Annotated in this window: 49 protein-coding genes (2 of these 49 cut by a window edge); 14 read left to right on the forward strand and 35 right to left on the reverse strand. The window is 63.2% G+C overall.

The features are described 5' to 3' along the window. Positions 1 to 2,057, reverse strand: partial view of a RelA/SpoT family protein gene (locus ACTG4K_RS15750; RefSeq protein WP_439115165.1) — the 5' portion only. It extends 268 nt beyond the left edge of the window; the window shows 2,057 of its 2,325 coding nt (coding positions 1–2,057); the start codon lies at positions 2,055 to 2,057; its stop codon lies beyond the left edge, outside the window. 21 nt (positions 2,058 to 2,078) lie between these two features. Beyond that, positions 2,079 to 3,002, reverse strand: coding sequence for an alpha/beta fold hydrolase (locus ACTG4K_RS15755; RefSeq protein WP_439115166.1), 924 nt, complete (start codon positions 3,000 to 3,002; stop codon positions 2,079 to 2,081). Between the two features lie 78 nt (positions 3,003 to 3,080). Here ACTG4K_RS15755 and ACTG4K_RS15760 point away from each other — a divergent pair, with 78 nt between their 5' ends. Then, positions 3,081 to 3,851, forward strand: coding sequence for a 3-hydroxybutyrate dehydrogenase (locus ACTG4K_RS15760; protein ID WP_439115167.1), 771 nt, complete (start codon positions 3,081 to 3,083; stop codon positions 3,849 to 3,851). A 69-nt stretch (positions 3,852 to 3,920) separates the two neighbouring features. Here the strand turns inward: ACTG4K_RS15760 and ACTG4K_RS15765 are convergent, their stop codons facing one another. Then, entirely contained in the window at positions 3,921 to 4,649 is a 729-nt protein-coding gene (locus ACTG4K_RS15765) for an SIMPL domain-containing protein (protein ID WP_439115254.1), read from the reverse strand. Positions 4,650 to 4,661: 12 nt separating this feature from the next. Next, the gene (locus ACTG4K_RS15770) at positions 4,662 to 4,952 is read right to left on the reverse strand and encodes a hypothetical protein (protein ID WP_439115168.1); all 291 of its coding nucleotides are present in this window, start codon (positions 4,950 to 4,952) and stop codon (positions 4,662 to 4,664) included. Between the two features lie 168 nt (positions 4,953 to 5,120). On the opposite strand from ACTG4K_RS15770, the gene ompR reads away from it, so the two are divergent. Both ompR and ACTG4K_RS15780 read left to right on the forward strand, forming a co-directional pair. Continuing rightward, the gene (gene ompR, locus ACTG4K_RS15775) at positions 5,121 to 5,852 is read left to right on the forward strand and encodes an osmolarity response regulator transcription factor OmpR (RefSeq protein ID WP_439115169.1); all 732 of its coding nucleotides are present in this window, start codon (positions 5,121 to 5,123) and stop codon (positions 5,850 to 5,852) included. Continuing rightward, positions 5,852 to 7,255 (forward strand): ATP-binding protein, encoded by a 1,404-nt coding sequence (locus ACTG4K_RS15780; protein ID WP_439115170.1) that lies wholly within the window; start codon positions 5,852 to 5,854, stop codon positions 7,253 to 7,255. Before ompR ends, ACTG4K_RS15780 begins: the two co-directional genes overlap by 1 nt. Positions 7,256 to 7,272: 17 nt before the next feature. On the opposite strand, the gene ispF is transcribed toward ACTG4K_RS15780, so the two are convergent. Beyond that, positions 7,273 to 7,776: a 2-C-methyl-D-erythritol 2,4-cyclodiphosphate synthase gene (gene ispF / locus ACTG4K_RS15785; RefSeq protein ID WP_439115171.1), complete on the reverse strand. Its 504-nt coding sequence runs from the start codon at positions 7,774 to 7,776 to the stop codon at positions 7,273 to 7,275. Then, on the reverse strand, positions 7,773 to 8,495 hold the full coding sequence (gene ispD / locus ACTG4K_RS15790; RefSeq protein ID WP_439115172.1) for a 2-C-methyl-D-erythritol 4-phosphate cytidylyltransferase: 723 nt from the start codon (positions 8,493 to 8,495) through the stop codon (positions 7,773 to 7,775). The genes ispF and ispD overlap by 4 nt, the downstream gene beginning before the upstream one ends. A 94-nt stretch (positions 8,496 to 8,589) precedes the next feature. Between ispD and mfd the strand changes: the two genes are divergently transcribed. Genes mfd through ACTG4K_RS15805 form a run of 3 tightly spaced genes read left to right on the forward strand, consistent with a single transcriptional unit; the run spans position 8,590 to position 13,350 of the window. Beyond that, the gene (gene mfd, locus ACTG4K_RS15795) at positions 8,590 to 12,072 is read left to right on the forward strand and encodes a transcription-repair coupling factor (RefSeq protein WP_439115173.1); all 3,483 of its coding nucleotides are present in this window, start codon (positions 8,590 to 8,592) and stop codon (positions 12,070 to 12,072) included. Positions 12,073 to 12,085: 13 nt separating this feature from the next. Then, positions 12,086 to 12,811 carry a phosphoserine phosphatase SerB gene (gene serB / locus ACTG4K_RS15800; protein ID WP_439115174.1) on the forward strand — a complete coding sequence of 242 codons (726 nt, stop codon included), beginning with the start codon at positions 12,086 to 12,088 and terminating at the stop codon, positions 12,809 to 12,811. Beyond that, on the forward strand, positions 12,808 to 13,350 hold the full coding sequence (locus ACTG4K_RS15805) for a redoxin domain-containing protein (RefSeq protein WP_439115175.1): 543 nt from the start codon (positions 12,808 to 12,810) through the stop codon (positions 13,348 to 13,350). The genes serB and ACTG4K_RS15805 overlap by 4 nt, the downstream gene beginning before the upstream one ends. Positions 13,351 to 13,357: 7 nt before the next feature. Here ACTG4K_RS15805 and ACTG4K_RS15810 read toward each other — a convergent pair whose 3' ends face one another. Beyond that, the gene (locus tag ACTG4K_RS15810) at positions 13,358 to 13,720 is read right to left on the reverse strand and encodes a translation initiation factor Sui1 (protein WP_439115176.1); all 363 of its coding nucleotides are present in this window, start codon (positions 13,718 to 13,720) and stop codon (positions 13,358 to 13,360) included. 74 nt (positions 13,721 to 13,794) lie between these two features. Here ACTG4K_RS15810 and ACTG4K_RS15815 point away from each other — a divergent pair, with 74 nt between their 5' ends. Continuing rightward, positions 13,795 to 15,069: a DEAD/DEAH box helicase gene (locus ACTG4K_RS15815; RefSeq protein ID WP_439115177.1), complete on the forward strand. Its 1,275-nt coding sequence runs from the start codon at positions 13,795 to 13,797 to the stop codon at positions 15,067 to 15,069. Positions 15,070 to 15,083: 14 nt separating this feature from the next. Here the strand turns inward: ACTG4K_RS15815 and ygiD are convergent, their stop codons facing one another. Then, positions 15,084 to 15,845 carry a 4,5-DOPA dioxygenase extradiol gene (ygiD, locus tag ACTG4K_RS15820; protein WP_439115255.1) on the reverse strand — a complete coding sequence of 254 codons (762 nt, stop codon included), beginning with the start codon at positions 15,843 to 15,845 and terminating at the stop codon, positions 15,084 to 15,086. A 365-nt stretch (positions 15,846 to 16,210) separates the two neighbouring features. Here ygiD and phaZ point away from each other — a divergent pair, with 365 nt between their 5' ends. Together phaZ and rsxB are read left to right on the forward strand one after the other, a co-directional pair. After that, positions 16,211 to 17,926, forward strand: coding sequence for a polyhydroxyalkanoate depolymerase (gene phaZ, locus ACTG4K_RS15825; RefSeq protein ID WP_439115178.1), 1,716 nt, complete (start codon positions 16,211 to 16,213; stop codon positions 17,924 to 17,926). A gap of 49 nt (positions 17,927 to 17,975) precedes the next feature. Continuing rightward, a complete protein-coding gene (rsxB, locus tag ACTG4K_RS15830) occupies positions 17,976 to 18,638 on the forward strand; it encodes an electron transport complex subunit RsxB (protein WP_439115179.1) in 663 nt (220 codons plus the stop codon). Positions 18,639 to 18,656: 18 nt separating this feature from the next. Here the strand turns inward: rsxB and ACTG4K_RS15835 are convergent, their stop codons facing one another. Beyond that, complete coding sequence (locus ACTG4K_RS15835; protein ID WP_439115180.1) at positions 18,657 to 20,978, reverse strand: methyl-accepting chemotaxis protein; 2,322 nt, start codon at positions 20,976 to 20,978, stop codon at positions 18,657 to 18,659. Between the two features lie 266 nt (positions 20,979 to 21,244). Further along, positions 21,245 to 21,580, reverse strand: a complete 336-nt coding sequence (locus tag ACTG4K_RS15840) for a hypothetical protein (protein WP_439115181.1) — start codon at positions 21,578 to 21,580, stop codon at positions 21,245 to 21,247. 297 nt (positions 21,581 to 21,877) lie between these two features. Here ACTG4K_RS15840 and ACTG4K_RS15845 point away from each other — a divergent pair, with 297 nt between their 5' ends. Then, positions 21,878 to 22,150, forward strand: a complete 273-nt coding sequence (locus ACTG4K_RS15845; RefSeq protein WP_439115182.1) for a cupin domain-containing protein — start codon at positions 21,878 to 21,880, stop codon at positions 22,148 to 22,150. A gap of 75 nt (positions 22,151 to 22,225) precedes the next feature. Here the strand turns inward: ACTG4K_RS15845 and ACTG4K_RS15850 are convergent, their stop codons facing one another. From ACTG4K_RS15850 to scpA, 5 genes are all read right to left on the reverse strand, one after another. Continuing rightward, the gene (locus ACTG4K_RS15850) at positions 22,226 to 22,762 is read right to left on the reverse strand and encodes a VOC family protein (protein WP_439115183.1); all 537 of its coding nucleotides are present in this window, start codon (positions 22,760 to 22,762) and stop codon (positions 22,226 to 22,228) included. Continuing rightward, a complete protein-coding gene (locus tag ACTG4K_RS15855; RefSeq protein ID WP_439115184.1) occupies positions 22,759 to 24,810 on the reverse strand; it encodes an acetyl-CoA carboxylase biotin carboxylase subunit in 2,052 nt (683 codons plus the stop codon). The genes ACTG4K_RS15850 and ACTG4K_RS15855 overlap by 4 nt, the downstream gene beginning before the upstream one ends. A 20-nt stretch (positions 24,811 to 24,830) precedes the next feature. Beyond that, positions 24,831 to 26,363, reverse strand: coding sequence for an acyl-CoA carboxylase subunit beta (locus ACTG4K_RS15860; RefSeq protein WP_439115185.1), 1,533 nt, complete (start codon positions 26,361 to 26,363; stop codon positions 24,831 to 24,833). Between the two features lie 30 nt (positions 26,364 to 26,393). Further along, complete coding sequence (meaB, locus tag ACTG4K_RS15865) at positions 26,394 to 27,380, reverse strand: methylmalonyl Co-A mutase-associated GTPase MeaB (protein WP_439115256.1); 987 nt, start codon at positions 27,378 to 27,380, stop codon at positions 26,394 to 26,396. Positions 27,381 to 27,469: 89 nt separating this feature from the next. After that, positions 27,470 to 29,632 carry a methylmalonyl-CoA mutase gene (scpA, locus tag ACTG4K_RS15870; RefSeq protein WP_439115186.1) on the reverse strand — a complete coding sequence of 721 codons (2,163 nt, stop codon included), beginning with the start codon at positions 29,630 to 29,632 and terminating at the stop codon, positions 27,470 to 27,472. A 145-nt stretch (positions 29,633 to 29,777) separates the two neighbouring features. On the opposite strand from scpA, the gene ACTG4K_RS15875 reads away from it, so the two are divergent. Further along, positions 29,778 to 30,413, forward strand: a complete 636-nt coding sequence (locus ACTG4K_RS15875) for a GntR family transcriptional regulator (protein WP_439115187.1) — start codon at positions 29,778 to 29,780, stop codon at positions 30,411 to 30,413. A gap of 80 nt (positions 30,414 to 30,493) precedes the next feature. Further along, entirely contained in the window at positions 30,494 to 31,384 is an 891-nt protein-coding gene (locus tag ACTG4K_RS15880) for a Dyp-type peroxidase (protein WP_439115188.1), read from the forward strand. A gap of 18 nt (positions 31,385 to 31,402) precedes the next feature. Here ACTG4K_RS15880 and ACTG4K_RS15885 read toward each other — a convergent pair whose 3' ends face one another. The 17 genes from ACTG4K_RS15885 to ACTG4K_RS15965 all read right to left on the reverse strand — a co-directional run bounded on the left by ACTG4K_RS15885 (position 31,403) and on the right by ACTG4K_RS15965 (position 50,913). Continuing rightward, complete coding sequence (locus tag ACTG4K_RS15885) at positions 31,403 to 31,846, reverse strand: FKBP-type peptidyl-prolyl cis-trans isomerase (RefSeq protein WP_439115189.1); 444 nt, start codon at positions 31,844 to 31,846, stop codon at positions 31,403 to 31,405. A gap of 11 nt (positions 31,847 to 31,857) precedes the next feature. After that, the gene (gene dusA, locus ACTG4K_RS15890) at positions 31,858 to 32,895 is read right to left on the reverse strand and encodes a tRNA dihydrouridine(20/20a) synthase DusA (RefSeq protein ID WP_439115190.1); all 1,038 of its coding nucleotides are present in this window, start codon (positions 32,893 to 32,895) and stop codon (positions 31,858 to 31,860) included. 42 nt (positions 32,896 to 32,937) lie between these two features. Then, positions 32,938 to 34,146, reverse strand: coding sequence for an HD-GYP domain-containing protein (locus ACTG4K_RS15895; protein WP_439115191.1), 1,209 nt, complete (start codon positions 34,144 to 34,146; stop codon positions 32,938 to 32,940). Positions 34,147 to 34,253: 107 nt separating this feature from the next. Beyond that, positions 34,254 to 34,991, reverse strand: coding sequence for an acetoacetyl-CoA reductase (gene phbB, locus ACTG4K_RS15900; protein WP_439115192.1), 738 nt, complete (start codon positions 34,989 to 34,991; stop codon positions 34,254 to 34,256). Between the two features lie 148 nt (positions 34,992 to 35,139). Then, on the reverse strand, positions 35,140 to 36,318 hold the full coding sequence (locus ACTG4K_RS15905) for an acetyl-CoA C-acetyltransferase (RefSeq protein ID WP_439115193.1): 1,179 nt from the start codon (positions 36,316 to 36,318) through the stop codon (positions 35,140 to 35,142). A gap of 145 nt (positions 36,319 to 36,463) precedes the next feature. After that, the gene (gene phaC / locus ACTG4K_RS15910; RefSeq protein ID WP_439115194.1) at positions 36,464 to 38,308 is read right to left on the reverse strand and encodes a class I poly(R)-hydroxyalkanoic acid synthase; all 1,845 of its coding nucleotides are present in this window, start codon (positions 38,306 to 38,308) and stop codon (positions 36,464 to 36,466) included. A gap of 383 nt (positions 38,309 to 38,691) precedes the next feature. Further along, entirely contained in the window at positions 38,692 to 39,516 is an 825-nt protein-coding gene (gene pgeF, locus ACTG4K_RS15915; protein ID WP_439115195.1) for a peptidoglycan editing factor PgeF, read from the reverse strand. Beyond that, the gene (gene maiA / locus ACTG4K_RS15920) at positions 39,516 to 40,157 is read right to left on the reverse strand and encodes a maleylacetoacetate isomerase (protein WP_439115196.1); all 642 of its coding nucleotides are present in this window, start codon (positions 40,155 to 40,157) and stop codon (positions 39,516 to 39,518) included. Before maiA ends, pgeF begins: the two co-directional genes overlap by 1 nt. A 336-nt stretch (positions 40,158 to 40,493) precedes the next feature. Continuing rightward, positions 40,494 to 41,807, reverse strand: a complete 1,314-nt coding sequence (locus ACTG4K_RS15925) for an MFS transporter (protein WP_439115197.1) — start codon at positions 41,805 to 41,807, stop codon at positions 40,494 to 40,496. 194 nt (positions 41,808 to 42,001) lie between these two features. Next, positions 42,002 to 42,238: an acyl carrier protein gene (locus tag ACTG4K_RS15930; protein ID WP_439115198.1), complete on the reverse strand. Its 237-nt coding sequence runs from the start codon at positions 42,236 to 42,238 to the stop codon at positions 42,002 to 42,004. 30 nt (positions 42,239 to 42,268) lie between these two features. Then, positions 42,269 to 43,423: a dihydrolipoamide acetyltransferase family protein gene (locus ACTG4K_RS15935; protein ID WP_439115199.1), complete on the reverse strand. Its 1,155-nt coding sequence runs from the start codon at positions 43,421 to 43,423 to the stop codon at positions 42,269 to 42,271. Between the two features lie 23 nt (positions 43,424 to 43,446). Beyond that, positions 43,447 to 44,439 carry an alpha-ketoacid dehydrogenase subunit beta gene (locus ACTG4K_RS15940; protein ID WP_439115200.1) on the reverse strand — a complete coding sequence of 331 codons (993 nt, stop codon included), beginning with the start codon at positions 44,437 to 44,439 and terminating at the stop codon, positions 43,447 to 43,449. Further along, positions 44,436 to 45,449, reverse strand: a complete 1,014-nt coding sequence (gene pdhA / locus ACTG4K_RS15945) for a pyruvate dehydrogenase (acetyl-transferring) E1 component subunit alpha (protein WP_439115201.1) — start codon at positions 45,447 to 45,449, stop codon at positions 44,436 to 44,438. Before pdhA ends, ACTG4K_RS15940 begins: the two co-directional genes overlap by 4 nt. Next, the gene (gene acsA, locus ACTG4K_RS15950; protein ID WP_439115202.1) at positions 45,446 to 47,221 is read right to left on the reverse strand and encodes an acetate--CoA ligase; all 1,776 of its coding nucleotides are present in this window, start codon (positions 47,219 to 47,221) and stop codon (positions 45,446 to 45,448) included. Before acsA ends, pdhA begins: the two co-directional genes overlap by 4 nt. Before the next feature lie 56 nt (positions 47,222 to 47,277). Further along, on the reverse strand, positions 47,278 to 48,081 hold the full coding sequence (locus ACTG4K_RS15955; RefSeq protein WP_439115257.1) for a slipin family protein: 804 nt from the start codon (positions 48,079 to 48,081) through the stop codon (positions 47,278 to 47,280). Further along, positions 48,081 to 49,460 (reverse strand): NfeD family protein, encoded by a 1,380-nt coding sequence (locus ACTG4K_RS15960; protein ID WP_439115258.1) that lies wholly within the window; start codon positions 49,458 to 49,460, stop codon positions 48,081 to 48,083. The genes ACTG4K_RS15955 and ACTG4K_RS15960 overlap by 1 nt, the downstream gene beginning before the upstream one ends. 343 nt (positions 49,461 to 49,803) lie before the next feature. After that, positions 49,804 to 50,913, reverse strand: coding sequence for an alkene reductase (locus ACTG4K_RS15965; RefSeq protein ID WP_439115203.1), 1,110 nt, complete (start codon positions 50,911 to 50,913; stop codon positions 49,804 to 49,806). A 380-nt stretch (positions 50,914 to 51,293) separates the two neighbouring features. Between ACTG4K_RS15965 and ACTG4K_RS15970 the strand changes: the two genes are divergently transcribed. Beyond that, positions 51,294 to 51,581, forward strand: coding sequence for a type II toxin-antitoxin system RelE/ParE family toxin (locus ACTG4K_RS15970; RefSeq protein WP_439115259.1), 288 nt, complete (start codon positions 51,294 to 51,296; stop codon positions 51,579 to 51,581). 4 nt (positions 51,582 to 51,585) lie between these two features. Further along, positions 51,586 to 51,906, forward strand: a complete 321-nt coding sequence (locus ACTG4K_RS15975; RefSeq protein WP_439115204.1) for an addiction module antidote protein — start codon at positions 51,586 to 51,588, stop codon at positions 51,904 to 51,906. A 51-nt stretch (positions 51,907 to 51,957) separates the two neighbouring features. On the opposite strand, the gene ACTG4K_RS15980 is transcribed toward ACTG4K_RS15975, so the two are convergent. From ACTG4K_RS15980 to ACTG4K_RS15990, 3 genes are all read right to left on the reverse strand, one after another. Then, the gene (locus ACTG4K_RS15980; protein ID WP_439115205.1) at positions 51,958 to 53,382 is read right to left on the reverse strand and encodes a DUF2130 domain-containing protein; all 1,425 of its coding nucleotides are present in this window, start codon (positions 53,380 to 53,382) and stop codon (positions 51,958 to 51,960) included. A 121-nt stretch (positions 53,383 to 53,503) separates the two neighbouring features. Further along, a complete protein-coding gene (locus ACTG4K_RS15985; RefSeq protein WP_439115206.1) occupies positions 53,504 to 55,798 on the reverse strand; it encodes an AAA family ATPase in 2,295 nt (764 codons plus the stop codon). A 435-nt stretch (positions 55,799 to 56,233) separates the two neighbouring features. After that, positions 56,234 to 56,969: the 3' portion of a type I restriction endonuclease subunit R gene (locus ACTG4K_RS15990; RefSeq protein ID WP_439115207.1), read on the reverse strand. Its footprint extends 2,549 nt past the window's final position; 736 of the gene's 3,285 nt are visible here — the last part of the coding sequence; the start codon falls outside the window, past its right edge; its stop codon occupies positions 56,234 to 56,236.

Genomic DNA, 56,969 nt, shown 5'->3' on the forward strand with positions numbered 1-56,969 from the left:
CATTGCACGTCGATCACGCGGTCAGGCGATTTGCGCTGCAAGTGCGCGAAATCGGTGCAATCGGTACGGTGAATGCTGACGCCTTTGCCGCGCGTCACGAAGCCGCCGATGTCATCTGGTGGTGCTGGCTTACAGCATTTGGCCAGTTGCGTCATGAGCGAGTCCACGCCCACCACCAACACCCCCCCCGGCGAGCGGCTGGGCTGTTTGCGGGGTTTCTTCAACCAGGGCGGCATCTCCTCCGTTGTTGCGGCGGGTTCGGCAGGGCGCAAGTGGGTCTCGATAGCGCGCACGGACAGCTCGTCTTTGCCCACTTGCTCAAACAGTTCCTGGGCCGACGTGACTCCCATGGAGACGGCGAGATCGTCCAGCTTCAGCGCTGTCTTGCCTTCTCGCTGCAGCAGCTTTTCCACCGCTTCGCGGCCACGGGCCACGGTTTCTTCCATGGCCTGCGCGTTGAACCACGCGCGCACCTTGCTTTTGGCCCGATGGCTGACCAGGTAACCGAGATCGGCATTGAGCCAATCGCGCGATGGACCGCCTTCCTTCGCCGCAGTGATCTCCACCGTCTGCCCGTTTTGCAACGTTGTGTTCAGGGGGACCATGGCGCCATCAACCCGAGCACCGCGGCACCGGTGGCCCAGGCTGGTGTGGACGGTGTAGGCAAAGTCCACCGCGGTGGCACCCTGGGGCAACTCCACGATCGCGGCATCGGGTGTGAGCACGTAGATACGGTCGTCAAACAGCCCTTGACCTGTGCCGCTCAGGTCGCGTTCCCAGGCCAGCAGTTGGCGCAGCACCGCAATTTTGGCGTCGTATTCGGAGCTGGCCGACACGCCAGCATAGCCCTTGGCGCCGGCCTCTTTGTAGGCCCAGTGGGCAGCAACGCCGTGTTCGGCATGGTCGTGCATGGCCTGGGTGCGAATCTGGATCTCAAATGCCCTGCCCTGGTCGTCGCGCACCACGGTGTGCAGCGACTGGTAGCCGTTGGGCTTGGGTTTGGCGATGTAGTCGTCAAACTCTTCGGTGACCGGCGTGAACTCGGCATGGACCAGCGCCAGTACCGCATAACAATCGTCCACCTGCGGCACCACCACACGCAGGGCGCGGATGTCAAAAACCTGGTCAAAATCCAGCGATTTACCGCGCATTTTTTTGACGATGCTGTAGATGTGCTTGGGTCGGCCTTGGACAGACGACGTGACACCTTGGCGCAGCAGGTCTTGTTCAAGCTGCAGGCGCACCTGCTCCACATGCGTTTCACGCTCGGCGCGCTTTTCGTCCAGCAGGCGGGCCACCTGCTTGTAGGTGTGGGGCTCCAGAAAACGGAAGGCCAAGTCTTCCATTTCCCACTTGATCTGCCAAATGCCGAGCCGATTGGCCAGCGGTGCAAACACATGCAGCGACTCGCTGGCCATGGCCTCGCCTGGGTCACCTTTGCTGGCGGCAAAGTAGCGCAGCGTCTGCAAGCGTGAGGCCAGGCGCAACATGACCACGCGCAGATCGCGCGAGAAGGCCAACAGCATCTTGCGCACGTTTTCCGTCTGGCTGGCCGCCAGTTCGGACACCGGGGTTTTGCCCGGCGAAACCAGCGGCAACGCCTGGTCTTGAGCGGCCTGGCGCTCTTCTTCTTTCTTGGCTTGCACCTGGGCCGTTTTCACCCTGGCTTGGCGCTGCAACTGCACCAGCTTGGTGGTTTCAACCGCCAGTGCAGCGAAATTATCGCCAAAGGCTTTGGCAATCACTTCATGTGGGCGGTTCAGGTGCTGGCAGGCGTAAACCAAATAGGACGCGGCTTGCATCGCTTCAGAGCCGCCAATGTCATGCAGGATGGCGGCCACGGCATCGGCATGGGCCAGAATGTTTTCGCCGGTATCGAGCTGCTCCGTAGCCAGCAGGGGCTCGGCGAAGGCCCGAGCACGGGACAGCGCTTGCGCCTGGTGCGGCAGGCTGTCTGATGTGGCGGCCACGATGGCCGAGGGCATCGCAGCCTGCCCCGAGGGCGCAGAGGGCTGAGGCACCGCGTCAGGCGGTGCAAAGGCAGTAGAACGCTTCATGGACGGTCACAAGGCAGCCGGTCAGGGCGCCCCCAAAAATTCTTGGATGGCGGCCATCTGGTCGATGGCCATGAGGGTGGGGGCATGACCCACGTGGGCAAACTCCATGCAGCGCGCGCGCGGCCCCCGGCTGGCCATCTGGGCCGCGGTGTCGCGGGTCAGCAGATCCGAATCGGCACCGCGCAGCAGCAGTGTGCGTGCCGTCACAGCGTCGTAAAGTTTCCACAGTTCGGCTTCGCCGTCGCGCACGGCTTGCCGCGCCACGGCTTCATCGGCCATGCCGACCAGCGCCTTGAATGGCACAGCAATGGCTGGGTCGTAATGCAGCCACCAACGGTTGTGGCGCTCACGCAGCATGGGGCGCGAGAGCGCAAGCCACTGCGCGGGTGCATGGGGCCCAAAACCAGTGGAAATGGAGGCGAGGTAGTCCACCGCTTCCTGTTCGCTGCCAAACGAGGGGTTGAGCCCCAGGTAGGAGCCAATGCGTTGCAAGGCCTCCCACTGAATCACCGGGCCCACGTCGTTCAGCACCAGCCGGCGCAGGCCCAGCGCTGGCTGCGCCGCCAACGCCATGCCAATGAGTCCACCCATACTGGTGCCCACCCAGTCAATCAAGGCATCGGGATACCCGCTACGAAGCTTGAGCACCAGCGCAGCCAAGTCAGCGGCGTACGTACCGACCTGGTAGGCCATGGGGTCGGCCAGCCAGTCGCTTTCACCCCGGCCAGCCACGTCAACCGCCACCACCCGTGTGTGGGGCTGAAGGGCTTGCGCCAGTGCGTCGAAGTCGCGCCCCTGGCGGGACAGACCGTGCACGCAGATGGCGACGCGGCGGCTGTCCGCTGCAGGCAACGCCGGCCAGTCCCAATAGGCCACGCGGCGGGGGCCGCCGCTGCGCGCAGCGGGGCCGTTGACGGTCATGAATTGGCATGTCGGCTGCGGCATGGATCGATCCTTCCCCGGGCTCCGTGATAATGCTTCGAATGTTTTTCAACCTATCGTAATAGAACTGGAGTTCACGCCATGCTTGCGAACAAAACGGCCCTCGTCACCGGATCGACCAGCGGAATTGGACTGGGCATTGCCAAGGCCCTGGCGCGCCAGGGCGCCAACATCGTGCTGAACGGTTTTGGCGATGTGGAAGGACCCAAGGCCGAGATCGCAGCGCTGCGCGCCAAGGTGGCCTACCACGGCGCTGACATGAGCAAGCCCGAGGAAATTGAGGCCATGATGGCCTTTGCCGCAGCCGAGTTTGGCCAAGTGGACATTCTGGTGAACAACGCCGGCATACAGCACGTGGCGCGGATCGAAAATTTCCCCGTGGACCGGTGGGACGCCATCATCGCGATCAACCTCACCAGCGCCTTTCACGCCACGCGCCTGGCGCTGCCCGCCATGCAGGCGGCCAACTGGGGCCGCATCATCAACGTGGCCTCGGTGCATGGGCTGGTGGGCTCGGCCGAAAAATCGGCTTACGTGGCTGCCAAGCACGGAGTGGTGGGCCTCACCAAGGTCACGGCGCTGGAAAACGCCACATCTGGCGTCACCTGCAATGCCATTTGTCCCGGCTGGGTGCTGACGCCGCTGGTGCAAAAACAGGTGGACGCCAAAGCCGCAGCACTGGGCGTGTCAAACGACGACGCCAAGAAACTGCTGCTGGGCGAAAAAGAACCCTCCATGCAATTCACCACGCCAGAGGAACTGGGCGAACTGGCCGTGTTTTTCTGCTCCCCGGCTGCGGCCAATGTGCGCGGCGTGGCCTGGAACATGGACGGTGGCTGGGTTGCACAGTAAGCGGGCCTTGAAGCCATGCAAAAGGCCCGCACTGCGGGCCTTTTTCGTTGGCGCAGCGGGCCAGCCAGGTCAGCGCAGCTGAATGCTTCCGGACACGGTCACATTGACCATGCTTTTGCCAGCCTCGACCGCAATCGGGGCGTCTGACATGGCGGCCTTGGCCTCCATGGCCATCACCCGTGGCCGCACGTAACCGCCCCCCTGGTCGGCCGAGCTGATGGCGATTTCCCGCAGCGAGTAGGCAGTGAAACCAAAGCCTTTGGCAATTTCACTGGCGCGCCGCTGAAAACGCTCAATCGCCATGGCCTGCACGTCGGACTCCAGCGCCTGCTGCGCTTCGCGGGACAAACTGAACCCCACGTTGCCCATGGTCAGGGTTTGGATTTTGCCTGCGGTGGCACTGATACGGGCGAAGTCACGGCCTTCCAGCACCACCTCGGTACTGCCTTGCCAGCCGTTGATTTTGCCGCTGCTGCTGTAGCGAGGGTACAGGCTGAACTGGCCCGTGCGCACCTCCATCTGCTGCGGCACAGCGGTCGACTTGGCTACAGCCAGTGCAGCATCCAGAGCCACCTTGAGCTGGTTTTGCACCGTGCCTGCGTCAGGGCCTTCCTTGGTCGTGTTCAGGCTCATGGACAGCCAGTCCTGCTGGACCTCCTTGAAGCCGCTGGCCGACAGCTGTACCACGTTGGCAGGTGGTGGTGTGTGGGTTTGGGCCTGTGCCAGGGCACACGTGCCCAACAGTGCCAGAACGAGCAACGAGCGGTGAACAGCAGACAAAGCGGTAGAACGGCGCATCGGGGTCATGGACTATTTCTTGTGGTTGGCGTGATAGGGCTGGCTGCGGAGCTGTTCGCGCATGCGCTGGCGCTCTTCAGCAGACAGGCGGTAGGGCTTGAAGGGGTCATCCACTCTGTCAAACGGCTGACGCAACGCCTCCCGCAAATGCAAAGGGGTGCGCGGTGCATCGCCATCAATGGAAATGGGCATGACCGCCATCGCAGCATCCTGCGGATCGCGCAGCTTGTGCTCGTCTGTGGGGCCGGCAATCGCCGGACCCAGCATCAACAACAGAATTCCGCCCGTCAGGTTCAACTTCATGGTGTGCTCGAGTATGCATGTTTCACCCATTGTGAGATGTGCGCCCTGTGAAGTTGGAGGCACCAGGTGGCAACATCTGTAACAGCGTGTCAGGAAAATAAAAAACGTTTGCTGACAAGCACTTGGCGCTGCCACAATCGCGTTTGTTACATTTTTGGAGTTGTTGCCATGTCACAAACCAACGCCCGCCCCAACAAGGTTCTGGTCGTCGATGACGATGTTCGTATCCGCGACCTGTTGCGCCGCTACCTGATGCAGGAAGGTTTCGAGGTGATGCTGGCGGAAGATGGCAAAGCCCTGAACCGCGTACTCCAGCGCGACACCGTGGATCTCATCGTGCTCGATCTCATGATGCCCGGCGAAGACGGGTTGTCCATTTGCCGGCGCTTGCGCGCCAACGGCGACCGCACGCCCATCATCATGTTGACAGCTAAAAGCGAAGACGTGGACCGCATCGTGGGCTTGGAAGTGGGTGCCGACGACTACCTGGGCAAACCCTTCAACCCACGCGAGTTGCTGGCCCGCATCCACGCGGTGCTGCGCCGGCGCCCGCCCGCCGAGGTGCCGGGCGCGCCTTCGCAAGACCAAGAGGTGGTGAAGTTTGGTCCTTTTGAATTCGACTTGAGCCTGCGTACCTTGCGCAAGGACGGCATGGACCTGCCGCTGACCACCGGCGAATTTGCCATGCTCAAGGCCTTGGTGCGCCACCCGCGCCAGCCGCTTTCGCGCGAGAAGCTGGCGCAGCTGGCGCGCGGGCGTGAATTCGAGCCATTCGACCGCAGCCTGGACGTGCAGGTGTCGCGCCTGCGCAAACTCATTGAAGAAGACGCTGCGTCACCGCGCTACCTACAAACGGTATGGGGCGTGGGCTATGTGTTTGTGCCGGACGGAAACAGCTGATGTCCGACGAGTCGCGCGTTCCGTTCGAGACCCAACCGACAACACTGGAAACCGTGCCAGCGCCTCTGGAGATTCGGCCACCCCGGGGCTTCAGCTTGTTTTGGCGCACCTTTTTCTTTCTGGCATTGCTGTTGGTCGGCTGCATCGTCGCCTGGCTTCAGACGTTTCGCGCCCTTGAGTACGAACCGCGCGCCTTGCAAAGTGCGCAGCAGCTGGCTTCGCTGGTGAACCTGAGCCGTGCGGCGCTGGTGCACTCGGATTCCATTGCCCGGGTTTCGCTGGTGAAAACGCTGGCCGACGAAGAAGGTTTGCGCATTGCACCGCGGGAACCCAGCGACACCTACCGCCTGTACGACGCGGACTCCCTGAGCCGCAACGTGAGCGAGCGGCTGAGGCTTCGGCTCGGCACCGACACGGTGGTGGCGCGCGAAGTGAACGGCACGCAAGGCCTCTGGATTGGTTTCACCATCGACGGCGACCCCTACTGGCTGCTGACCGATCCGTCGCGCATTGGCCCGGTGGCGGGCACCACCTGGCTCATCTGGCTGGGCACGGCCGCGCTGCTGTCGCTCGCTGGTGCCGCCCTGATCGCTCGGCTGATCAATCACCCGCTGAAAAAGCTCTCGTTTGCAGCCAGCCGTGTACGCGAAGGCGACTTCAATGCCAGCCAGCTCAACGAGGCCGTGGCCACCAGTGAGATTCGCGAGGTGAACATCGGCTTCAACCGCATGGCCCAGCGCCTGAGCAAGATTGAGCAGGACCGCGCCCTCATGCTCGCCGGCATTTCGCACGATCTGCGCACGCCGCTGGCGCGCCTGCGGCTCGAAACGGAGCTGAGCGTGGCCGACCCGCAGGCACGCGAACACATGGCCGCCGACATTGAGCAGGTGAACGCCATCATCGACAAGTTTCTGGACTACGCCCGCCCCGACCACCTGCAGCCCCAGGAGGTCAGCCTCAACCAGGTGGTGGACGCCGCGGTGTTTGCCTTGGGCTCGGACCCCAACACCAGGGTCAGCATCAACATTCCACCCGAGACCATCGTGATGGGCGACGCCGTGGAGCTGCAGCGCGTGTTTTCCAACCTGCTGGAGAACGCCCAGCGCTACGGCAAAGACCCGGAAACCGGTATCGCCAGGGTTGAAATTGCCGCCAAGGCGAAAGACGACTGTGTGCTCGTCAAGTTGCGCGATCATGGCCAGGGCGTGGTGCCCGACATGCTGGAACAGCTGACGCAACCGTTCTTCCGGGGCGACGCCTCGCGCACCTCGGCCACGGGAACGGGCCTTGGGCTGGCCATTGTGGACCGCGCCATTGCCCGCATGGGCGGGCGCTTTGCTCTGGCCAACAGCAGCACGGGCGGGCTGGCTGCTCACATGAAACTGGTTAAAGCAGCGACCTGAACGGGTTTGCGGTGCAATCAACCGCCAACCACCACCCCCAGCAACACCACAGCCCGAGCTTCGATGGACAGGCCCTGCCCCACCGGCCCGAGCTTTTCAGCGGTTTTCGCCTTCACATTGACTTGCCCCAGCGCCAGACCCAGGGTGCGGGCAATGCTTTCGCACATGGCGCCGATGTGTGGCGCCAGCTTGGGTGCCTGGGCGATCACGGTGCTGTCCACGTTGCCAATGTCAAACCCGGCCGCGCGAACGCGCCGCGCCGCTTCGGCCAGCAGCACACTGGAATCGGCGCCCTTGAAGCGCTCGTCGGTGTCTGGAAAATGGCGCCCAATGTCGCCCAGGCCTGCAGCCCCCAGCAGCGCGTCGGTGATGGCGTGCAGCAACACGTCGGCGTCGGAGTGACCCAGCAGGCCCATGCTGTGGGCAATGCGCACACCGCCGATGATGAGCGGGCGCCCGGGCACCAGGGCGTGCACGTCCCAACCCTCACCGATACGAAAAGGAAATGCAGAAGCGTTCATGGGCGGCTTTTCAAAATGGCCTCGGCCAGGGCAAAGTCTTCCGGGTAGGTGACCTTGAAATTTTGGGCACTGCCTGGCACCAGCCGGGGTTGTTGACCGGCCATTTCCATGGCACTGGCTTCGTCGGTCACGCCTGCAAAGCCCTGCGCTTGGGCGGCGGCCAAGGCGGCCTGCAAGGCACCCACACGAAACATCTGCGGGGTTTGGGCCAGCCACTTGTCCGAGCGGTCCACCGTGGCGGCCACGCGCCCATGTATCTCCACTTTCAGCGTGTCGGGCAGCTTGAGGGCCAGCAGGCCGCCCACCGGGTCGTCCCAGCAGGCGTCGAGCAAGTCGTTCACCTGTTGCGGCGTCACCAGGCAGCGCGCAGCGTCGTGCACCAGCACCCAGTCATCGGGCCCTGCGCCCTGCGCCTGTAGCGCCTGCAAACCATTGAAGACACTGCCCGCCCGGCTGCTGGCGCCGCAGGGCAGCACCTGTACGTCGGGGTGGTCCACGCTCAGAAACCGGTCGCCTGGCGCCACCACCACCAGACAGCTCGCCACACGCGGCACCGCCTGCAAGGCAGCCAGCGTGTGCAACACCAGTGGCAAGCCCGCCAGCGGCTGGTATTGCTTGGGCGTGGGGGTGCCAGCGCGCGAGCCTGAGCCTGCACAGGGCAGCAAGGCATAACAGCGGGGCGCGTGGGTTTGGGGGGATTGGGTGCTGGTGGCGGGCATGGCGGTGCGTACATTCTAAAATCAAGGGCTCTTCACCCCCCGCCTTCGCTGGCTGGGGGTGTTTGTCATGTCTGGCACCGCCACCGAGCCCTTTATGGATCTCCCCAAACTCAACCCTGGCAAGCGCTTCACCCTGCCACGCCCCACCGGCTCGGCCGACGCCTTGTTGCTGGCCCAGATCGCCACGCGCGACAAGGCCGCCGGGCGGCTCACCGCCATCGTCACCGCCGATGCCACCGATGCGCAACGCCTGATTGAAGAAATGGCGTTTTTCGCGCCAACCCTTCGCTGCGCGCTGTTCCCCGACTGGGAAACGCTGCCCTACGACAGCTTTTCACCGCACCAGGATCTGATTTCCGAGCGCCTGGCCACGCTGTGGCGCATCCAGCAGCACGACAAGGAAACCGGTGCCGACGTGGTGCTGGTGCCGGCCACCACCGCGCTGTACCGGCTGGCGCCACCCTCTTTTCTGGCGGGCTACACCTTTCACTTCAAGGTCAAGCAAAAGCTGGACGAAGCCAAGCTCAAAGGCCAGCTCACGCTGGCGGGCTACCAGCATGTGACGCAGGTGGTGAGCCCCGGTGAATACGCCGTGCGCGGCGGGCTGATCGACCTCTTTCCCATGGGCTCGCTGGTGCCGTACCGGGTGGACCTGTTTGACGACGAGATCGACAGCATCCGCACCTTTGACCCGGATAGCCAGCGCAGCCTGTACCCGGTGCCCGAAGTGCGCCTGCTGCCCGGGCGCGAGTTCCCGATGGACGACGCGGCGCGCGCCAAGTTTCGCAGCCGCTGGCGCGAACTGCTCGACGGCGACCCGACCAAAAGCCGCATCTACAAAGACATGGGCAATGGCGTCGCCACAGCCGGCATTGAGTACTACCTGCCGCTGTTTTTTGAAGACACGGCCACGGTGTTCGACTACCTGGGCGAAGCCGCCACGGTGGTGATGCACGGCGACCTGGAACCCGCGTTCCAGCGCTTTTGGCAAGACACGCAAGACCGCTACCGACTCGTCAAGGGCGACCCCGAACGCCCTGCGTTGCCGCCTGAGAGTCTGTTCCTTTCGGCCGAACAGTTCTACACCGAAGCCAACGCCCACGCCCAACTGGCGCTGCGTCCGGCAGTGTCTGACGTAGCCGACAACGCCTTCGCGCAAAAGCTGGGCGACCTGTCGGTGGTGCGCGGTGCGGAAGACCCGCTTTCAAGGCTTCAGGGGCACATCCGCAACACCGCGCACCGCGTGCTGCTGCTGGCCGAGAGCGATGGTCGGCGTGAGAGCCTGCTGGACTTTTTGCGCGCCAGCGGTGTCAACCCACCCGGCTTCGACGCGCTGGCTGAATTTCAGGCCAGTGACGAAAAATTAGGCATCGCCACGGCCGCCCTGACGGTGGGCTTTTCCTCGCTTGAGCACGGTATCGACTTCGTCACCGAGACCGAGCTGTTTGCTGCGGGCCCGACCACGCGCCGGCGCAAGAAACAAGAGCAGGTCAGCGATGTGGACGCGCTCATCAAAGACCTGAGCGAGCTCAACGTGGGCGACCCGGTGGTGCACAACGCGCACGGCATCGGGCGCTACCGCGGTCTGGTCGAGATGGACATGGGCGAGAAGAACCCCGACGGCTCTCCCGCCCTCATGGAGTTCCTGCACCTGGAGTACGCCGACAAGGCCGTGCTGTATGTGCCGGTGAGCCAGCTGCAGCTGATTGGCCGCTACACCGGCGTGAGTGCCGACGAAGCGCCGCTGCACCGCCTGGGCAGCGGCCAGTGGGACAAGGCCAAACGCAAAGCCGCTGAGCAGGTGCGCGACGCCGCCGCCGAGCTGCTCAACATCTACGCCCGCCGCGCCGCCCGCCAGGGCCATGCGTTCCGTTTCTCGGCACAAGACTACGAAATTTTCGCCAACGACTTTGGCTTTGAAGAAACCGCCGACCAGCGCGGCGCCATCCACGCCGTCATCCAGGACATGATCAGCCCGCGCCCCATGGACCGGCTGGTCTGTGGCGACGTGGGTTTTGGCAAAACCGAGGTGGCGCTGCGCGCCGCGTTTGTGGCCGTCACCGGCGGGCGGCAGGTGGCCTTCTTGGCCCCCACCACGTTGCTGGCCGAGCAGCACTACCAAACCCTGGTAGACCGCTTTGCCAAATGGCCAGTGAAGGTGGCCGAGGTGTCGCGCTTTCGCTCGGGCAAAGAAATCACCGCCGCCATCAAAGGCATTGCCGACGGCACGGTGGACATCGTGGTGGGCACGCACAAGCTGCTGAGCGAATCCACCAAATTCCACAACCTGGGCCTGCTCATCATCGACGAAGAGCACCGCTTTGGCGTGCGCCACAAGGAGCAGATGAAGGCGCTGCGCGCCGAGGTGGACGTGCTCACGCTCACCGCCACGCCCATTCCGCGCACGCTGGGCATGGCGCTGGAAGGCCTGCGCGACCTGTCGGTGATTGCCACCGCGCCACAGCGCCGCCTGGCCATCAAAACCTTTGTGCGCAGCGAAAACCACGGCGTCATCCGCGAGGCGGTGCTGCGTGAATTGAAGCGCGGTGGGCAGGTGTACTTCTTGCACAACGAGGTGGACACCATCGAGAACCGCAAGCAGAAGCTGGAAGAAATCTTGCCGGAAGCGCGCATTGCGATTGCGCACGGCCAGATGCCCGAGCGCGACCTGGAACGCGTGATGCGCGATTTTGTGGCGCAGCGCTACAACCTGCTGCTGTGCTCCACCATCATCGAGACCGGTATCGATGTGCCAACGGCTAACACCATTGTGATGAGCCGTGCCGACAAGTTTGGCCTGGCCCAGCTGCACCAACTGCGCGGCCGCGTGGGCCGCAGCCACCACCAAGCCTACGCCTACCTCATGGTGCCGGACATCGAAGGCCTCACCAAACAAGCCGCCCAACGGCTCGACGCCATTCAGCAGATGGAAGAACTCGGCAGCGGCTTTTACCTCGCCATGCACGACCTGGAGATTCGGGGCGCTGGCGAGGTGCTGGGCGAAAACCAGAGCGGCAACATGCTGGAAGTGGGCTTCCAGCTCTACAACGAGATGCTGAACGAAGCCGTGGCGTCGCTCAAAGCCGGCCGCGAACCCGACCTGCTGAGCCCGCTCAGCGTCACCACCGACATCAACCTGCACGCCCCCGCCCTGCTGCCCAGCGACTACTGCGGCGATGTGCACCTGCGCCTGAGCTTTTACAAAAAACTCGCCACCGCCAAAACGGCGGACCAGGTGGACGCGCTGCTGGAAGAAATTGTGGACCGCTTCGGCAAACTACCCGCCCAGGCGCAAACGCTCATTGACGTGCACCGCCTGCGCGTGTTGAGCGCGCCCTACGGCGTGATCAAGGTGGACGCCGCGCCCGGCGTGACGAACATCACCTTCAAAGCCAACCCGCCGGTGGAGCCCATGCGCATCATCGAACTGATCCAGAAAAACCGCCACATCAAGCTGGCGGGCAATGAAAAACTGCGCATTGAGCGTGCCCTGCCCGAGGTGAAAGACCGCGTGCAGCTGGTGCGCGACGTGCTGCGCAGCCTGGGCCAACCCATCAAAAAACCCGAAATGGCCTGAGCGCCAACCGACCATGACCACCACCACCGAATTCGCCCCCGGCCTGACCCTGCAAGGCTTCACCCCGCCGCTGAACCTGAGCGACTTCAAGCTCATCGCGTTTGACATGGACTCCACGCTCATCAACATCGAGTGCGTGGACGAAATTGCCGATGCCGCGGGCCGCAAGCCCGAGGTAGCGGCCATCACCGAGGCCGCGATGCGCGGCGAGATCACCGACTACAAAGACAGCTTGCGCAGGCGCGTGGCGCTGCTGCGCGGCGTGACCGTGGCCGACATGGAGCAGGTGCTGACGCAGCGCCTGCAGCTCAACCCAGGCGCTGAAGCGCTGGTCAAAGCCTGCAAAGCGGCGGGCCTCAAAGTGCTGCTGGTATCGGGTGGCTTCACCTACTTCACCGACGTGGTGAGCGACCGCCTGGGGATCGACTACACGCGCTCCAACGTGCTGGAGATCGAGAGCGGCCCCAATTGCGGCCAGCTCACCGGACGCATGGTGGACCAGCCTTGGGGCGACATTTGCGACGGTGAGGAGAAACGCAAGATGCTGCTGGAAACCTGTGCGCTGCTGGGCATCAGCCCCCAGCAGGCCATTGCCATGGGCGACGGCGCCAACGACCTGCCCATGATGGGCGAGGCTGGTCTTTCGGTGGCGTACCACGCCAAGCCAGCGGTGCGCGCCCAGGCCATGGTCGCCATCAATGAAGGCGGGCTGGACCGCCTGCTGGACGTGCTGCGTTGATAGCCCGCTTCGCCAGCCACATGCGCCGCGAGTGGAAAAACCATCTCGGTACTCTGGCCCTGGTGCTGGCGGTGGTGCTGGGCGTGCAAGCGTGGCAAACCCGGGGCGTTCCCGCAGGCGCGGCGACCGATCTGGCGTTTACCTTGATTCAAGCCGACGGCAGCCGCACCCAAACCACGCTGAGCGCCTGGCGCGCGCAGCATCCGGGTCAGCCCGTGGCGCTGCATGTGTGGGCCGACTGGTGCCCCATTTGCCGCACCGAAGAGCACAGCATCACCCGCCTGGTGCCGGGCGGTCGGGTGCTGACCGTAGCCATGCAGTCGGGCCAGGCCGATGCGGTCGCCCGCGTACTGGCCCAGCGCCAGCTGCCCTGGCCCACCGCGGTGGACCCGCGCGGTGAAATGGCCCGCGCGCTGGGCTTCAAGGCGGTGCCCGCGTTTGTGGTGGTGGACGGCCAAGGCCAGCTGCGCGGCGCCACCGTGGGTTACACGACCGAGCTGGGCATGCGGCTGCGGCTGTGGTGGGCGGGCTGGTTTTGACAGGCGCTCAGCCGCCCGCCCGCTTCACCACGAGGCCCTGGGCTTTCAACGCAGCCACGATCCGGTCGATGTGATCGCCTTGTATTTCGATCACGCCGTCTTTCACCGTGCCGCCGGTGCCGCAAGCCGCCTTGAGCTGCTTGCCGAGGGCGGTGAGCCCGGCGGCGTCCAGCGCCACACCTTTCACCAGCGTGACCGCCTTGCCGCCGCGTCCCTTGGTTTCGCGCGACACGCGCACCACGCCGTCGCCAGCCGGCACAGCGCTGCGCTGGCCGCACACACACTGGGCCACCGGCTGGCGGCAGGTGGGGCACATGCGCCCCGCGTCGGTCGAATACACCAGGCCGCCCATTGAAAGCTTGTTTTTCATGGGCGCCGATCGTAGCGCCTCGCGCATCTGCCGGCCATGTCCAGCCCCGTTAAACTGCAAAGAAACACCGCACCATGCCATTCACCGCTCTCGGGCTCGTTCCCGCCCTCGCCCAAGCCGCTGCCGAACTCGGTTTCACAGCCCCCACACCCATTCAGCAGGCCGCCATTCCGGCCGTGTTGCAGGGCCAAGACGTGCTCGCCACGGCCCAGACCGGATCGGGTAAAACCGCTGCCTACGTGCTGCCATTGCTGCAGCGCTTGCAGGGCGCGCCGCTGCACACACCCCGGCGCGTGCGCGCTCTGGTGCTGGTGCCCACGCGCGAGCTGGCCGCACAGGTGGGCGAAGTGTTGCGCAGCCTGGCCCAGCACCTGACCGAGCGACCCAAGGTGGCGGTGCTGTTTGGTGGCGTGTCCATCAACCCGCAAATGATGGCACTGCGCGGTGGGGCCGATGTGGTGGTGGCCACGCCAGGACGCCTGCTCGACCTGGTTGAGCACAACGCCCTGCGGCTGTCGGCGGTTGACATGCTGGTGCTGGACGAAGCTGACCGGCTGCTCGACCTGGGTTTTGCCGACGAACTGGCCCGTGTGCTCGCGCTGCTCCCGGTCCAGCGGCACACCCTGTTTTTCTCAGCCACGTTCCCACCTGAGGTGCAGGCGCTGGCGGGCGGTCTGCTGCGAACACCCGAGCGCATTGACATTCCTTCAGCACCCGTGGCCGACGCCGTGGTTTTGCAGCGGGTCATCCAGGTGGACGCCGACCGGCGCACCCAGCTGTTGCGCAAGCTCATCAAAGACAACGGCTGGGAACGGGTGTTGGTGTTTGTGGCCACGCAATACGCAGCCGAGCGGCTGGCCACGAAACTGCACCACGGTGACCTGTACGCCACCTCGTTTCACGGCGGCTTGAGCCAGGGCGCGCGCAAGCAAGCACTGGACGAGTTCAAACAAAAGCGCTGGGACGTGGTGGTGACCACCGACCTGGCGGCCCGAGGCATCGACATTGCCCAACTGCCGGTGGTGGTGAACTTTGATCTGCCCCGCTCAGCGGTGGACTACGTTCACCGCATTGGCCGCACCGGGCGCGCAGGTGAAAGCGGCCTGGCCGTGAGCTTCGTGAGCGCCGACACCGAAGCGCACTGGAACCTGATCGAAAAGCGACAAGGCCTGAGCCTGCCGCGCGAACAAATCGCCGGGTTTGAACCCGTCGAAGTGGCCGTGCCCCGCAACCCGGTTGGGCCCGACAACGGTGGCATCAAGGGCAAACGCCCCAGCAAAAAAGACAAACTGCGGGCGGCGGCGGCGGCGGCGGCACTGGAAGCCGGCGCCCAGAGCACACCCGAATGACGCCTTGAGGCTGCTCAGCCCCAGACCACCGAGCGCATGGAAATCGACGCGGCCTGAAAACGGTCGTTGAAAAAACGGGGCGCTTCGTCGGGCGCCACGGCACCGGCCGCATACAAGAGCGGCAGGTAGTGTTCCCAGGTGGGATGGGCCATCTGGGCCAGATTGCCCAGTTGCTGGAAATCGCTCAGCGCGCGCAACCGCCCTTTTTCAATGTGCTCGGCCGTCAACGCATCAAACTCAATGGTCCAGTCGTAGGCTTGGTGGTCAGCCACCTCGCGCCGCATGGTACGCAGGTTGTGCACGATGTTGCCGCTGCCCACGATCAGCACGCCGCGTTCGCGCAGCGCCCGCAGTTGCTGACCGAGCGCAAAGTGCTCAGCCGGCGGGCGGCTGTAGTCCATGCTGAGCTGCACCACCGGAATATCCGCCTCGGGAAACATGGGCTTGAGCACCGACCAGCTGCCGTGGTCCAGCCCCCATTCGGCTTCGTCCAGACCCAAGGGCAGCACGGTGCCCGGCTGGTACACCTGCTCGCTGATGGCCCGGGCCAGCGAAGGGGCACCGGGAGCGGGGTATTTCTGATCAAACAGCGCCTGGGGGAAGCCCCCAAAATCGTGAATGGTGCGTGGATCGCTCATGGCGGTGAGCTGCCAGCCCGACGTGAGCCAGTGGGCCGAAATGCACAAGATGAGGCGGGGCCGATCAACCCGCGTCAGCAGTTCCTGGCCCAGCGCCTGCCAACTGCGCCGGTAAGCGTTGTCTTCAATCGCGTTCATGGGACTGCCATGCCCCACGAACAGGACCGGCAAACGGTCGGTGGCGGGCAAGACTTGCGAGCCGATCAGGTGGCTGGCCGACAAAGGTGTGGGTGTTGCAGTGGCAGGGGACTGGGGGGCAGGCAAAGGCATGGGTAAGCAGGATGGAATTGAAAGATGGGCGGGCCAGAGCAACGCCAAAACCTGCAGGCGCCGAGACCGTACCCGTGCAGGTAGGCCGTCGGGCGAGCATCGCCGCCTCAAAAGCTGGGGGTGAATTCTTTCACAAAGGTGACAACCACGCTGGAAATTTAGGTGTTTTCACCGTCACACCTTTCGCGTCATACTGTTATATTGCACTGCAACATAACTGTCTTTTAACACCCATGCTTTACCAGATTTACGAAACCCAGCGCTCCATCATGGAGCCGTTCTCTGACCTGGCCGAGGTTGCTGCCAAGCTGTTCAGCAACCCGGGATTGCCGCTGGGTCAGTTTCCCCTGGCCCAGCGTGTGTCGGCTGCTTACGACCTGATGCACCGCTTGGGCAAAGACTATGAAAAACCGGTGTTTGGCATTCACACGGTAGATGTCGATGGCGTCGACGTGGCGATCCACGAGCGTATTGAGTTCGACAAGCCATTTTGCGAACTGCGCCGTTTCAAGCGTTTTTCGGACGACTCGGCCACCCTGGACAAACTCAAGGGCCAGCCGGTCGTGCTGATCGTGGCCCCGCTGTCGGGGCACTACGCCACGCTGCTGCGCGACACCGTGCGCACCATGCTCAAAGACCACAAGGTCTACATCACCGACTGGAAGAATGCCCGTCTGGTGCCACTGTCAGAAGGTGAATTTCACCTGGACGACTATGTGAACTACGTGCAGGAATTTGTCCGCTACCTGCAAGAAAAATACGGCAACTGCCACGTGATGAGCGTGTGCCAGCCCACCGTGCCGGTGCTGGCCGCCGTGTCGCTTATGGCCAGCCGTGGCGAAACCACGCCGCTGTCCATGACCATGATGGGTGGCCCAATCGATGCGCGCAAGTCGCCCACCGCAGTGAACGATCTGGCCGTGCAGCGCAGCCACAGCTGGTTTGAAAACAACGTGATCTACCGCGTGCCCGAGAGCTTCCCGGGCGCTGGTCGCCGCGTGTACCCTGGTTTCTTGCAGCACACCGGTTTCATCGCAATGAACCCGAACCGCCACGCTGACAGCCATTACGACTACTTCCAGAACCTGATCAAAGGCGACGACTCCAGCACCGAGAGCCACCGCAAGTTTTACGATGAGTACAACGCTGTGCTCGACATGGACGCAGACTACTACCTGGAAACCATTGACACGGTGTTCCAGGACTTCAAGCTGGTCAACGGCACCTGGGATGTGAAGAACCCCAAGGGCAAAGCGGAGCGCGTCAAGCCGCAAGACATCACCAGCACGGGCTTGCTGACCATTGAAGGCGAGCTGGACGACATTTCTGGCTCCGGTCAAACCGCTGCGGCTCACGATTTGTGCACCGGCATTGCGCCCAAGCAGAAGATGCATTACGAAGCCGCAGGCGCTGGGCACTACGGCATTTTCAGTGGCCGCCGCTGGCGCGAAATGGTGTACCCGCTGGTCAAGGCGTTCATCGTGGCCCACCAGCCCGGTGCAAACCCGGCACCTCAAGGCATCGCCAAGTCCAAAGCCACGCCAACCAAGGCATCGGCCAACGTGGTGCCGGTGAAAGCCACGCCCGCCAAGGCCAAGCCAGTCCAAGCAGCCACGGCCAAAACCGTGGTCGCCAAAAAGCCTGCCGCCAAGCCCGTCGCCAAGGCGGTGAAAACCGCTGTGGTGGTGGCGCAGCCTGTGGCTGTGGCAAAACCCGCCAGCAAACCTGCGGCAAAACCGGTCACCAAGACCGTGGTCAAAACGGCAGCCAAGGCGGCGGTCAAGCCGCAGGTAGCGCCAGCGGTGGTTGCCGTGGCCAAGCCTGAAGCCCCCGCCCCTGCGGTGGTGAGCGCTACGGCCCCCGCCAGCCTCGCCGTGGTGGCCAACGCGGCTGCACCTGCCGCACCTGCTGTGGTGGCCAGCAAGCCCGATCAGGCCTCCAACGCCTGATTCACCCGGGTCGCCGGGGCGTCGCCCACCCACGGGTATATTCCCCGGCATGAACGATCTCGCACGGCGCATCGACGCCGCTTTGCCGCAAACGCAGTGCACACGCTGCGGCTACCCCGATTGCGCCAGCTACGCCCAGGCCATTGCGAGCGCTGAAGCGGGCATCAACCAGTGCCCGCCAGGCGGCACTGAAGGCATAGCCCGCCTGGCGGCCATCACCGGTCAGCCCGTCGCGCCGCTGAACACCTCGCACGGCATTGAAGGGCCACTCACCGTGGCAGTGATCGACGAGGACTGGTGCATTGGCTGCACGCTGTGTATCAAAGTCTGCCCCACCGATGCCATCGTGGGCAGCAACAAGCTGATGCACACAGTCATTGAACCCTATTGCACCGGATGCGAGCTGTGTTTGCCCGTGTGCCCGGTGGACTGCATTGCTCTGGAGGTGGTCAGCGGCGAACGCACCGGCTGGCAGGCCTGGACCGACACGCAAGCCGAACAGGCTCGCGGCCGTTACGAGCAACACCAGCTGCGCACGGCTCGAGAGGCCTCCGAGCACGAGCAGCGGCTGGAGGCCAAGGCCAAAATGAAGCTGGCCGATCTGGCCGCTCACTCGCAGCACACCGACCCAGCGACCCTGGACAAAAAGCGATCGGTGATCGCAGCGGCACTGGCCCGCGCACGCGCCAAACGAGGAGGCGCTGCTGACTGAACGTGCGCGCGCCGTGCGTCAGACGACAGCCAGCACCGACGATTTGTACACGCCACAACCGACGTAGAGGTCATCCACCTGGGTGACATAAGACATCTTGGTCTGGATGCTGCCATTGACCGGATTGACAATGTCGTATTCCACCCAGCCCGGCGCGGCCTCGGCTTGCGTCACGATGGCCTGCAGCAACGCTGCGCCGTCGATGCCTGCAATGTCCTGAACCCGGTTACCGACCTTTTCGGGTTTGCCACCAAAGGCGCGGTAAACGCCGTTGCGATCAAGCGCAAATACGTACATGTCGCGGTCGTGAAACGCCATACCGGGTTCGCTCAAATCGCGCACAAACGTGTCGCGCGAAGCGCGGCTGCGGTGCTCCAGTGCCAGCTCCACCAATACCATGGCCTCCTCTGCGGTGCCCTGCTGCAACATGAACGACGACACAGCACGCGACAAATGGGCGGCGCGTTCTTCGAGCAGGTTGGACTGCTGTACCGCGCGCTCCACCATCTGCGCATTGCGCTGCGTGATCTCGTCGAGCTGCGCCACGGCAGAAGATATCTCGATCAAACCAGTGCTTTGCTCGGCGCTGGCTGCAGAGATGAGCGACATATTGGCCGCCACGCCGCGCACGCCATTGACGATTTCGGTGATGTTGCCACCCACGGTACGAATCTGGCGCACGCTGGTTTCCACCTGTGACGAAGAGGCTTCGATGAGCTGGCGAATCTCTTTGGACGACGCCGCAGACCGCTGGGCCAGTGTGCGCACTTCGTTGGCCACCACGGCAAAGCCCCGACCCTGTTCACCGGCCCGCGCGGCCTCTACCGCAGCATTGAGCGCAAGGATGTTGGTCTGGAAGGCCAAGCTGTCGATCACACCGATGATTTCGTTCATCTGCTGAGCACTCTTCTGAATGACTTCAACAGAGGACACGGCCCGCGCCATGGAGGCGGCCCCCGACTCGGCCACATCGCGTACCTTGGACGCCTGGGCGTCTGAATCGCTGGCGGTTTCGGCGTTCTGGTGCACCGTGCCCGAGAGCTCTTGCACGCTCGCGGCAGTCTGCTCCAGGTTGGCAGCCTGTTGCTCGGTGCGGTCGGCCAGGTCGCGGTTGCCTACCGCCAGGCTGCGCCCTGCGTGCGCTACCAGCGCAGAGTTGCTGCGCACTTCGGCCACCATGCCCGAAAGACTGCCGATCATGCGTTCCAAAAGCGTGGCCAGCTCGGCCAGCTCGTCGCTGCCGCGCACGCGCACATGGGCACGCAAGTTGCCTGCGGCCGTTTGGCCCATCACCTGAATAACGTGTCGGAAGTCGCTAACGAAGCTGAGATAAAAAGCCAGCATCAGGTAGGCCAGCAAAGCCATACCCAGCACCGTGGCGATCACCGCCACCCTGCGCAGCAGCTGCAAGTGCTCAATACGCTGGCTGAGCAAGCTATCCAAGCGTTTCAAGACACCATTCTGATACCCGACGACCAAGCCGATAGCCTGTGTGCCTGCAGCGAAAAATGCGTCGGCCTGCACCGAGCCGGAGGCGTCAAAGCTGCGGCGCGCCAGCGACAGAAACGATTCTGTGCCAGCCAATGCTGGCTCAGCGTTCAAGTCGCCCTGGCCATAACGAGCCGCAAAACCCATGGCAAAGCGCAGGTCTTCGGTGTCAGCCTGCAGGTTGTCAAATTGCAGACGCAGATTGCCCACCGCGTCGGCCTGTGGCTCGGGCAAACCGAGCTGGCCCGCACCCATGCCCCGAATGCGCCCCAGCGACTCACCCCAGCCAATGGTGTGGGCGACTACCATATCCATCAAGAAATAGGTGGCGGGCTCCGGGTCAAACAACAGGTTGGAGCGCTCGCCCACGGTGTACACAAAGCGCCGCAGGTCGCCCACCAGGGCGGTGTGCAAGGCAAAGGACTCGGGTGCAGTGGCGCGCTCTGTGGCCGCAAGCCCTTCCAGCCGGCTTTGCAAGGCGGCCCACTCGGCGCTCAGAGCGAAGTCGGGGCGCGGTGCCAGCGCGGCCCCGGTGGCCGCCAGGGCCTGGCGCAATTCGGCACGGGTCTGTTCCAGCGGTGCGCGGGCAGCGCCCACGCCCGATAGCAGCATATTGGTTTGACCACGGTGCGTTTGCACCGCCTTGACCACCTGGGTCAACGCGGCGATGGCACGCGAGCCATCGGTCTCGCTCTGGGCAAATCGAATGTCAGCCCCCAGGCGCTGCACCAAGAGCAAGCAGGTGATGACCAAGGGCACCAGCAGCACGGCTGCCAGCAACCCCAGTTTGGTGGGCAGGCGCAAGCGGCGCATCAGCCAAATGCCCGGGTAAAAGGTTTTATAGGCGGACATGCGTACTCAGCTCCTGTTGATTTGCCAATATGACGGTTTATCGGTGCCTGGGCGCCAAGCTTTAAGACCTTTACCGCTGGCAGTCAGATGGAACACCTGAGCGCCTGCGGCACCCGTGAGGCGCTCAGCGGCAAACGTGTGCAGGCCAAGCCCTGCAACGCGATGGATCCCTTTGCAGCGCACCGTTGGCATGCGATGTGACGCGCATGCGCAGCGCCGCAACGGTGCGTTTGGGGTGACGAGCTGTCCCGCGCTCGGCTGCACGTTCAGTGCAACAACGGAATGCCCGACTGCCGGGCTTCGTAGCGCCGGAACAACTGGACCGCCACCAGCCGAAGCGTGTCATCAGCCAGGCTGTGTGCGTGCACCAGCTGATGCAGCGCATAGCGGCGGTCACACACCATCAGCGCGCGGCTCACACACAGGCCGTGGCCGGACATGCGCTGGGTGAATTGTTCCAGCAGATCCTGGGGCCACGGCATGGCCAGCTCGCGCTCACGCCAGTTGGGGCTGCGTTGCGCCCAGCGCTCGTCGCCCTGCGCCAGAAGGGCGCTGGGGTCGGCTGACAATGGCTTGGCCGACGGGTGGGGTGTGGTGTCCATGGCGCGCTCCTGCTGCGTTGAAACCGGTCTTCCAGTGCGGCATGTGCGAAGACCCCTTGTGCCCCAAGCGTACGCAAATCACCACCCACCGTTGCGTTGAACAAAGCACCGATTGGGACCCAGTTGAACCGTTAGGCCCGGCGCCCCTGCAGGCACAGAGCCCTTGCATTGCCACCTTTTTGCGTCAATCCGGCGATGCACCCAGCCACCACACGCCTCCTCAAATTCGCCGCCGAACCCGCCGGCCCCGCCGTGACAGACCACCCTAAACTGGACAGACTGGTTCGCGGCAACCCCATGCGCGCAACCTGGAATGCCGTGGACACGCACCTGCCCGCAGGCCAGTTGTTTTGTGGTGTGTGGCGTTGTGAACCAGGACGCTGGCGCATTGCGATGGGCGCCACCGAGCGCGAGCTGTTCACCGTGCTGCAAGGGCGCTGCCGGGTAGACGACGCACAAGGCGGGTTTGAAGAAACCGGCCCCGGCGAAGCGCTGTACATTCCGCCTGGTTTTGCGGGCGATTTCGAGGTGCTGGAAACCTTGACCATAACCTACATGATCTGCGAGTGAGCCGGGTGGGTCACCAACAAAATGGCCCTGCTGGCGCGAACGCCGCAGGGCCTGTCTCCTCGCTCCGGTAACCGTTCAGACCGGCAGGGCCGCCAGGCGGGCAAAAGCACCCACCACCTCGGGTGGCGCCTGCACCAGTTCAATCAGCACGCCCTCCCCCGCGATCGGAAATTCCTCGTTGGCCTTGGGGTGCAAAAACGTGATGTCAAAACCCGCCGCACCCTTGCGGATGCCGCCGGGCGCGAAGCGCACGCCCTGCGCCGTAAGCCACTCAACGGCCACGGGCAGGTCGTCTATCCACAGACCAATGTGGTTCAGCGGCGTGGTGTGAACAGCAGGCTTCTTCTCGGGGTCGATGGGCTGCATCAGATCGACCTCGACCTTGAACGGGCCGCTGCCGATGGCGCAGATGTCTTCGTCTACGTTCTCGCGCTCGCTCTGGAAGGTGCCGGTTTTCTCAAGCCCCAGCATGTCCACCCACAGCGTTTGCAAGCGCAATTTATCGGGGCCGCCGATGGCGATCTGCTGGACGCCGAGGACTTTGAAAGGACGGGGCGTGCCTTTCCGATCCGGCGCCGGGCCGCCCAGCGGTGAAGCGTCGGGGCCGCTCATTTCTCAAACTCCACAATCGGTTGATCGACCACAAGGCTCTCACCCTTGGACGCCAGCACCTTGGACACCACGCCATCGGCCGCAGCAAACAGCACGTTCTCCATCTTCATGGCTTCAATGACGGCCACACGCTCGCCAGCCTGTACCTTTTGACCCACCTGCACCGCCACGTCCACCAGCAAGCCGGGCATGGGCGACAGCACGTATTTGCTCATGTCGGGCGCCGCTTTGAACGGCATCAGCCGGTGCAGTTCGGCCATGCGGCGTGAAACCACCACGGTTTCAATGCGCGTGCCGTTGTGCTGCACCACCAGCGCCAGCGGGTTGCGCAGCGTGCCGCGCTCCACTTGCGCGGTGAACGGCTGGCCGTTGCACTCGCCGGTGATGCAAATGTCGTTCAGGCGCGAACCGCTGCTGATGGCAAAGCGCTTGCCTTCCACCGTCACCACCGCAGAACCCACTTGGCCCAGCACCTCGTCTACATGCACAGCCGTGTAGCGGTTTTCACCGCTGGTGCCCATGGTGATGACGCTGAAATCGTGACCTACCTTGACCCCATAACCCGGCAGCTGGCCGGTGAGGCCGGCTGCGCGCTCGCGCGACTTGCGGCGCACGAAAGCGGCCAGCGCCACCAGGAAGTCGGCGTCGTCGTGCGGCACATCTTCGGCGCGGAAGCCCTGGCTGTACTGCTCGGCAATGAAACCCGTGTTGAATTCGCCCGACACAAACCGGGGGTGCGCCAGCAATGCGGCCTGAAAAGGGATGTTGCTGCTGATGCCGCGAATGACAAAGCCGTTGAGGGCTTCGCGCATCTTGGCAATGGCGTCGTTGCGGTCCTTGCCGTGCACGATGAGCTTGGCGATCATCGAGTCGTAGAACATCGGGATCTCGCCACCGTCGACCACGCCCGTGTCCACCCGCACGCCGTACAGCGCATCGGTGTTGGACTGGAACATGGTCTGCGCGGGCGGCGCAAAACGCACCAGGCGCCCGGTGCTGGGCAGGAAGTTGCGAAACGGATCTTCCGCGTTGATGCGGCATTCGATAGCCCAGCCGTTGCGCTGCACCTGGTCTTGCGTGAGCGGCAGCTTTTCGCCGGCGGCTACGCGAATCATCAGCTCCACCAGGTCCAGCCCGGTGATGCATTCGGTCACCGGGTGCTCCACCTGCAAGCGGGTGTTCATCTCCAGGAAGTAAAAGTCCTGGTCCTTGCCGACCACGAACTCCACCGTGCCGGCGCTCTGGTACTTCACCGCCTTGGCCAGCGCCACGGCCTGCTCGCCCATGGCTTTGCGCGTGGCGTCAGAGATGAACGGCGACGGGGCCTCTTCAATCACCTTCTGGTGACGGCGCTGAATCGAGCACTCGCGCTCGTTCAGGTAAATCACATTGCCGTGGCTGTCGCCCAGCACCTGGATCTCGATGTGGCGGGGCTCCAGCACGTATTTTTCAATAAACACGCGGTCGTCGCCGAAGCTGTTGCGCGCTTCGTTGCGGCAGCTGGTGAAGCCCTCGAACGCTTCCTTGTCGTTGAACGCCACCCGCAAGCCCTTGCCGCCGCCGCCGGCCGACGCCTTGATCATCACCGGGTAGCCGATGTCCTTGGCGATCTCCACCGCACGCTCGGCGGTTTCAATGGCGTCGTTCCAGCCGGGAATGGTGTTGACCTTGGCTTCCAGCGCCAGCTTCTTGGACGCGATCTTGTCGCCCATGGCCGCGATGGAGAAATGGCGTGGGCCGATAAAGGCAATGCCCTCGTCTTCACAGCGTTTGGCAAAGGCCTCGTTTTCGCTCAAAAAACCATAGCCGGGATGGATGGCCTGTGCGCCAGTGGCCTTGGCCGCCGCAATGATCTTGTCGGCCACCAGATAAGACTCCCGCGAAGGCGCAGGGCCCAGTAGCACCGCCTCATCGGCCAGCGCCACATGGCGCGCTTCCTTGTCGGCTTCGGAATACACCGCCACGGTGGCGATGCCCATTTTTTGGGCGGTGGCGATGACGCGGCAGGCAATTTCGCCACGGTTGGCGATCAGAATTTTGGTAAACATGTTCTGCTTCTCTTTCGTGATCAGAGTGGAATGTTCCCGTGCTTGCGCCACGGGTTTTCAACCTTCTTGTCCTTGAGCATCACCAGGCTGCGGCAAATGCGCTTGCGGGTGTTGTGCGGCATGATCACGTCGTCGATGTAGCCCCGGTTGGCGGCCACGAAAGGGTTGGCAAAACGGGCCTTGTATTCGGCTTCCTTGGCCGCCAGTTTTTCGGGGTCGCCCTTGTCCTCACGGAAGATGATTTCCACCGCACCCTTGGCGCCCATCACGGCAATTTCGGCGTTGGGCCAGGCAAAGTTCACGTCGCCGCGCAGGTGCTTGGAAGCCATCACGTCGTAAGCACCACCATAGGCCTTGCGGGTGATCACGGTGATCTTGGGCACGGTGCACTCGGCGTACGCGTAGAGCAGTTTGGCGCCGTGTTTGATGATGCCGCCGTACTCTTGCGAGGTACCGGGCATGAAGCCGGGCACGTCCACGAAGGTGATGACGGGGATGTTGAACGCGTCACAGAACCGCACGAAGCGCGCGGCCTTGATGCTCGACTTGATGTCCAGGCAGCCAGCCAGCACCAGCGGCTGGTTGGCCACGATGCCGACGGTCTGGCCGTCCATGCGGGCGAAGCCGATCAGGATGTTCTTGGCGTACTCGGGCTGCAATTCGAAGAAGTCGCCGTCGTCCACCGTCTTGACGATCAGCTCCTTCATGTCGTAGGGCTTGTTTGGGTTCTCGGGCACCAGGGTGTCCAGACTCATTTCCAGGCGGTCAATCGGGTCACCGCTGGGGCGCACGGGGGCCTTTTCGCGGTTGGACAACGGCAGGTAGTTGTAGAGGCGGCGCAGCATCAGCAGCGCTTCCACATCGTTCTCAAAAGCGAGGTCGGCCACGCCGCTCTTGGTGGTATGGGTCACGGCGCCACCCAGCTCTTCGGCCGTCACTTCCTCGTGCGTCACGGTCTTCACCACTTCGGGACCGGTCACAAACATGTAGCTGGAGTCCTTCACCATGAAGATGAAGTCGGTCATGGCGGGTGAGTAAACCGCACCCCCGGCCGATGGACCCATGATCATGCTGATCTGCGGCACCACGCCGCTGGCCATCACGTTGCGCTGGAACACCTCGGCATACCCACCCAGCGAGGCCACCCCCTCTTGAATGCGGGCACCGCCCGAGTCGTTCAGACCAATCACCGGCGCGCCGACCTTCATGGCCTGGTCCATGATCTTGCAAATCTTTTCGGCGTGGGCTTCTGACAGCGCACCACCAAACACGGTGAAGTCCTGGCTGTAAACAAACACCAGACGGCCGTTGATCATGCCGTAGCCGGTGACCACACCATCGCCAGGAATCTTGTTGTCCTGCATGCCGAAGTCCACACAGCGGTGTTCAACGAACATGTCCCACTCTTCAAAGCTGCCTTCGTCCAGCAGCACTTCCAGCCGCTCACGCGCCGTGAGCTTGCCTTTGGCGTGCTGTGCGTCGATGCGCTTTTGCCCGCCACCCAGGCGGGCAGCTGCGCGCTTTTTCTCAAGTTGTTCAAGGATTTCTTGCATGGGGGGTCTCCAGAAAAATCGAATAACGGTTCATTCAAACAGTTCAAGCAACTGGCGCGCTGCGGTCGAGGCAGGCAACCCACCCGCCAGCACGCGGCGGGTGGTTTCGTCGAGCCGTGCACGGATCTGCGGGTGCTCTCGAAAGCGTTGTTTCAGGCCTGCGTCAATGCGCTCCCACATCCAGGCGCTGGCCTGGTGCTGGCGCCGCGCGGCGAGCCTGCCGTTGGCGGTTTGCAGCAAGCGGTATTGGCTCACCTCATGCCAGAAGCTGTCCACACCCCGGTTGTGCAACGCACTGATTTCGATCACCTGCGGGTGCCAGACGCTCTGATCATGGTGGGCATGCTCCGAGCGGCCGTGCAGCCCCAGCAGGCGCAGGCTGGACGTGATCTGCGCGCGCGCCCGGGTGGCGGCGTCGGGGTCGATGTCGGCCTTGTTGATGACCACCAGGTCGGCCAGCTCCATCACACCTTTCTTGATGGCCTGCAGGTCGTCGCCGGCATTGGGCAGTTGCAGCAGCACAAACATGTCGGTCATGTTCGCCACCGCCGTCTCGCTCTGCCCCACGCCCACGGTTTCCACCATCACGATGTCGTAACCCGCCGCCTCGCACACCAGCATGGCCTCGCGCGTTTTTTCGGCCACGCCGCCCAGCGTGCCGCTGCTCGGGCTGGGCCGGATATACGCCTTTTCGTGCACGCTCAAGTGCTCCATGCGGGTCTTGTCGCCCAATATGGAGCCGCCCGACACGGTGGAAGACGGGTCGATGGTGAGCACCGCCACGCGGTGGCCAAGGCCGATGAGGTACAGCCCCAGCGCCTCAATGAAGGTGCTTTTGCCGACCCCAGGCACACCACTGATACCCAGCCGAAACGACTGGCCTGTGTGCGGCAACAAGGCCGTGAGCAGCTCATCGCCCTGCGCGCGGTGGTCGGCGCGGGTCGATTCCAGCAACGTGATGGCCTTGGCCATGGCCCGGCGCTGCACGGCTGGGTTGCCGTGCAGCACCCGTTCCATCAGGGGTGCCTCTGCCACTTGCCGGGGCTGGGTGAGCCCGTCAACAGGCTCGGAGCGAACGGATGTCATGCCGGGACGAGAAGCGGGATTCAAGCCTGCCCCAAGGCCTTCTTGATCTGCTCCAGCACGTCTTTGGCACTCGCCGGGATCGGCGTGCCCGGGCCGTAGATGCCCTTGACGCCCGCTTCATAGAGCATCTCGTAGTCTTGGCGCGGAATGACGCCGCCCACGAACACGATGATGTCGTCGGCGCCCTGTTTCTTAAGCTCGGCAATGATGGCGGGAACCAGGGTCTTGTGGCCGGCGGCCAGCGTGCTCACGCCCACCGCGTGCACGTCGTTTTCAATCGCCTGGCGGGCGCATTCTTCCGGCGTCTGGAACAGCGGGCCCATGTCTACATCGAAGCCAAGATCGGCAAAGGCCGTGGCCACCACCTTGGCGCCACGGTCGTGGCCGTCCTGACCGAGTTTGCTGATCATCACGCGCGGGCGACGGCCTTGTGCCTCGGCAAAAGCGTTGATCTCGCCCTTCAGGGCGTCCCAGCCTTCGGCGGAGTCGTAAGCGGCAGCGTACACACCGGTCACCTTTTGCGTATCGGCGCGGTGGCGCCCAAAAACTTTTTCCAACGCATCGCTCACCTCGCCCACCGTGGCCCGCAGGCGAATGGCCTGGATGCTCAGGTCGAGCAGGTTGCCCTGGCCGGACTCAGCGGCTGCGGTCAGCGCATTCAGCGCGGCGTCGACCTTGACCGTGTCGCGGCTGGCCTTGATCTGCTGCAGGCGAGCGATTTGGCCATCGCGCACGGCCACGTTGTCGATGTCGCGCGCTTCAATGGCGTCTTCGGTCTTGAGCTTGTATTTGTTGACGCCGACGATCACGTCTTTGCCGCTGTCGATGCGCGCCTGCTTCTCCGCCGCCGCCGCCTCGATCTTGAGCTTGGCCCAGCCGCTGTCCACGGCCTTGGTCATGCCGCCCATGGCTTCGACCTCTTCGATGATGGCCCAGGCCTTGTCGGCCATTTCCTGCGTCAGGCTCTCCATCATGTAGCTGCCGGCCCAGGGGTCGACCACGCTGGTGATATGGGTCTCTTCCTGGATCACGAGTTGCGTGTTGCGGGCAATGCGCGAACTGGTGTCGGTGGGCAGCGCAATGGCCTCATCGAAAGCGTTGGTGTGCAGGCTCTGCGTACCGCCGAACACCGCCGCCATGGCCTCGATGGTGGTGCGCACGATGTTGTTGTAGGGATCCTGCTCGGTGAGCGACCAGCCCGAGGTCTGGCAGTGCGTGCGCAGCATCAGGCTCTTGGGGTTCTTGGCGTCAAAGCCTTTCATGATGCGCGTCCACAACAGGCGGGCCGCGCGCATCTTGGCGATCTCCAGATAGAAGTTCATGCCGATCGCCCAGAAGAACGAGAGGCGGCCGGCGAAGCCGTCCACGTCCATGCCCTTGGCTATTGCCGTCTTCACATACTCCTTGCCGTCGGCCAGGGTGAAGGCCAGCTCCAGCGCCTGGTTGGCGCCGGCTTCCTGCATGTGGTAACCCGAGATCGAGATCGAGTTGAATTTCGGCATGTGCTGGGCCGTGTACTCGATGATGTCGCCGATGATCTTCATCGACGGCTCGGGCGGGTAGATGTAGGTGTTACGCACCATGAACTCTTTCAGAATGTCGTTCTGAATCGTTCCGCTCAGCTTGTCCTGGCTCACGCCCTGCTCTTCGGCCGCCACCACGTAACCGGCCAGCACCGGCAGCACGGCGCCGTTCATGGTCATCGATACCGATACTTTGTCGAGCGGGATCTGGTCGAACAGGACCTTCATGTCCTCGACCGAGTCAATCGCCACGCCCGCCTTGCCCACGTCGCCGGTGACGCGCGGGTGGTCGCTGTCGTAGCCACGGTGGGTGGCCAGGTCAAACGCAACCGAAACGCCCTGCCCGCCCGCAGCCAGCGCCTTGCGGTAGAACGCGTTGGACTCTTCGGCGGTCGAGAAACCGGCGTACTGCCGAATCGTCCACGGGCGTACCGAGTACATCGTGGCCTGCGGGCCGCGAATGAAGGGCTCAAAGCCTGGCAACGTATTGGTGTAAGGCAGGTTGGCCGTGTCTTCGGCCGTGTACAACGGCTTAACGCTGATACCGTCGGGCGTGAGCCAGTTCAGGGCGTTCACGTCTGCACCAGGCGCGGACTTCTGAGCTGCCTTGGTCCAGGCTTCCAGGGTGGCGGGGGCGAATTCGGGCTTGTTCTGGCTCATGGCGGGCGGGAGGTTGGTCGGTACAGAAAGAAGACAACGTTGACAACGGGAGCAGGCGGCATTTTATATCATTCATAATTATTGATGCAAAATATTCTTGCTGACTTACAATCGACCACTTATACAAAGCCCTGTCACACCGCCCATGTCTGCCCTGTCCCTCGCACCACGAGCCCTGTACGAAGAAGTTGCCGAGTTGCTGCGCCAGCGCATCTTCAGCCGCGAGTTGGAGCCCGGCAGCTGGATTGATGAGCTCAAGATCGCCGAGGAATACGGCATCAGCCGCACACCCCTGCGCGAAGCGCTCAAGGTGCTGGCCGCCGAAGGCCTGGTGACGATGAAGGTGCGGCGCGGGGCCTACGTGACCGAGGTGTCCGACAAAGATCTGGCCGACGTGTACCACTTGCTCGCGCTGCTGGAGTCGGACGCGGCCGCCGTGGTGGCCCAGCGCGGCACCGACGCGGAACACGCCGAGCTGCAAACCCTGCACGCCGAGCTCGAAGCCGCCACCGCCGACCGGGACCGTTTTTTCGCCATCAACGAGCGCTTTCACATGCGCCTGCTAGAGATCGCCAACAACCGATGGCGCGAGCAAATGGTGGCCGACCTGCGCAAAGTGATGAAGCTCAACCGCCACAACTCGCTGCTCAAGAGCGGCCGCATGGACGATTCGCTGGCCGAACACCGGGCCTTGATGGCCGCCCTGCTGGCGCGCAATGCACCCCTCACGCAGCAGCGCATGCACGCGCATTTTCGCAACGGCCTCGAAGCCGCAACCTGATCGGCGCTGCGGCTGGTAAATTCGGGGGCTGCGATGCCCCCGGGGGTGTTTCAGCAAACCCACACCCTGGAACCAGCCCAATGACCCTATCAGACCTCGCCCAACCCGGCATCCTTGCCAACATCCCTGCGCAGGCCCGCTACCTCACCTGCCAGCTGCGGGTGGGTGCCGAGCCCCAACCCGTGCTGCGCAGCCTGGCCCGTCAGGCCGACGGTGAACACACCGTGGTCGGTCTGGGCGCTTCACTGGTGCGCGAGCTGGGTGCCAGCATCCCCGGTCTGAAGAGCTTTCGGGGCATTGACGGGGCTCGCATCAAACTGCCCGCCACACCGGCCGACCTCTGGATCTGGCTGCGCGGCACCGACCGGGGCGAACTGCTGATCCGCAGCCGCCACCTGGAAACCCTGCTTGCACCCGCGTTCGACGTGAAGCACATCATCGATGCGTTCAACCACAACAACGGGAAAGACCTGACCGGCTACGAAGACGGCACCGAAAACCCGCAAGACGGCGAAGCCCACGCCGCAGCGCTGGTGCCCGAGTCTGCTGGCACGCTGGCCGGCAGCAGCTTTGTGGCGGTGCAGCGCTGGCACCACACCATGAGCCGCTTTGAAGCCATGGCGCGCCAGCAGCAAGACCACACCATCGGGCGCGACAAAGACAGCAACGAAGAACTGGACGATGCCCCGGCCTCGGCCCATGTGAAGCGCACCGCCCAGGAAAGCTTTGATCCACAGGCCTTTGTACTGCGCCGCTCCATGCCTTGGGCCGAAGGCAACGCCGGCGGCCTGGTCTTCACCGCTTTCGGGCATTCGTTCGGTGCGTTTGAAGCGCTGCTGAGTCGCATGTCGGGCGTTGAAGACGGCGTGACAGACGCCCTCTTCACCTTCACCGAACCCGAAACCGGCGCCTACTTCTGGTGCCCGCCCGTGGCCAATGGGCTCATTGACCTGGGCGCTGTGGGTTTGTAAGCCACAGCGCCGCAGGCATCATTTTCCGTTGATGCCCAGCAGCTCCACTTCAAACACCAACGTGGCGTTGGGCGGAATCACACCGCCAGCGCCGCGCTCACCATAGGCGATCTGGCTTGGGCAGGTGAGCTTGGCTTTGCCGCCCAGCTTCATGCGCTGCACGCCCTCGGTCCAGCAAGGAATGACGCGGTTCAGGGGAAACTCAATGGGCGTGCCGCGCGAGTACGAACTGTCGAATTCCTTCCCGTCCGGAAAAGTGCCTTTGTAGTGAACCTTCACCGTATCGGTCGCGCCGGGGTTGGCCCCGCTGCCCTCTTTGATCACACGGTAGACCAGACCAGACTTCGTCATCAGCGCGCCGGCCTCTTTGGCGGCGGCATCGAGCACGGCATTTTGGGCCGAAGCGGGCAAAACAACGAGGCTGACGGCCAGTGCAGCGCAGCTGAGTAAAAAACGGTTCATTGCAGGTTCTTTCAAAGGGGAGAAACAAGGGAATCGGGTTGAAACTCATCGTCTGTCAGCCTGACATGGGCCTGTGCCATGGCCCAGACCTCACGCGCGGGCAAGGGTTTGAGGTGGTGGTCGCTCCATACCTGGCGCCACTTGCGCGCACCGTGCAGGCCGTGGCGCAAGCCCAGCATGTGGCAGGCAATGGAATACCAGTTCACGCCGTCTTCCGCGTGGGCGCGTTCCATGTAGTCCACCATGGCCAGCTCGACCGCTTCGCGCGAGGGTGCGGTGCGTGATTCGTCCCCGTAAAAACGGCGGTCCCAGTCCACCATGATCCAGGGGTTGTGGTAGGCCTCGCGCCCGACCATCACGCCGTCCACGTGCGCCAGTTGCTCAGCGATTTGCTCGTGGGTGGTGATGCCGCCATTGACGGCAATGGTCAGATGCGGAAAGTCCCGCTTCAGGCGGTGGGCCAGCTCGTAGCGCAGCGGCGGAATCTCGCGATTTTCTTTCGGCGACAGGCCTTGCAGCCAGGCGTTGCGCGCGTGCACCAGAAACACCTCGCAGCCACCCTCGGCCACGGTGCCCACAAAGTCGCGCACAAAATCGTAGCTCTCCACCTTGTCGATGCCAATGCGGTGCTTGACAGTGACTGGAATATCCACCATGTCCACCATGGCCTTGACACAGTCGCGCACCAGCGCGGCTTCGCCCATGAGGCAGGCACCAAATGCACCCCGCAAAACGCGCTCGCTCGGGCAGCCGCAGTTCAGATTGATCTCGTCGTATCCGCGCGCCTCGCCCAGCTTGGCACTGGTGGCCAAATCGGCCGGATCGCTGCCCCCGAGCTGCAACGCCACCAGATGCTCTTGGGTGTTGAAGTTCAGGTGCTGGGCCGCGTTTCCATAGATCAGCGCCCCCGTGGTCACCATCTCGGTGTAGAGCAGCGTGTGGCGCGTGAGCAGGCGGTGAAAGTAGCGGCAATGGCGATCGGTCCACCCCATCATGGGTGCGACGGACAAGCGCCAGGGGCTGGCAAGAGGTGTCGGGCTGTCTAACATCTGCCCATTATCCCGCGACGCATCCGCTGGGCCTGGCGGCGTTCAGCAACGGGCAATCAGGCGCGCCACGTTCACCACGACCTTCACCGCCCCCGGTGGCAGTCCGGTTTGCACCGCCCATGCCGGCTCAGAGGTGTCCCGCAACACCGGTTCGCCCAGCGGCATGCCTTGCCGGCCGGTCAGCGACATCACCTTGGGTGCATTGACTTTCACACCGCGGCGCACCACGATGCCGCTCTCGCCATTGGCCAGGCTGACATAGCTGCCAGGCAGAAAAAACCCGATGCACTTCACGAACTGGGCACCCCAGCGATCCGGCATCTGACCGGCGCCCAGGTAGAGCTGCTTGGCTACCTCACGAGAAAGCAGCGGGCCCCGGTCCTCCCTTGGGCTGATGCAAGCCACATACGTGTCAGCCAGCTGTAGCAGCCGGTGCTCGGCCCCATCCACCCGCATGCCAGTGGGGTAACCGGTGCCCTCGCTGCGCTCATGGTGCTCTTCGACCAGGCGAATCCAGGCGCCATCGGTCACGCCCAATGCCCGCAAGGCGGCTGCGCTGCGCAGCGGGTGCTCACGAATGAGGAGACGCTGATCGGGCGTCACAGGCGTCACCTGCCGGGCCAGTTCGTCATGGGTCCGCGTCATGCCGAGGTTCATCGTCAACGCAGCCAGCCCCATCCGATGCTGAGCATCGGAATCCATGCCGGCTGTGCCCGCCACCAGCTGGCACAACCCGGCACACAGCAGAGCGTGTGTGGTGCTGTAGGACAAACGGGTGTCAAACAAATACTGCACCAGGACCAGCAGGCTGTTGTCGGCCTGCTGCTGCCACAGCAGCGCGCCAGCCGCCTGCACGCGCAAGAGCCGATCGATAAATTGGCTGGCTTCGCCACCCTGGCGCAGCAAACTGCTCAGTTCGGCATGCAAATCGGCCCAGGCGTCGGTCAGGTGCAGCGGCTGCGGCACCTTCGCCTGTGAGCCGGACTCAGCAGACATGGTCCGGACCTTGGCAATTTCACCCAGCAACTCGTTCTTGCGCACCAGCCGGTCCAGCAAGGTGGTGTAACCGAAGTGGACGGCCTGCCACTCGCTGGCGAGCACACGTGGCGCACGCAGCAGGATGGAATCGCGGTGCTTTTCCGAGGTGATCGCCTCCCCCTTGCGCAGCAGCAGCACACCGTTGGGATCCCAGATGTTGGCCGAGACCGGCTGGTTCAGAACGAGCGCATCTGCCGACAACAGTTGGTACATGGCACAAATGTACGTGCTGAACGTGGACCCGATCCGCCGAATACCACCGTAAAAAGGGCGTAAAAAAACCCCGCCACAGCGGGGTTCGCCAAACAGAGCCCGACGGATCAGCCCATGTGCAGGCCGCCGTTGACCGAGAAGTCAGCGCCAGTGGCGTAGCCACCTTCGTCCGACGCCAGCCAGGCGATGATGGAGGCGATTTCGCTGGGTTTGCCCAGGCGCTTCACCGGCACGGTGGCCACAATTTTCTCCAGCACATCGGGGCGAATGGCATTCACCATATCGGTACCAATGTAGCCAGGGCTCACGGTGTTGACGGTCACGCCCTTGGTGGCCAGCTCTTGCGCCAGGGCCATCGAGAAACCGTGCATGCCAGCCTTGGCAGCCGAGTAGTTGGTCTGGCCGGCTTGGCCCTTTTCACCGTTCACCGACGAAATGTTGATGATGCGGCCCCAGCCCTTTTCCACCATATCTGCCACGACCTGCTTGGTCACATTGAACATGGAGTCCAGGTTGGTGTTCATCACAGCGTCCCAGTCGTCGCGCGACATCTTCAGGAACATGCGGTCTTTGGTGATGCCGGCGTTGTTCACCAGCACGTCGATGCTGCCGTGCTCGGCCTTGGTCTTGGTGAAGGCCTCCACAGTGGAATCCCAGTCACCCACGTTGCCGACCGATGCGAAGAACGTGTAGCCCAGTGCCTTCTGCTCGTCGATCCACTTCTGGTGGTCGCGCGTGGGGCCGCAACCGGCGATGACCTTAAAACCTTCGGTGTGAAGGCGCTGGCAAATGGCGGTACCAATGCCGCCCATGCCGCCGGTGACGTACGCTACTTTTTGATTCATGTTGTTTGCTCCTCTAGGTGGTGCCGAAATGGCGGAAAAATGCTTATGGAAGAAGGTGTTTTTGCCGTGGGGTGCGGTGGTACCGGCTTTGCCGGGCCACTCGCACCACCCCCCTTGGGGGTGAAGCCGCAGGCAGCGCGGGGGTGGGTCAGCGTTCCAGCGCCAGCGACACGCCCATGCCGCCGCCAATGCAAAGAGCCGCCAGGCCCTTCTTGGCGTTGGTGCGTTGCATTTCGTGCAGCAGCGTCACCAGAATGCGACAACCGGACGCACCGATGGGATGGCCGATGGCGATGGCGCCACCGTTGACGTTGACCTTGGCGGGGTCGATGTCCAGCGCCTGGTTCACGGCGCAAGCTTGTGCGGCAAAGGCTTCGTTGAGTTCAAACAGGTCGACATCAGACGCCTTCCAGCCCGCACGGGCCAGCGCCTTCTGCGAGGCTGGCACCGGGCCCATGCCCATGGTGGCGGGGTCGAGGCCGCTGGTGCCGAAAGAGGCGATGCGCGCCAGCGGCGTGAGGCCCAGGGCGGCCGCTTTTTTGGCCGTCATCACCACCACGGCGGCAGCACCGTCGTTGATGCCGGAGGCGTTGCCTGCGGTCACGGAACCGGCCTTGTCGAAAGCGGGACGCAGACCGGCCAGCACTTCGGCAGTGGTCTTGGCGTTGATGAATTCGTCGTTGTTGAACAGCACCGGGTCGCCCTTGCGCTGCGGAATGCTCACGCCAACGACCTCGTCCTTGAACTTGCCGGCGGCCTGCGCTGCAGCGGCTTTCGCCTGGCTGCCAGCGGCCAGCGCGTCCTGCATCTCGCGGGTGATGCCGTGGGCTTTGGCCACGTTTTCAGCGGTGATGCCCATGTGGTACTGGTTGTACACGTCCCACAGGCCGTCCACGATCATGGTGTCGACCATCTTCCAGTCGCCCATGCGCTGCCCATCGCGGCTGCCATTGAGCACGTGCGGGCTGGCGCTCATGTTTTCCTGGCCACCGGCGATCACGATCTCGCTGTCGCCCCAGGCCACGGCCTGGGCGGCCAGCATCACGGCCTTCAGGCCCGAGCCGCAGACGGCGTTGATGGTCAGCGCCGGCGTTTCCTTGGCCACACCGGCTTTCATCATGGCCTGGCGGGCTGGGTTCTGGCCACAGCCAGCGGCCAGCACCTGGCCCATGATCACTTCACCGATGGCGTCGACCGGCAGGCCGCTGCGCTCCAGCAGGGCTTTGATGACGATGGAACCCAGCTCGGTTGCGGGCACCTTGGCGAGCGAGCCGCCAAACTTGCCCACTGCAGTGCGGGCGGCTGAAACGATGACGATGTCTTCCATGGGTTGTCTCCTCAGGGGTCAAAAAAATAAGAATGGTCCGGCGCGAAGTGAATTCACCCAAGGCGCGGCAGAACCGGCTTTGCCGGGCTGCTTCGCACCGCCCCCGTGAGGGGGTCGCACGCAGCGCGGCAGGGGTGGTGCACTTTCATGCTTTGGCTTTGACGTAGCGGCCAGGTGCCGGCTCGATCGCAGCGTAGGTTTTGCCTTTACCATAGGCCTTGGGCGCAGCAATTTGCTTGCCAGCCAGCGGCTTGAGCCAAGCGGCCCAGTCGCTCCACCAGCTGCCTTTGTGCTCGGTGGCGCCGTCAATCCACTCGTTTACATCGGCCGGGAACTTGTTGGTGTTGCTCACCCAGTGGCTGCGCTTGCCCGCAGCGGGTGGGTTGATGACGCCGGCAATGTGGCCAGACGCGCCCATGACGAAGCGCTTTTTGCCAGGGAACACCTGCGTGCTGGCGTAAGCGCCCCCAATGGGCACGATGTGGTCTTCGCGTGAACCGTACAGGTAGACCGGGATCTTGACTTTGCGGAAGTCAATCTGCTCGCCACAAACCGTGGTTTTGCCCGGTTTGACCAGGTTGTTTTCCAGGTAGGTCTGACGCAGGTACCAGGCGTAATACGGGCCAGGCAGGTTGGTGGCGTCCGAGTTCCAGTACAGCAGGTCAAACGGCGGTGGCGACTCGCCCTTGAGGTAGTTGCCCACGACGTAGTTCCACACCAGGTCGTTGGGACGCAGGAAGCTGAAGGTGGTGGCGAGATCACGGCCGGGCATCAAACCGCCTTGGGCATACTGCATCTCGCGCAACTTGACGAAGTTTTCGTCAATGAACACGTCGAGAATGCCGGTGTCGGTGAAGTCGATCAGCGTGGTCAGGAAGGTCGCGCTGTTCACCGGCGCTTCACCACGTGCCGCCAGCACGGCCAGCGCGTTGCTGAGCATGGTGCCGCCCACGCAGAAACCCAGCGCGTTGATGGTCTCGGCGCCGGTGATGTCTTGCGTGACACCAATGGCCTTGATGACGGCATCTTCGATGTAGTCGTCCCAGGTTTTGCCGGACATCGACTCGTCGGGGTTGCGCCAGCTCACCACGAAGGTGCGGTGGCCCTGCTCCACACAATAGCGGATCAGCGAGTTGGCAGGCTGCAGGTCCAGGATGTAGAACTTGTTGATGCAAGGCGGCACCAGCAGGAACGGACGCTCGTACACCTTGGCGGTGAGCGGTTTGTATTCGATCAGCTGGAACAGCTCGTTTTCAAACACCACGGCGCCTTCGGTGGTGGCCACGTTTTTGCCCACTTCGAACACGCTTTCGTCCGTCATGGACACATGGCCCTGCTTCATGTCGTGCAGCAGGTTGGCCACGCCTTTGGCGATGCTTTCGCCCTTGGTTTCGATGGCTTTCTTTTGCGCGTCGGCATTGAAGGCCAGGAAGTTGCTGGGCGCGCTGGCATCAATCCATTGCTGCACTGCAAAGCGCACGCGGGTCTTGGTCTTGGCGTCACCATCCACCGCATCGGCCATGGCCATGAGCGTGCGGGCGTTGAGCAAGTAGGCGGCGGCAGAGAAAGCCGCCACGGGGTTGCTGGCCCAGGCGTCTGCAGAAAAACGGCGGTCGCTTACCGGTTTGACATCCAGCCCCTGGTTCCACAGGCCGGCCACGTCTTTGAGATAGGTATTTTGAATTTCCAGCATCTTGGCGGGATCAAAACTCACCTTTTTGCCTGCCGCCTTGGTGAACAGATCGCTCATGCTGACCATGCTCGGCATACCTGCGCCCATGCTGGGCATGGCCATACCAAAGGGGTTGGCCGCACCGCTTTGTGGCATGAAGGCCTTGAAGGCGGCAAACGGATCAGCAGCGCCTTGCCCGCCAGCCTGCGCGGCACCGGGAAAGGCTTGTGCAGCCTGCGTCCACTGCGCGATGAGGTTTTTTTGGAATTCCTGGGCGGCTTCGTGCCAGGGCTGATCGGGTGATTTGCCAGATGTCATGCTTGTCTCCTGTGGTTTTGCCTGAGGCTTATTATCAATCCCTCTAGGGAGAGATTCCGGGTTTTCCCTAGTGTCGGTTTCACGGCTTCCAGCAAGCTGACAACCTGTCCGGGTATTCAAGGAACGCTGTGTATCTGGTGGTGATTGGTTGGATTTACGTGGTGCTCATGATGTCGGTGGCCGAAGCATCCAACAGCACGGGTTCTGTGCTGGGAGCCATTGTGACCTTTTTTCTGTACGGTTTGCTCCCCGTGATACTGGTGGTTTACCTGATGCGCACGCCGCAAAGGCGCAAGGCCAACAAGGCACGCGAAGCGGCCGAACACGAAGCCAGCATGGCTGCAGGCGCAGCGCTGAGTAGGCCAATGGCCGAGCCGCACCAATCAAACCAGCCCGATGCAAGCGGCCATGCGCCCAGTGCTGCCGAGACGGGCAGCGTCGCGGCGGTGCGAAAAGAACCGTGACGTCTGCGCGACCGTGCACCAGGCCGCAGTGCCGTCGTTGCCACTGACTTGCGTGAGGCCCATCGCAGCCAGGCGTTGGCGCGCCAGCGCCGGCAGACTGGCCAGAAACTTGCCCCGGCCAATGGCCGCAAAAGCGCAGTGCGCAGCGGGCTGCTGAGCCACAAAGGCGTCGCGCACCTCGGCACCCACTTCAAACGCGTCGGGCCCAATGCAAGGGCCCAGCCAGGCCAGCGTTTGTTGCGCCACGCTCGCGGGTGTAACGGCGGGGTCGTGTTGCTGCACAGCGGCCACCAAAGCGGCCATGGTGGTTTCCAGCACCCCCAGCCCGACCCCGTCGGCACCCGTCCCCGCCAGCCCGCGCCAACCGGCATGGGCTGCGGCCACCACCGTGCCCGATGTGTGGGCAAACAACACCGGCAAGCAGTCGGCCACCATGACGGTGCAGGCCACGCCCGGCCCGCTCACCAGGCAGGCGTCAGCCACGGCGCCGTTGGGGGTATGGGCATCCAGCAGGGCCACCGCCGTGCCGTGCACCTGCTGTAAAAAAACCGGCCGCTGACCCAAGGCCTGGGCGAGCAAGTCACGGTTGCGGGCCACGGCGGCAGGCTCGTCGCGCACATGGTCTCCCAGGTTGAAGCTGTCGAATGGCGCCACCGACACACCTCCGGCGCGGCAGGTGAACACCGCGCGCACCGACGGGGGCGCCGCCCATTCGGGGACGATCCATTCAGCCGGGAACTCCATCAGGCTTCCGCGTCCGGGCAGGCTGAGGGCTGCGCTTGCTGGAACGCTGGCAGTGCCATACAAGCTTCAAAGGCGGCCATGGTGCGCGGCAGGCCATCGAAGTTGGTGTTGAAGCGTTGGCCGTTGAAGATCTGCGGCACCAGGCAGCAGTCGGCCAAGGTGGGCGTGGCACCGTAACAGTAGGTGGACGGCGCCTGAAGCGCCAACTGGCGCTCAAACGATTCGAGCCCGGTGCGTACCCAGTGGCGGTACCAGGTGTTCTTGGCTTCTTCGTCCACCTTCAGCTCTTTGCTGAGGTATTTCAGCACCCGCAGGTTGTTGATGGGGTGGATCTCGCAGGCGATGGACTGCGCCAGCGCACGCACACGCGCACGACCCAGCGCATTGGCTGGCACCAGTGCAGGCGTGGGGCAGATCTCGTCCAAGTACTCCATGATCGCCATGGACTGCGACAGCCGCGTGCCGTCGTCAAGCTCCAGCGCGGGCACCAGCTGGTCGGCTGCGATGTCGGCGTAACCGGCTTGCTTGTGCTCGCCTTTGGCCACATGCACCGGGACATATTCGTAGGGCAGGCCTTTAAGCGCCAGCGCAATGCGCACGCGAAACGAGGCCGAAGAACGGAAGTAGTTGTAGAGCTTCATGGTACGTAGCGTATACCGGGCAGCGCCTGTTTGCATGCCGCTGAAGCGTTGCAGGAGGGGGCTTTTGGGGTTGCCGGGCCATGCACCCCGTGAATGGCACCTAAAAACGGCAGTGGCCTGCGCTTGGTCCGCTGGGGATACCGGTGCATACCGCGCACCTTGCCCACGAGCAATCACACCTGTTGGGTGGGTGCGCTTGCACCCCGATTGAGCCGCCAGTGCGCGCTTATAGCCCGCGCGGACCTGTCCCACGGCCGTTTCCAAGGTGGCGCCGGGCGCTGCGCAAAAACAAAAACCGGAGGCCCGATTGCCCTCCACCCCCCCAAAGACCAGGCTTCAGCCCGCCTGGCCGTTGGTCGCTGCCGCTGAGGCCATACCGCGCTGCACATTGACGCGGGTCAGCAACACCAGGCCGACCACGAAAAACAGGCCGGTGGAGGCAATGGCCAGGCGGTGGTTGCCGTCGGTCAGCCAGGTCACGAGGCCGTAGGTCATGGGGCCAAGAATGGCCGACAGGCGAACGGAAAACATCCACAAGCCGAAGAACTCGGCGCGGCGCAGCTCGGGGGCCAGCACACCCGCCATGGCCCGTCCGGCCGACTGGCTGCTGCCCATGCACAGCCCCGCGAGCACGGCCGCTACCCAGAACAGGCCGGGGCCGGTGGCCACGGCGGCGAGCACGGTCATGACGATCCAGCCGGCCAGGGTCGCACCCAGCGCTGGCCGGTGACCGATACGGTCTTGCACATAGCCCCAGGCAAAGGCGCCCAGCGCTGCGGCGATATTGACCAGAAAAATCAGCATCATGGTGTCGGTCTGCTGGAAAGACAGCACCTGTTCGGCGTACACGGCGGCCAGGGCAATGACCACCGAAATGCCCGCCTGGTAGGCCACCGAACAGGCCAGCAGCGCCGTGAAATCCTGGAACGAACGCGCCTCTTGCCATGTGCGCTTGAGCCGGGCCAGCGAGGCTTTGAGGCCGGGCTCGTGTGCCGCCCGAACCTGCGGCTGGGCGCGTTCCTTGAGCAATGCAAAGGTCACCAAGGCTGAAGCCCCGAAAATGCCGGCGGTGATGAGCATGGTGACCGGCACAAAGTGCGAGGCGGGCAGGCCGTGCCCCTGCGCCCACAGCACGTACCAGAGGCTCAGCCCCAGCGCCAGCATGCCGCCAAAGTAGCCAAAGCTCCAGCCCCAGCCCGACACACTGCCCATGCGCTCTGCACGGGCCAGCTCGGGCAAAAAAGCCGCAATCAGCGACTCGCCGAAGGCGTAGAACACGTTGGACAGGACGATGGCCACCAGCGCCCAGGCAACGTCGCCTGGCCCCGCGCCAGCCAGTGCGGCGGTGCCTAGCACACAACCCAGGGTCGACAGCACCAGCAGGCGTTTCTTGGCCGCACGCAGGTCGGCGTAGGCACCCAGCGCGGGGATGGTGAGCATCACGATCAGGCTGGACACCGCCAGCGCGCTGGTCCAGGCCAGGGTGCCCCAGGCTTCACCACCGGCAACGCTGCCCACGAAATAGGCGCTGAAAACCGCGGTGAGAACAACCGTGGTGTAGCCCGAGTTGGCAAAGTCGTACATGGCCCAACCAAAGACCTCGCGCTTGCGCACGCCGGGCTTCAGGGCATTCTGGGGAAACAGGGACATGGCCAGTGGGGGCGACGCGCGCCGTTGCTGCAATGGGCAGCCAGTGTAGTGGCCTGTGACCAGCCAAGCGTTCCCGACAACCCGTGCGCAAAGCTGTCAGCGTTGGGCGCGGCGGCGCAGACAGTACGGCAGGTATGGCAGCAGCACGGCAAGGCGACGCAACAATGCCATGGCGGTTTTGCGCAAGTCCTGCCCTACGTGCCCAGGTAGGCGAGCATGCCTGCCAGGGTGAACAACTGGGGATAGTCACTCTCGGGAATGTTGAGGCCGCTGCCCTGGCTCAGGCCCACAACCAGGTTGAGGAAATCCATGGAATCGAGGTCCAGCGCCTCGCGCAGGTCTTCATGGTCGGCCACGGTGGTCAGGTCGGCTTCGGGAGCGATACCGGCCAGCACCTGGGCGGCGAGTTGTCGAATCTCGTTGGGGTTCATGGTGGTGTGGCTTGGCCCGCAAGCTCAAAGTCAAAGGGATTCGGGCGATTGCAAGGCGCTTTGGATGGCCCGCAGCAGCTGGCCGCCCAGGTGTCCGTCGCTGGCGCGGTGGTCGGCGGCCAGGCTCAGCTGCACCACAGGGCGCACCACCAACTGGCCGTCAGCCACCCAGGGACGTTGCACGGTGCGGCCAAAGCCGATGATGGCCACCTGCGGCGGGTATATGACGCCCAGCACACTTTCGGCCCCACGCTCCCCCAGGCTGGTGACGGTGGCGGTGGGGTCACTCAGCTCGGAACTGCGCAGGCCACCGCTGCGCGCGCGCTGCACCAGGTCGCGCAACGAAGCCATCAGCTCGGGCAAGGTTTGCTGGTCCGCATGGTGCACGGCAGGCGCCACCAGGCCACCGCCGCGCAACGACACGGCCCAGCCAACGTGAATGCCCGAGCCGGCGCGAAAACCGCCATTTTCGTAAAAGCCGTTGAGCTGCGGCACCGCCTGCAAGGCCCGCGCCGTGGCCTTGAGCAGCAGCACCGCACTGAGCAGGCGCCGCTCGGGCGGGTGCTCGCGGTTCCAGGCTTCGAGCCACTGGCTGGCGGGCAGGAAGTCGGCGGTTTCGGTGAGGTAGTAGTGGGGAATGTCGCGCTTGGACCGGCTCATGGCGGCGGCAATGGCCTGGCGCATTTGAGCCGGGTCAAAGCCACTGAACGGTGTGCGCACCGGCGCAACGGGCGCCCGCGCGGCGGCGCGCTCCACATCGGCCAGCGCGATGGCACCACCGGGGCCGCTGCCTGGCAAGCCAGCCAGCTTCACGCCGGTTTGTTGCGCGCGTTGTCGGGCGGCCGGGCTCGCGCGGGCGCGCGGGCCGGGCTGGCTGGCGGGCGCCGGGGTTGGGGGCTTTTCGGGGCTGCGCGGTGCTGGGGTGGCCCGTCCCACGGGCGCGGCAGCCGTTTCAACACCCTCTTCGCGCCATGGGTGCACCTGTGCCAGCACCGCGCCCACGGGCAGCGCTTGGCCCAGTGGCGCCAACGCGTCGATCACGCCGGCCAGGAAAATCTCAACGTCGATGGCGCCCTTGTGCGTCTCCACCACCGCCACCACATCGCCAGGCTTCACCCGGTCGCCGGCTTTCACCAGCCACTGCACCAAGGTGCCGGTTTCCATGTCGGCACCCAAAGACGGCATGACAAAGGCAGCCACCGCGCGCCCTACCCGGGCTTCACCACCGCGTGCACGGTGGCCACGATGTCGTGCACCTGTGGCAGCGCGGCTTCTTCCATGTGGGCCGCGTAAGGCACCGGCACTTCGCGGGCGCACACGCGGCGCACCGGTGCATCCAGTTCGTAGAGCGCGTCTTCTGCCAGCCGGGCAGCGATTTCCGCTGAAATAGACCCGCTCTTCCAACCTTCGTCCACGATCACGCAACGGTGCGTGCGGCTGACGGATGCGATCACGGTGTCCATATCCAGCGGGCGCAACACCCGCAGGTCAATCACCTCGGCCTCAATGCCTTTGGCCGCCAGCCTGGCCGCTGCGGCCAGGCACTTGGGCAGGCTGTTGCCATAGGTCACCAGGCTCACGTCCGTGCCGGGGCGCATCACCCGGGCGTGCGACAAGTCAACCCCGGTGACGGTGGTGTCCAGGTCGTCCTCGGCGTTGTAAAGCACCACGTGTTCAAAGATCAGTACGGGGTTGGGGTCGGCCAGCGCGGCAGCCAGCATGTGGCGCGCGTCCTCAACGGTGCCGGGCACCGCCACCTTGAGCCCCGGAATGTGGGCATACCAGCCTTCCAGGCTGTGCGAATGCTGGGCCGCCAACTGCCGCCCGCCGCCCGTGGCCATGCGAATCACCAGCGGCACCGACCACTGCCCGCCCGACATGTGGGACAAGGTGGCGGCGTTGTTCATGATCTGGTCCAGCGAGAGCAAGCTGAAGTTGCAGGTCATGATCTCCACAATGGGCCGCAGCCCGGCCAGGGCCGCACCAACGCCGGCGCCCACAAAGCCGTTTTCAGCCAGCGGCGTATCGCGAATGCGCTCGGGCCCAAACGCTTCCAGCAACCCCTTGGTTACGCCGTAACACCCGCCGTACTTGCCAACGTCTTCGCCCATCACAAAGCAGCGCGGGTCGGCGTGCAGAGCGTCGCGCAGCGCCAAACGGCAGGCTTCGCGGTAGGTCAGGCGCACAGGTGGGGTGCTCATGCTGGCGGCTCCAGTGCGCCCCGCTCCTGCACCACGCTGTCCATCAACACAAAGCGCTCCAGTTCGTCCAGCGGCTCCAGCGTGCCCACTTCGGCAAACGCCACTGCAGCGTCGATCTCGGTGCGGATGCTGGCGTCGATGGCCGCCGACTCGCCGGGGCTGAGCCGATGGTTGTCCACCATCCAGACGCGCAGGCGCTCAATCGGATCGCGCTGCCGCCAGGCGTCCACCTCCTCGCGTGAGCGGTAGGCCTGGGTGTCAAACATGGAATGCGCGCGAAAGCGGTAGGTACGGCATTCCAGAAAATACGGCCCGTGCCCGGACCGTATGTGGGCCACCGCGTGGCGCGCTGCGGCCTCCATCTCAATTGGGTCCATGGCGTCCACCGGTGCGCTGGCCATGCGGTAGGCCTCGGCCTTGCGGTACACGTCGGGTTGCGATTCGGCGTCTTCCAATGGGACGCCCATGGCGTAGCGGTTGTTTTCACAGACAAACAGCACCGGCAGTTGCCAGAGGGCGGCCAGGTTCATGCTTTCATGAAAAGCACCCTCGGCCACCGCACCTTCGCCGAAAAAGCAGGCCGTCACGGCGCCGGGGCGCAGCTGCTGGTCGGCCAGGGCCATGCCCACCGCGAGCGGCAGGCCGCCGCCCACAATGGCGTTGCCGCCAAAAAAGCGGCGCTCGCGGTCAAAAATGTGCATGGAGCCACCGCGGCCCCGGCAGCTGCCTTCGAGCTTGCCCAGCATTTCAGCCATCAGGGCGCCCATGGGCACGCCGCGCGCCAGCGCCTGGCCGTGTTCGCGGTAGGTGGCCAGCACCGTGTCGCGCTCTTCCAGCGCGGCCATCACGCCCACGGCCACCGCCTCTTCCCCGTCGTACAAATGCAAAAAGCCGCGAATTTTCTGCGACTGGTACAGCTCGACGCACTTGGCCTCAAAGCGGCGAATGCGCAGCATCTGCCGGTACACCTGGTGCAGGTGGGCGCGGTCGATGTGGATCTTGTCGGTCATGTCGAAGTACCCTTCTTTTCATCGCTTTCCAGCGTCGACAGATCGCCCTCGGGCAAGCCCAGTTCGCGCGCCTTCAGCAGGCGGCGCATGATCTTGCCGCTGCGGGTTTTGGGCAAGTTGTCGCGAAAGTCGATCTGCTTGGGCGCCACCGCCGCGCCCAGCCGCTTGCGCGCGTGGCCCAGGAGCAAGCGGCGCAACGGCTCGCCCGCCTCAAAGCCGGGTTTGAGCGCCACAAAGGCCTTCACCATCTCGCCCACCACCGGGTCGGGCAGGCCAATCACGCCCGCCTCGGCCACCGCTGGGTGCTCCATCAGCGCGCTTTCCACCTCAAACGGCCCGATCAGGTGCCCGGCCGACTTGATCACGTCGTCGGCCCGCCCGACGAACCAGTAGTAGCCCTCGGCGTCGCAGTGCGCCAAGTCGCCCGTGAGGTACCAGCCGTCTACAAAGCACTGGCGGTAGCGGGCGTCTTCGTGCAGGTAGCCGCGCATCATGGACGGCCAGGGCGCCTTCAGGGCCAGCTCCCCGTCCACATCGGGCGCCTCGATCAACTCCACATGGCCGTCGGCCAGTCGGCGCACCACTGCCGCCGTGATGCCCGGCAAGGGCTTGCCCATGGAGCCGGGCTTGATGTCCATGGCGGCGTAGTTCGAAACCATGATGCCGCCGGTTTCGGTCTGCCACCAGTTGTCGTGAAACGGCAGGCCAAAGGCCTCCAGGCCCCACACCACCGCCTCGGGGTTGAGCGGCTCGCCCACGCTGGCCATGAAGCGCAGTGCCGACAGGTCATAGCCCTTCAGCGCGCCAGCGCCCAGTTTCATCATCATGCGGATGGCCGTGGGCGCGGTGTACCAGACGGTGACGCGCTCGCTCTGCAGCACGCCGTACCAGGTCTGGGCATCGAACTCGGCTTCCACCACCACATTGGTCACGCCGCACACCAGCGGCGCCAAAATGCCGTAGCTGGTACCGGTGACCCAGCCCGGGTCGGCGGTGCACCAGAACACATCGTGGTCGTGCAGGTCCAGCGCGTAGCGGCCCGTGACCGCATGCGCCAGCACCGCAGCGTGCGCGTGCTCCACCCCCTTGGGGCGCCCGGTGGTGCCGCTGGTGAAATGCAGCAACGCGGTGGACTCGGGATCGGTGGGCGCGATGGTGTAGCGCGTGGACGCCGACGCCACCAGCGCCCCCCAGGGGTGCACGCCCGGCTCATCGGCCGGCACCGGCCCCACCACGATGACGTGCCTCAACCCCGGCAAGCGCTCGCGCAGATCGCGCACCTTTCGCTGGTACAGCTCAGGCGTGGTCACCAGCACCCGCGCATCGCCCATCTCGGCGCGGGTGGCAATGGGTTCGGGACCAAAGGCCGAAAACAGCGGCGCCACCACGCAGCGCGCCTTGAGCGCCCCCAGCACCGCCACATACAGCTCGGGCAGGCGGCCTATGAGCACGAACACGCGCTCGCCTGGTTGCACACCCAGGCCTTCCAGCGCGTTGGCAAACTGGTTGCTTGCGCGGCACAGCTCGGTGTAGCTCAGGGCCTGGCGCTCGCCGTTTTTGCCCAGCCAGCGCAGCGCCGTCTGCTGACCGCGGCCATGCTTCACATGCCGGTCCACCGCTTCATCGGCCATGTTCAGCCCGGCGCCCCCGGGCAAGCCGTCCAGCAGGGTGGCGGCTTCGGTCCAACTGAACTGCGCCACGGTGGCGCTGTAGTCCAGCAGGTGGGGCGGTGGGTTGGGCTGCGCGGGTTTGCAGATGCGGGCGTGTTGCATGTTGGGGTGCCTGTGCGCGGGCCTTGTGGTTTCGATAAGGTGCTCGGTGGCCGCGATCACTCGCGAGGTTCCTTCACATCGCCCGGGGGCTGGGCAGCGGCGCTGCCCTTGTCCAGCAGCCGCCCCAGCAAGTCCATGGGCAGAGGAAACACGATGGTGGAAGCGCGGTCGCCCGCCACCTGGGTCATGGTCTGCAGGTAACGCAACTGCATGGCCTCGGGCTGGCGTGCCAGCATCTGGGCCGCCTCCAGCAGCGACACCGCAGCCTGCTTCTCGCCTTCGGCGTGGATCACCTTGGCCCGCCGTTCTCGCTCGGCTTCGGCCTGGCGGGCAATGGCGCGCACCATCGACTCATTCAAGTCAATGTGTTTGATCTCCACGTTGGTCACCTTGATGCCCCAGGCATCGGTCTGGGCGTCCAGAATCTGCTGCACGTCCAAGTTCAGCCGCTCGCGCTCAGCCAGCATTTCGTCCAGCTCGTGTTTGCCCAGCACCACGCGCAAGGTGGTCTGGGCCAGCTGGCTGGTGGCCTGCAAAAAGTCTTCCACTTGAATGATGGCCTTGGCCGGGTCCACCACCCGAAAGAACACCACCGCGTTGACCTTGACCGACACGTTGTCGCGCGAAATCACGTCTTGCGGCTCCACGTCCATGGTCACCACGCGCAGGTCTACCCGCACCATTTGCTGCAACCCGGGAATGACGATGACCAGCCCCGGTCCCTTGACCCGCCAGAACCGCCCCAGCTGAAACACCACACCGCGCTGGTATTCGCGCAACACGCGAAACGAGGAGGCCAGCAGCGCCACCGCCAGCGGCAGCAAAAACACGCCCAGGCCCAGATTGAGATCAAAAAACATCACGGAGTCTCCTTCACAGTTTTCCGGTCGATTTCGCCCTTGCCACCCACCGGCTGCACCTCCAGTACCAAACCCTGGAGCGCCAGCACACGCACCCGCTGACCGGTGTGCAGGCGCACGTCAGACCGCACCTGCCAGCGCTCGCCATGCACCCGTGCCCAGGCCTGCCCGTGCGCCACCTCCAGCACCTCGCCCAGGGCGCCCACCAAGTCTTCAGCGCCGCTCACCACGGGGGCACGGCGCGCCCGCAAGGCCATGCCGCCGCCCAGCAGCACGGCGGCCGCCGCACTCAAGGCAACCCCGAAGATGAGCGGCAGCGGCACCCCCATGCCCGGCATGTCGCGGTCAAACAGCAACAGGCCACCCGCCACAAAGGCCACCACCCCACCCACGCCCAACACTCCGAACGTCGGCGTGAGCAGCTCGGCGGCCAGCAGCGCAAACCCCAGCAGAATCAGCGCCAGCGCGGCGTAGTTCACCGGCAGCAGCTGCAGCGCAAACATCGCCAGCAGCAGGCAAATGGCGCCCACGGTGCCGGGCACACCAAAGCCGGGGGACGAAAACTCAAACATCAGGCCGTACACGCCCACCATCAGCAAGATGAGTGCAAAGCTCGGGTTGGCAATCACGCTCAGCAGGCGGTGGCGCCAGTCGGGCGGGTGCGCTTCAAACGCCAGCCCTCGGGTGCTCAGGCGCAGCTCACCCTGGGCGGTGCGCACGCTTCGGCCGTCGATCTGGGCCAGCAGGTCGGGTACATCGCGGGCCACCACGTCCACCACCCGCTCGTTCAATGCCTCGGCCGCCGTCAGGCTCACCGCCTCGCGCACCGCACGCTCGGCCCACACGGCGTTGCGGCCGTGCCGCTCGGCCAGCCCACGAATGAAGGCCGCCGCGTCGTTCACCTGCTTGGCCGTCACGGCATCCACCGGCGAGGCGGCTGGCTCAGGCGCACCCGGCGCCCGGCCCTCGGGCGCGGGCAGGGGTGTTTCTTTCGGCGCTGGTGGCACGCCCGGCATGCCGATGGCCACCGGCGTGGCCGCCCCCAGCGTAGTGGCGGGGGCCATGGCGGCAATGTGGCTGGCGTACAGCATGTAGGTGCCGGCGCTGGCCGCCCGCGCGCCCGACGGGCTGACAAACGTAGCCACCGGCACCGGCGAGGCCAGGATGGCCTGCACGATCTGGCGCATGGCGCTGTCCAGGCCACCCGGTGTGTCCAGCTCCATCACCACCAGGGGCGCACCCTGCGCATGCGCGCGTTGCAGGCCACGCACCACGTAGTCGGCGCTCGCCGGGCCGATGGCATCGTGCACCGTGAGCACCACCACCGGCGCCACCGCGTCCGCCGCGGTAGCGGCTTTGGCGCCCCAGCCCTGCAGCATCAAGCTCCCCGCCAGCAGCCAGGCCAACGCATACGCAGCCCAAAAACCACCGGCCAAACCACCGCCAAGCGGCCCGGCCAGACGCGCGTGCGCAAGCGCCTGGCTCCAGCGACCCACGCCACGTCCACCACGGCTCCACTGCATCGCGCCCTCCGGTTGGACGGCTCACCACGCCAACCAGCGGCCAGCATGTGCGCCTGAAACCACCATCTTGGCGGGCTGTGCGGTGGCTTCGCTTGAGTGCGCTCAAGCCGGGCGGCGCTTCACGAAAAAAAACGGCGGGCCGTCAAGCCCGCCGCTGAGTGCGTTGAATGGTTCAGCGCGTCACACGCTCAAGTCGAGCTCAGGCGGGCAGCGTCGGGTAATCGGTGTAACCCGCCGCACCGCCACCGTAGAAGGTGTTGCGGTCGGGCGCATTGAACGGGCCACCTTGGCTCAGGCGGGCCACCAGGTCGGGGTTGGCAATGAAGGCTTTGCCAAAGGCCACTAGGTCGGCGCCGTCGGCCAGCGCTTGCTGTGCCATGGGCAGGTCGTAGCCGTTGTTCACCATCCAGGCGCCCTGCCCGCCTGCGCTGCGGTAGGCCGCGCGCAGAGCAGCGTAGTCAAACGGGCGCTCGGGCAGCTCACGCGGGCCACCGGTGGCGCCTTCAATGAGGTGCAGGTAAGCCAGCCCCAAGGGCGCCAGCTGGCGCACCACATGGTCAAACAGCGGCTGCGGATCGGCGTCCAACACGTCGTTGGCCGGTGTCACCGGCGACAGGCGAATGCCGGTGCGGCCCCCACCAATGGCATCGGTTACGGCCTTCACCACTTCCAGCAACAACCGCGCACGGTTTTCGATGCTGCCGCCATAAGCGTCGTTGCGCTGGTTGCTGCCGGTTTTCAAGAACTGGTCCAGCAAATAGCCGTTGGCGGCGTGAATCTCCACCCCATCAAAACCCGCCTCGATGGCGGCCAGCGCGGCGTGGCGGTAGTCGTCCACGATGCCGGGCAGCTCGTCCAGCGTCAGCGCGCGCGGCTCGGAGGTGTCCACGAAAGTGGGTACACCGTCCACGATGAGCACGGTTTTCGTGTTGGCGCGAAGGGCCGAGGGCGCCACCGGCGCGCCCTGGTTGGGCTGCAGGCTGGTGTGCGAGACACGGCCCACATGCCAAAGCTGGGTCACGATCTTGCCGCCAGCGGCATGCACGGCGTCGGTCACGGCCTTCCAGCCCGCCACCTGCTCGGGCGCATACAGCCCCGGCACATCGGCATAACCCTGGCCCTGGTGGCTGATGGGGGTGGCTTCGGTGATGAGCAAGCCCGCCGTGGCGCGCTGGCTGTAGTAAGTGGCCATGAGCGGCGTAGGCACGGCCCCGGGTGCGCGGTTGCGCGTAAGCGGCGCCATGACGATGCGGTTGGCCAGCTGCAGGCTGCCTGCGGTTAGGGGCGAAAACAGGGAGGTATCGGACATGGCGTGTAACGAAAGAAGAGGAAGACTGGGAGTATCCCGTCGCATCGGCATTCACGCAGTCACAACAGCGGCAAGGTGTCGCCCGCATAGCTGGGCTCACTTCTCGCAGTCGATGCTTTTCGCACTGTGCTGATAGCGCATTTTTTCTGTGTGAACACGGACCTATCAAATACCCAGCAAGCAAACTCAGGCCCAGTGAGGCAAGTAGCGCCGGGTTTTCGGCGGCGCATTCGGGTCCTGCAAGCGGACAACGCCGGCCACCTCACAGGACGGCAGCATGTTCCGTTTGTGCGTTAACTTCAAGTGGGTAGCTTGATTTTGGAGAACCAGTAAAGCTTGCAACTCTGTAATCCATAGATTACATTCCAGCCATATTCCAAATCCTCCGCACAGCCGATTTCGATACATGGCTGACTGCATTGCGAGACAAAGTCGGGCAAAAACAGGTGTTGGCCAGGCTCGCCCGCCTGTCTTTGGGGCACTGGGGCGACTGCAAGCCGGTGGGCGGCGATGTTGTCGAGCTTCGCGTTCACAGCGGCCCGCGCTATCGCGTCGATTGCTGGAAAGACGGCCTCACCGTGGTGGTAGCTCAAAGCGGTGGCGACAAATCCAACCAAGAGCGCGACATTGCCAAGGCTCAGCACATGGTCTCACTTTTGAAGGAGTAATTGAATGAACCCCACCGCCGCCGCAAAACTAGGCATCAAACCCTTTGAAGCCGCCGACTACCTAAAGTCCGACGAAGACTGCGCCCAATATCTGCAGGCCTGCATGGACGAAGCCCCAGAAGACGCCGCACTGTTCACCAAAGCCGTGGGCGACATTGCACGGGCGCGCGGCATGATGCAGCTGGCCCGCGACACCGGCATCACCCGCGAAGGGCTTTACAAGGCGCTGGGTGAACAAGGCAACCCCAGCTTTGCGACCATGGTCAAAGTCATGCACGCGCTAGGGTTGCAGTTCAACATCGGGGCACGGCCAGCGGAAGGTTGAGAGTCAAATTGGGCTTCTTTCATCGAAACCCTCTCGAAACTCCAGCGGCCCCTACTCACTCCCAGCCGGGATGATGCTCCCCGGCAGCTCGGCAAACTTGGCCGCCATCGTGGGGTTGCCACGGGTGAGCTTTTTGATCGTCAAGTCGTCGGCCTTGTCGTTGGCCAGGCGCAAATTGTTGGCCGACTTGTGCAGCGCTTCCTTGGTTTTTTCCAGGTCCTTGATCGCATCGTCAATGCGTTTGATGGCCTCTTCAAAGCCCTCAGAAGCCAAGCGCCAATTGCGGCCAAACGCCGTTTTGAACTCGTCCAGCTGAGTTTCAAACTTGGTGATATCCACGTTCTGCGAGCGCACCAGGGCCAACTCTGACTTGTACTTCATCGCGTTCAAAGCGGCATTGCGCAGCAGCGTGATCAGGGGCACAAAAAACTGTGGCCGCACCACGTACATCTTGGGGTAGCGGTGCGACACATCGACGATGCCGCTGTTGTACAACTCGCTCTCCGGCTCCAGCAGAGACACCAGCACCGCGTACTCGCAGGCCTTTTCGGTGCGGTCCTTGTCCAGCTCTTTCAGGAAATCTTCGTTCCGCTTCTTGGTGGCCGTTTCGTCGCTCTCGTTCTTCATCTCAAACATGATGGAAACGATCTCGGCACCCGACTCATCCACGTCGCGAAAAATGTAGTCGCCCTTGCTGCCGGTGCGGGCGTCGTTGTCTTTCTCAAAATGCGCCCGCTGGAAGGCGGCGGCACGGATGCGGTTGAACTCGATCTCGCAGTGCTGCTCCAGGGTCTCGCCCACCATCTTGGTCGACAGCCGCGCCTTCATGTCGCGCAGGCGCGCAATCTCGCCATCGCGGTCGCGCAGCTGCAAGGCGTATTGCTCCTTGATGGCTTTCTCTTCCAGCTGGTTTTTCACGGCGATGAGGTTAAGGTCGTTTTTTAACTCATCGCGCTCGCGGGCCACCACCCCCACGGCCTCGTTCACAGCCAATTGGCGTGCTGTCTCGCTGGCCGCCAGCTTGGCTTGCAGCGCCTGAATTTCGGCGTCCTTTTTGGCCGCTTCGGCCTGCAGCGCATGGGCCAACTTGGCCTCGGCCAACTGGGCAGCCGCTTGGCTGCTGTTGCGCGCCCTCTCTTGCTCGGCCTTCAGCTCGTTCGCCAGCGCATCGCGCTCTTGGCTGACCGCGCCCAAAGCCTCCGCCACCGCCAGCTTGCGCGCCACCTCGCCCGCGTCGAGCTGGGCTTTCAGCGCTTGAATCTCCGTGTCTTTGGCCGCCGCGGCTTTTTGCAGCGTGTTGGTGACCTTGGCCTCGGCCAAGGCAATCGCATCGCGCTTTTCCCGCTCGGCCAGCTCCAGCCGCTCGTGCAAAGCTTGCTCGAACTCGCCATCGCGCACCTGCTTGAGGATATCGGCGTAACCAGCTTCATCGATCTTGAAGGCTTTGTGGCAGTGGGGGCAGATGATTTCGTGCATGGGGATAGGACGCTTCTTGTTGGTTGAGTTGGGGGCTGATTAGGCATACCGGCCCTTATGCGTGCACGGTGACCGCTTATGCGGCAGCAATTGCTCGGAAGCATTGCCTGGGCTTCTTCTGTCAGGTCAGCGCCTCGCCACGGTGAACAATATGCAGTGCGCGATTAACGTACGTCTTAAGCTCAGATGCCACTACCGCAATGGAGTCAGCGCCACCGGGGTTGGTATCGTGATGAAATTGCCCAGCATAGTCGTTTATTTCATTCAGTTCAGTGACCAAGTTTTGCGCATGAACGAGCGGACTTGGCGTAGCCGCATCACGTATCTGGGTTACAACTTGGCCAAACAAATGTGACTTCGGAATAAGGCCAGGAAATCGTCGATGCAGGTAACCCTCAAGCATTGGTCGAACCGCTTTAGCGACGGCACGGTGATCACCCGAAACGCCATTGCAAAAATCGTTGAGCAATCGATGGTGCTGAAAATAAGGTGACTCGCACTCTTTATCAATATCGAGGGAACTGAAGCTTGTGTAGTCGTTGGCAGCCAAACAGAGTTGAAACATGCTGATGGGTGTCGTTGAATCTGCCTTCACGAATGCATCGCGGAGATCACGAAGAAAGTATGGGTCATGGGCGAGGACAACGAGCTGTTCTGAGCCAGCGAGGAGGTTTTTTAGAACAGTCTTCGTGTGCTGCTTTCGATTTGCATCCAAGCTACACATAGGATCATCGATCACCACGACCCGCGTCGAGAGTTTGCTATCCGCAAGCGTACTAGCAACGAAGAATGCAAATGCTAACGTCCGCTTATCGCCCTCGCTGAGTGCAGTCGCAAAGGATGGTGTCCCACCCTCCAGTGCAACTGTCTTGCCTCGAAGTCGAAGGCCATATTCACTTCGCGGCGCACCGCCACGAAAATTGGCACCCATGCCTTCGATATTGAAGGTTGCACCAAATTTCGTCAGCAGCCCATTTATAGAATTCTCGTACTGGCTAAGGGTCGCTGTCATCAAAATATCCAGCTTTTCCCGTTCAGACTTCTTGACCTTTTCCGCCGTTTCGGCTGCGTTTCGAGCGACCCCAAGCTTTGCAATGAGATCAACAACAGTCTGCTGATGACGGCCCTTTGCCACGTGAATTTGTTGGACCTGCTGTTGAAGTGACGCTATATTTACCGTGGCCAGTTTCCCTTTATAAGCACTAATCAAGTCACTTGCCGCTTTGATCTTGACGTTGATCTTCTTTATTGGCGCTAGAACCCTCTCCCAAAGTTGCGTGGCTTGTTTAAAGTCATCATCCGACGCTACCGCATTAGCTGGGGCACCTTGCTTCTGAATAGCAAACGCTGAAAGCATTTCACTAAGTGCCTGAATGGCCCCCATTGCAGGCTCATGTTCAAAAACGAATGGCTCCGTGGGCACATGATCCTTCCACGCTGACGCTTGTGCGGTTGCGGTCGCCACAGCTTGCACAATTGAATCAATCACGGCGTTCGCAGTCCCTGCAGAAATCGTGGCTTGGAGCGCCGTCACCTTCCTTGTGAGTTCGGCGTATGACGCGTTGAAATGAGTCTGATATGCCTTGATCAAGTCGTTATCGCCAATAGATTGGTCGCAGTAAGGGCAATTTTTTCCATCACCAAAATGGATACCTTGGCTTAGCCAACCCTCGGCTGTTTTGTTTGCCAACTTCTCCAGATGCTTTTTAACGATAAGCTCAGCATCAGTATGGATATCCTTCAGCGAAATGCCAAGAACAGAAAAGATACCTGCCAAATCTAAAGTAGGTTCCGTAACCATGATCGGCACGGCCATTGCTGAAATAGCATTTATGTTGCCCGCAGCATTGATCTGAGTTTGTAGCGTAGCCAGTTGCAAGTCAGCGTTTGGCACAGCAGCCAACTTCTCAAATTGAGCCAGAGTCATAGCAGGATGAAATCCTGACAGCTGAGATACCAACGCTTGTACATCGTCTGATGCTTTTTTAGCATCCGCCGTTGCTTTGTCTACTTTTTCGCGTGCTGCAACAGCGGGTTCACCAAGTGCAAATTCCAGTAGGTTTTTCCGTTGATTTGTGCTGACTGCACCTCCAGAATGCACATTTCGCTCGATGAAGTTTGCGTCAAACACAAAAACTTCCGAGCGCTGCTCTGACCATGCACCCGAATTAAAGTTGACCGGGTGACCACTTCCAAATTGAAGCATTACCTTTGGCTGCAATGTACCGTCGAGAGTTTTCCTCGCTGCTATCAAGGAAGCATCCCCTATAGAAAGAGATCTCAATATGGTAGCCAACGTCGACTTGCCACGACCGTTGTCTCCATAAATTAACGTAGCTTTACGAAGAGGATGTGTCTTTCCATTTACATCGTGCAGCAATCCGATGCCTTGCACTTGCGAAATTCTCTCCAGCATTGTTTTCTCCTACTAATTTTTTGATTGAGGGCTTTCGGCAGAAAGTGACTTGCCAACTAGCGAAGGGATCTCTTTCAATTTCTTTGAGCTGTTCATTTGATGGCTAACCTCATTTCAAGCCCGCCATCCACATCTAAACCGCTTGGCTTGACGCCAGCACATTGGCCGCCTGAATAGCACCGTGCTCGGTAAACGCAACCGGCAGAGCCTTGGAAAACCTAGAGTTTTGGATGTACATCGGCTTTTTCAGCCTGCGTGAGTTGAAACAGAAGGTCGCGGGGGATCAGAGAAGTCAAAATATGCGCTAAAAGTTTAAGCAAGCATATTCCTAAATTAATCCAAAAGAACACGAATAAGCAAAAATTTGAATTTTCGAGACGTGTTGGGCTGCCCTTTGCCCAGAGCCACCAAAGCCACTTAAGGCTTCATCTGGCCTCAACGGTTCCCAGCCTGCCCCTGCACCAACAAATCAAACACAATCCGCGCAAAGTTGGCGGCTTTGCTGGGGTCGGCCAGTAGCTGCATCATCTGGTTTTGGTGGGCGTCGCTGCTGTCCATGATGGCGTCGTCAATGGCTTTCGAGAAGTCACCCAGCAGGGCCTGCTCGGCCGAGTTGTTCTCGATCTGCTTCATCACCAAGATGTTCTCGCCCACCTTGTCGCGGATCGTGTAGGCGTAGTTCACCATGTCTTTGTCGGTCAGCTGGTCGGTCACAAACACCTCATTGAGGCGGTTGATGATTTGCGACAAAAGCTCTTCCATCTTGTCCTTCGGCTTGGCAGTGCCCAGGCCTTCGCCGGGCTCCAGCTTGTACTCACCGGTATTTTCTTTGAGCACCAAATCTTGCTGCCGTATCTTGGCCACACGGTAGTGGCTCAGCACCACGTTGCCTAGGTCGATGTCGTCTTCTTCCAGCAAACTTTCGCGCAGCATGGGGCGCAGGTTGCGGGCGTACAGGCTGAGCTTTTCCAGGTCGGTGTCGTCGTAATCCACGATCTGCGACATGAACTCGTAAAAGCGCACAAACGTGCCCAGGTCTTTCTTGAAGATTTCCAGCGCGTCTTTTTCTTTCTGGCATTCCTTCAGGCTTTTCTCGGCGTTCGCAATCAGCACCGCATCGCCCGTCTTCTGGGTGCGCTCAAACATATCCTTGGCTAGTCTGAAAGCCTCC

Source organism: Hydrogenophaga sp., from assembly GCF_965657535.1.
Taxonomy (GTDB): Bacteria; Pseudomonadota; Gammaproteobacteria; order Burkholderiales; family Burkholderiaceae_C; genus Hydrogenophaga.

Bases quoted from the DNA above. Each gene is read 5' to 3' on its own strand.
- ACTG4K_RS15855 (WP_439115184.1), bottom strand. From the start codon at position 24,810: ATGTTTACCAAAATTCTGATCGCCAACCGTGGCGAAATTGCCTGCCGC.
- dusA (WP_439115190.1), bottom strand. From the start codon at position 32,895: ATGTTAGACAGCCCGACACCTCTTGCCAGCCCCTGGCGCTTGTCCGTC.
- acsA (WP_439115202.1), bottom strand. From the start codon at position 47,221: ATGCAACACGCCCGCATCTGCAAACCCGCGCAGCCCAACCCACCGCCC.
- ACTG4K_RS15860 (WP_439115185.1), bottom strand. From the start codon at position 26,363: ATGCAAGAAATCCTTGAACAACTTGAGAAAAAGCGCGCAGCTGCCCGC.
- ACTG4K_RS15770 (WP_439115168.1), bottom strand. From the start codon at position 4,952: ATGAAGTTGAACCTGACGGGCGGAATTCTGTTGTTGATGCTGGGTCCG.
- ACTG4K_RS15960 (WP_439115258.1), bottom strand. From the start codon at position 49,460: ATGCTGCAGGGCTGGGGCGCCAAAGCCGCTACCGCGGCGGACGCGGTG.
- maiA (WP_439115196.1), bottom strand. From the start codon at position 40,157: ATGAAGCTCTACAACTACTTCCGTTCTTCGGCCTCGTTTCGCGTGCGC.
- ACTG4K_RS15850 (WP_439115183.1), bottom strand. From the start codon at position 22,762: ATGAGCGGCCCCGACGCTTCACCGCTGGGCGGCCCGGCGCCGGATCGG.
- pdhA (WP_439115201.1), bottom strand. From the start codon at position 45,449: ATGACCGACAAGATCCACATCGACCGCGCCCACCTGCACCAGGTGTAC.
- ACTG4K_RS15875 (WP_439115187.1), top strand. From the start codon at position 29,778: ATGTCTGCCCTGTCCCTCGCACCACGAGCCCTGTACGAAGAAGTTGCC.
- scpA (WP_439115186.1), bottom strand. From the start codon at position 29,632: ATGAGCCAGAACAAGCCCGAATTCGCCCCCGCCACCCTGGAAGCCTGG.
- ACTG4K_RS15985 (WP_439115206.1), bottom strand. From the start codon at position 55,798: ATGCTGGAGAGAATTTCGCAAGTGCAAGGCATCGGATTGCTGCACGAT.
- meaB (WP_439115256.1), bottom strand. From the start codon at position 27,380: ATGGAACGGGTGCTGCACGGCAACCCAGCCGTGCAGCGCCGGGCCATG.
- ACTG4K_RS15955 (WP_439115257.1), bottom strand. From the start codon at position 48,081: ATGTTTTTTGATCTCAATCTGGGCCTGGGCGTGTTTTTGCTGCCGCTG.
- ACTG4K_RS15935 (WP_439115199.1), bottom strand. From the start codon at position 43,423: ATGCCGTCTTTGGGTGCCGACATGGAAACCGGCACCTTGGTGCAGTGG.
- phbB (WP_439115192.1), bottom strand. From the start codon at position 34,991: ATGAATCAAAAAGTAGCGTACGTCACCGGCGGCATGGGCGGCATTGGT.
- ACTG4K_RS15895 (WP_439115191.1), bottom strand. From the start codon at position 34,146: ATGTACCAACTGTTGTCGGCAGATGCGCTCGTTCTGAACCAGCCGGTC.
- ACTG4K_RS15930 (WP_439115198.1), bottom strand. From the start codon at position 42,238: ATGAACCCCAACGAGATTCGACAACTCGCCGCCCAGGTGCTGGCCGGT.
- ACTG4K_RS15975 (WP_439115204.1), top strand. From the start codon at position 51,586: ATGAACCCCACCGCCGCCGCAAAACTAGGCATCAAACCCTTTGAAGCC.
- ompR (WP_439115169.1), top strand. From the start codon at position 5,121: ATGTCACAAACCAACGCCCGCCCCAACAAGGTTCTGGTCGTCGATGAC.
- rsxB (WP_439115179.1), top strand. From the start codon at position 17,976: ATGAACGATCTCGCACGGCGCATCGACGCCGCTTTGCCGCAAACGCAG.
- ACTG4K_RS15880 (WP_439115188.1), top strand. From the start codon at position 30,494: ATGACCCTATCAGACCTCGCCCAACCCGGCATCCTTGCCAACATCCCT.
- ACTG4K_RS15755 (WP_439115166.1), bottom strand. From the start codon at position 3,002: ATGCCGCAGCCGACATGCCAATTCATGACCGTCAACGGCCCCGCTGCG.
- ACTG4K_RS15840 (WP_439115181.1), bottom strand. From the start codon at position 21,580: ATGGACACCACACCCCACCCGTCGGCCAAGCCATTGTCAGCCGACCCC.
- ispF (WP_439115171.1), bottom strand. From the start codon at position 7,776: ATGAACGCTTCTGCATTTCCTTTTCGTATCGGTGAGGGTTGGGACGTG.
- ACTG4K_RS15765 (WP_439115254.1), bottom strand. From the start codon at position 4,649: ATGCGCCGTTCTACCGCTTTGTCTGCTGTTCACCGCTCGTTGCTCGTT.
- ACTG4K_RS15905 (WP_439115193.1), bottom strand. From the start codon at position 36,318: ATGGAAGACATCGTCATCGTTTCAGCCGCCCGCACTGCAGTGGGCAAG.
- phaC (WP_439115194.1), bottom strand. From the start codon at position 38,308: ATGACATCTGGCAAATCACCCGATCAGCCCTGGCACGAAGCCGCCCAG.
- ispD (WP_439115172.1), bottom strand. From the start codon at position 8,495: ATGCCCGCCACCAGCACCCAATCCCCCCAAACCCACGCGCCCCGCTGT.
- ACTG4K_RS15810 (WP_439115176.1), bottom strand. From the start codon at position 13,720: ATGAAAAACAAGCTTTCAATGGGCGGCCTGGTGTATTCGACCGACGCG.
- ACTG4K_RS15780 (WP_439115170.1), top strand. From the start codon at position 5,852: ATGTCCGACGAGTCGCGCGTTCCGTTCGAGACCCAACCGACAACACTG.
- ACTG4K_RS15980 (WP_439115205.1), bottom strand. From the start codon at position 53,382: ATGCACGAAATCATCTGCCCCCACTGCCACAAAGCCTTCAAGATCGAT.
- ygiD (WP_439115255.1), bottom strand. From the start codon at position 15,845: ATGAACGCGATTGAAGACAACGCTTACCGGCGCAGTTGGCAGGCGCTG.
- phaZ (WP_439115178.1), top strand. From the start codon at position 16,211: ATGCTTTACCAGATTTACGAAACCCAGCGCTCCATCATGGAGCCGTTC.
- pgeF (WP_439115195.1), bottom strand. From the start codon at position 39,516: ATGGAGTTCCCGGCTGAATGGATCGTCCCCGAATGGGCGGCGCCCCCG.
- ACTG4K_RS15835 (WP_439115180.1), bottom strand. From the start codon at position 20,978: ATGTCCGCCTATAAAACCTTTTACCCGGGCATTTGGCTGATGCGCCGC.
- ACTG4K_RS15940 (WP_439115200.1), bottom strand. From the start codon at position 44,439: ATGAGCACCCCACCTGTGCGCCTGACCTACCGCGAAGCCTGCCGTTTG.
- ACTG4K_RS15845 (WP_439115182.1), top strand. From the start codon at position 21,878: ATGCGCGCAACCTGGAATGCCGTGGACACGCACCTGCCCGCAGGCCAG.
- mfd (WP_439115173.1), top strand. From the start codon at position 8,590: ATGGATCTCCCCAAACTCAACCCTGGCAAGCGCTTCACCCTGCCACGC.
- ACTG4K_RS15965 (WP_439115203.1), bottom strand. From the start codon at position 50,913: ATGTCCGATACCTCCCTGTTTTCGCCCCTAACCGCAGGCAGCCTGCAG.
- ACTG4K_RS15760 (WP_439115167.1), top strand. From the start codon at position 3,081: ATGCTTGCGAACAAAACGGCCCTCGTCACCGGATCGACCAGCGGAATT.
- serB (WP_439115174.1), top strand. From the start codon at position 12,086: ATGACCACCACCACCGAATTCGCCCCCGGCCTGACCCTGCAAGGCTTC.
- ACTG4K_RS15885 (WP_439115189.1), bottom strand. From the start codon at position 31,846: ATGAACCGTTTTTTACTCAGCTGCGCTGCACTGGCCGTCAGCCTCGTT.
- ACTG4K_RS15925 (WP_439115197.1), bottom strand. From the start codon at position 41,807: ATGTCCCTGTTTCCCCAGAATGCCCTGAAGCCCGGCGTGCGCAAGCGC.
- ACTG4K_RS15815 (WP_439115177.1), top strand. From the start codon at position 13,795: ATGCCATTCACCGCTCTCGGGCTCGTTCCCGCCCTCGCCCAAGCCGCT.